The following is a 57,671-nucleotide window of genomic DNA, read 5'->3' as shown; positions in this document are numbered from 1 at the left end:
TCAGCATTCAAAGAGCCAAATAAATTGAAATAAGGGGTAGAACCTGCCGTATAAACTGTATAACCACTCTCATTGATAAAGATATCCGATGCGGATGCACATTCACGAAGATACTTTTCCCAATCATTCAAACCATGATACTTTCGAAATGTACCTTCAAACAAACAAATTCTGGATTTTAAAGCCAAAGCAGTCCAACGAGTCACCCGGTATACATCTTTTTGTTTTCTCAAATTATCAATCGCGAAATCAATGTCCTCCAATACTTTCCCCATTACAAACTCACGAGAATCTCTAGGTTTACTCAAAGCTTCCGTATCAGCACTTCCAATCACATAATCATACCATGGCACATCTCCAAAACGCCTCACCTTTACAAAATAAAAATAAGCTCTAAAAAAACGTGCCAAACCTTCATAATGATTCCGTACTTCCTCATTCTGGCAACGATAAATGTTCTCCAGGCAGAAATTAATATCACGAAGGGCTCCCCAACCCCAACCATCGAAATTAGAATCTGTTTCAGGTATAGTGCGTTGCCCGCTAATCGCTTTTTCCAAGATAGGCTGAATAATTACATCACCGTAATCTTTAAACACTCCTGTACCCGAAATACAAGCGACATAGAAATTGTTTGAATACAATTCTAACTCGTTTTCTGTTGTAAAGAATGTTTCCGGTGTAATTTTATCTTCCGGAAATTTATCCAAAATACTTTCACAAGAAATCATTGCCATCAGAGGCAAGAGCATCCATATTTTATATTTTATACTACTCATATTATCCTAGTTTTTATTTTCCATTAAAAAGTCACATCAATTCCAAATGAATAGGTCTTACTCATTGGATAAGAAGTCACGTTCGTATGACCACTTTTCCAGCTCGTAGAAGCCCCAGCATGTTCCGGATCAATATAATTACTATGTAAAGGGCTGAATGTAAAAAGATTCTCTCCACTAAAATAAACCCTGACACGTTCCATATGCAAAGCCTTTAGCCAAGTACGTGGCAAAGAGTAACCGACTGTTACATTTTTAAGACGGCAATAAGCCACATTTTGCAAATAGCGAGTATTAGGTTTAGACAACTCACGTGGATTAACATCCAATGCCACATAGCCTCTCGGACGTGGGAAATAAGCATCCGGATTATCTTCTGACCAAACATCTGTCAAGAAATCCTTCGGAATAAAAGTACAATAAGGACGGGCATAGGGACCCCAGAACAGACTAGTTTCACCATTGGGATACCAATGTTGGCGACCGACGCCTTGCAACAAAGCAGAAAAATCAATTCCATTCCAATCTGCAGCTAATCTGACAGAATATGTATATCTTGGTAAAGAATTTCCAATCACTTTCTGATCCTTCACATCGTTTGCCGATAAAGTAGGAGAAATAATATTATCGCCATCCAAGTCCACATATTTCACATCCCCCGCATGGAGACCTTGAGATTTTACAGAAATATTCAATATATTATTTACGTAACTCTGATTTACCGGATAGTTTTCAGCTTCTTCATCAGTTTTGAAGAGACCATCAACAACATATCCCCAAATCTCTCCCAGTTGTTGTCCTTCATATGGAGTGCCCAATGTTTTGTTATCATTGTTATACTTTGTCACTTTAGTCGTATTATCAGCCAAGCCTAGTACGACAGAATAATGGAACGCTTTTCCCTTTAGATTAAAAGAATCATTCCAACTAATCGATGCTTCCCAACCTTTCGTACGTAAGTTAGCAGCATTTGTTTTTGGAGAAGAAGCACCATATACATTCGGAAGATCCTTGGAAGCCATCAACATATCTTTCGTATCACGTACATATATATCAGCCGTCATATTCAAACGATTATTCAATAGTCCGAGATCCAAACCGATATTTTTTGTAACAACCGTTTCCCAAGTGAAATCAGAAGCATTCGGAGCAGAGATACTAGCACCTGACGCTTTATTTTTATCACCAAAAGCATAAGAAATTGTACCACCAGAAGATATAGTCTGCAAATAGTCATAATATCCGACTTGTTGGTTTCCTAATGCTCCCAAAGAAAAGCGTAATTTCAAATTACTAATTTGTTTACGTAATGGTGCAAAGAACTTTTCTTCATTAATTCTCCACCCGGCAGAAACTGAAGGAAAAAAGCCATAGCGATGTCCCCGGGCAAACCGTGAACTACCATCATAGCGTCCGCTAAATTCAAATAAATATCTATTTTTATAGTCATAATTCAAACGATAAAAAAGACCGAAAAGAGCATATCTATTTTTACCACCCGCAATACTCATTTCATCACCATTAGCTAAATTAAAATCAGTTAAATCTTCGGACAATAAATCATTACGTTGTATTTTGATGTCTTTAAAAAATTTAGTTTCATAATTGACACCGGCAGTTGCACTTACATGGTGCACATCGGCAAATGTATTTGTATAATTTCCATAAATATTGTATGAATGAAACCAATCATGATTAGAACGTTCATAAAGAGTATTAAGGCCATAACCATCTGTTTTCCAAAGAACTTCTCCGGGTACACGTGAATATGGATAATTAGCACTACGATTCATTGCCGTATATTCATGTTGAGCAAACGAATAATTAGCCGTCACCGTTACATTCTTAACAGGTGTCATTACCGCCTCAAAGGTGGTATTAAAAAAGTAATTAGTATCCTCATTCTTGTGTTTACCGTATTCAAGAATTGCACTAAGATCATTAGCAGGGCGATATCCTCCTGTAATAACTGTTGCATTCCCCATATATGTACCATCCGGATTGATTGGAACAATAGAAGCTAAGGCATGCTTACTTATCGCATCAAAAAGATTGTTAATAGCACCTGGCCCCGGAAATGGATAAGAATCCTTTTTGTATGACGTATTATTACTTATCTTCAACCATGGAGCAATCTCAATACTTACCTTGGAACGGAAATTGTATTTAGTGAAACTATCCATATTTTTCCGAATAACTCCTTTCTGATCATAATAAGCACCGGAAAGGAAATAGTGCACTTTCTTATTGCCACCACTGACACTAATATTGTGTTCCCATGTAGGACGAGACTCATCCATGAAGTAGTTATACCAATCAAAGTTACCATAATATTTATATTCACCATCTTTGATAACCACCCACGGTCGTTCCGGATTTTCCGTTTTATCATTACGCCGGATCCACATTTCATAATAATCTTCATCATTATAATTCGTATAGTTAGAACCTTGATAGGTAGAATAAAACATATCATTGATAGCCGCCGAATAATAACCGCGAGTCTCAAAATCTCTGGAAACTGTAGGTGAGCCAAAGCTATAACGTCCGTTATAAGAAACACGTGTTTTATCATCATTACCAGATTTTGTTGTAACCAAAATTACTCCATAAGCTGCACGAGCCCCATATACAGCAGCAGAAGAAGCATCTTTCAATACACTAATAGACTCCACATCATTGGGATTCACTGCATCGATAGTACCTTCTACACCATCAACTAATATCAAAGGCGTGGCACTACTACTGATAGAATTGATACCACGAATATTTATGCTACCACCCTGTCCCGGACGACCGTTAGAAACAGTAACATTCATATTAGGAACAGCTCCTTGAAGTAGTTTAGACAAATTATCGGCCGAACGTCCGATTACTTGTTTATCGTCAACCACAGCAACAGCACCCGTCAAATTGATTTTTTTCTGTGTACCATATCCCACAACAACTACTTCTTCCAAAACCTTGGTATCCTCTTCCAATGTAATAATCAAAGTTTTACCATCCTCAACTTTTACCTGTTGGTCTTTATAACCAATATATGAGATATTCAACACATTAAGCTTTCCTTCTTCTCCGTTTAAAGAAAAATTTCCGTTTACATCACTCACCGTTCCTCTATTGCTTCCTTTCAGAGCAATTGTAACACCAATCAACGGTTCACCGTTCGTATCAACGACCTTACCTGTAATCTTCTTCAAATTTCCATCAGGCGCAAATCTTTTACTAGACAAAATTATGCTTTTATCAAGCACTGAATAAACAACGTCACTTCCCTTAAAAACCTCATCTAGAATTTTAAAAATATTCTGTTTATTGACATTAATAGAGACACGTTTATGTACATTAACCTGCTGACTGTTAAAGAAGAATACAAAGTCAGTCCGCGATTCTATTATTTTCAAGACGGTTTCAATCGTTTGATTATTGACTTTCAAGTCAAGGATCGCATTTTGCGCATAAGTATTTGTCGCACGAATGCATCCTATCGAAACACATAGCATAATAATTAATAATCTCATAGGCAATGGAATTCCTTTTAAAGTTGCTTTCAGTAGCCTTTTAATCCCAAGAATTTGGATACTACAATGTTTTTGCATAAATTTGTTGTGATTTAAATTAAAAATAAAGTTAACTACACTTGTCGGCAAACAAGTAAGGCTAAATGATTTTTTATATGGGAAGAATAGTGCTATATTTTTCCCATATTTTTTGTTTAAGGAGGGAGTGTTTTCATAGTTCTTTTTTGTTTAATAAATTTCTATTATTGTTTTCTCTTTCACAACACCGTTGTCCAATGCCGATTCAAGATATCTGTATCTCACCCCTGAAGCTATTTTGAAGTGTTCCAAGATCTTATCCAGACGTTGATTAATAAAAGTACCTGTAAAGCAATATTTCTTTAATAATGGATTAACAATACGGAACTCTACGTCAAAACGCTTGCTCAAAGTTCTTAAAGCATCTTCAAGAGGAGTATCTCGATAAATGATCCTTCCACTTTTCCAAGCAATATCAGATTCAACAAAAGTAGTTGTACACAAAAGTTTCTCATCCAATAAATTATAAATCACCTTCTGTCCGGGTTGCATACTATAAGTAACCTCCCTGCCTTTCTGCTGACAATGGAATTTTACTCTACCTGTCACCAAAGTAGCAGCTACAAACTTATCATCCGGATAAGCATCCACGTTAAATTCAGTACCTAAAACCTCTAATTCAATCCCCTTTCCTACATCGACTAAGAATTTCCGTCCATTATCCTTTTGTACTGAAAAATAAGCTTCTCCGAGCAATTCAACCTTTCGATATTCTCCTTCAAAAGACACTGGATATTTTAGATAAGAAGCAGAATTCAGCCATACCCAAGTACCATCCGGTAACTCCACTTTTGTCATCATCCCCGGATTAGACCGAATTTCGACATAACGATCATAATTTTTATCTTGATTAAATACAAAATAGAAGAAAGATAAGAATAAAGGAATAAATAACACAGCTGCTGCTCTTATCCCCCATTCCCACCAGTTTATTTTCTTCCTTTTTGACAATCTCTTATCCAGCTTCACCAATGCCTGTTTAGGATCTATCTGCTTCACGGTATCTATTATATCTGTTACGTGGTGTATGTAACAAATCTGTTTAGCTATTTTTCTGTTCTCTTCAGAGAGGGAAATCCAATTTTCTACCTCTTCTTTTTCTTTCTCTCCTAGTGTACCGGAAAAATAAAGGAGTAAAAGAGCCTCATCTATATTTTCATGTAATTCCATCATCTTTTATGTTCATTTTATTAAGAAGACGGAATACTTCAATTAGCCCCTAAACAAAAATGCAACTTTTTTAATTAAAAGCTGCATTTTTATTTTAAGACTCAAAAACGAATCGGCTATCCTTAGAGAAAATAAGGGAATATGATTGTAATCAACGGTAAATAGTCTTTTAGTTCTACACGTAAAAGTCTCAATGCTTGCTGGATACGATACTCCACTAATTTTATGGAAACGTTTAATTCTTTCGCAATCTCTTTATATGTTTTATCTTGATAACGGCTCATCTCAAAAGTTATACGATAGGAGTCCGGCAATCGCATCACGGCCTTTTCTATTTTCGCCATCAATTCCTCCACTACATAAAAATCAGGATCTTCAAAACTTGTCTGCATTTCTTTAGCAAACATATGCTCATAACAACGTCTTTTTGTCTGATTCTTACTTATTAAATCCAAGCATCTGTTTCTGACCGCCATAAACAAATAACTTCGCAAAGAAGTTTCTATGATCTGGAATTCTCTGTTTTCCCATAGCCATGTCATGATATCCAAAACAACTTCTTCAGCATCTTCTATAGGAATATAGTACTTCCCGAAGGCACATAGTATGGAATAATACTTCAAAAATAAAGTATCAAAAGCCTTTCTATCTCCTTTTCTAAAAAGAGAATAAAGCTCAATATCTTCATCTATCATACGATTTGTCTCCTTATTCACTTTACAAATTTATATATTTAAAAATCCCTAAACAAACAATTGCATCTTTTTTAATAGACAATAAAAAAAGTCAGCACAAAATGAAGCAATAAAGAAACAACTTTGTTACATATACCCACATATATCCTGATTATATCACTATCCCTTTCTAAAGTATTTTCACTTTTATGCAAAAAAACTTTGGTTTTATGCATCTTTTCTCCAAAATAATGCATACTTTTGCGCCATTCTTAGAATAATTATACAATGAAGAAGAAAGCAAATCGGTTAGACGCCATCAAAATGATTATCTCAAGCAAGGAGGTCGGTTCGCAGGAAGAACTGCTGCAAGAGCTGAACCGCGAAGGCTTCGAACTGACACAGGCCACCCTTTCCCGCGACTTGAAACAATTGAAAGTAGCCAAGGCTGCCAGTATGAATGGAAAGTACGTATATGTACTGCCGAACAACATTATGTATAAACGTTCTACCGACCAGAGTGCCGGTGAAATGTTACGCAACAACGGATTTATCTCTTTGCAGTTTTCCGGTAACATCGCCGTTATCCGCACCCGTCCCGGTTATGCCAGCAGCATGGCTTATGACATCGACAACAATGAATTCAGTGAAATTCTGGGAACCATTGCCGGTGACGATACGATCATGTTGGTGTTGCGTGAAGGAGTTGCAACCAGTAAAATACGTCAGCTTTTGTCACTCATCATTCCCAATATCGAATAATTATACCTATTATTATATAATAAAGAAATGGACACTCAACAAATAGATGTTATGGTAGCCGACGCCTCACATGAGGTTTACGTTGACACTATTTTGGAAACTATCAGAAATGCTGCCGCCGTACGAGGAACAGGAATTGCGGAACGCACACACGAATACGTAGCGACAAAGATGAAAGAAGGTAAGGCGATTATTGCTCTTTGTGGTGACACTTTCGCCGGATTCACCTATATAGAATCATGGGGAAACAAACAATACGTGGCTACTTCCGGTCTGATCGTTCATCCCGATTTCCGTGGATTAGGACTGGCCAAACGTATCAAACAAGCTTCTTTCCAACTGGCACGTCTCCGATGGCCGAAAGCTAAAATATTCAGTCTGACCTCTGGTGCAGCCGTCATGAAGATGAATACCGAACTGGGTTATGTGCCTGTCACCTTCAACGAACTGACAGACGACGAAGCTTTCTGGAAAGGATGCGAAGGATGTATCAACCATGATATCCTGGTAGCGAAAAACCGCAAGTTCTGCATCTGTACAGCCATGCTATACGATCCGACAGAGCCGCGGAACATCAAAAAAGAACAAGAAAGAAATAACATTTAAAAGATACAGCACTATGGAAGAAAAGAAGAAAAAAGTAGTGGTGGCATTCAGCGGCGGACTGGACACATCGTTCACCGTCATGTACCTCGCCAAAGAAAAAGGTTACGAAGTATATGCAGCTTGTGCCAATACGGGTGGTTTCAGTGAAGAACAACTGAAAACAAACGAAGAAAATGCTTATAAACTGGGAGCTACGAAATATGTAACAATAGACGTTACCCAGGAATACTACGAAAAGAGCCTGAAATACATGGTTTTCGGAAATGTGCTGCGTAATGGTACTTATCCTATTTCGGTTAGTTCCGAACGTATTTTCCAGGCATTGGCTATCGCACGCTATGCTAACGAAATTGGTGCAGACGCCATTGCACATGGTTCTACCGGCGCAGGTAACGACCAGATTCGTTTCGATATGACTTTCCTCGTACTGGCTCCCAATGTGGAAATCATCACATTAACCCGTGATATGGCATTGAGCCGTCAGGAAGAAATCGACTATCTGAACAAGCATGGTTTCAGTGCAGACTTCACCAAACTGAAATACTCTTATAACGTAGGCTTATGGGGTACTTCTATCTGTGGTGGCGAAATCCTCGACTCCGCGCAAGGACTCCCGGAAACAGCTTACCTCAAGCACGTTGAAAAAGAAGGTAGCGAACAGCTCCGCCTGACTTTCGAAAAAGGGGAACTGAAAGCTGTCAACGACGAGAAGTTTGACGACCCGATCAAAGCCATCCAGAAAGTGGAAGAGATTGGCGCAGCATACGGTATCGGCCGTGATATGCACGTAGGCGATACAATTATCGGTATCAAAGGCCGTGTAGGATTCGAAGCAGCCGCCCCGATGTTGATTATCGGCGCTCACCGTTTCCTTGAGAAATATACATTAAGCAAATGGCAACAATATTGGAAGGATCAAGTAGCTAACTGGTACGGTATGTTCCTCCACGAAAGTCAATACCTGGAGCCGGTGATGCGTGACATCGAAGCCATGTTGCAGGAAAGCCAGCGCAACGTAAACGGTACAGCTATCCTCGAGCTTCGCCCTCTTTCCTTCTCTACCGTAGGTGTAGAATCGGAAGATGATCTGGTGAAGACTAAATTCGGAGAATACGGTGAAATGCAGAAAGGCTGGACAGCCGAAGACGCAAAAGGCTTTATCAAAGTGACTTCTACTCCGCTACGTGTTTACTATAATAACCACAAAGACGAAGAGATATGATTAAAGCAGGAATCATTGGTGGCGCAGGATATACTGCAGGCGAGTTAATCCGTCTGCTGCTCAACCATCCGGAAACTGAAATCGTATTTATCAACAGCAGCAGTAATGCCGGAAACAGAATTACCGACGTTCACGAAGGCCTGTATGGCGAAACGGATTTAACGTTCACCGACCAGTTACCTCTGGACGAAATCGACGTTCTTTTCTTCTGTACCGCCCACGGAGATACAAAGAAATTCATGGAAAGTCACAACATACCGGAAAACCTGAAGATTATCGACCTCTCCATGGACTACCGTATCAAAAGTGACGACCACGACTTTATCTACGGTCTGCCGGAACTGAACCGTCGTGCCACTTGTACGGCGAAGCACGTAGCCAACCCCGGCTGTTTTGCAACCTGCATCCAGCTTGGTTTGCTTCCGCTTGCCAAGAATCTGATGCTGACTGATGATGTAATGGTAAATGCTATTACAGGAAGTACGGGAGCCGGGGTGAAACCGGGTGCTACCAGTCATTTCAGTTGGAGAAACAACAATATGAGTGTGTACAAAGCATTCGACCACCAACACGTTCCGGAAATCAAGCAATCGCTGAAACAGTTGCAAAACAGCTTCGATTCGGACATCGACTTTATTCCGTACCGTGGAGATTTCGCTCGTGGTATCTTCGCGACGCTGGTAGTCAAGACCAAAGTAGCGCTGGAAGAAATCGTTCGTATGTATGAGGAATATTATGCAAAAGACTCCTTTGTACACATCGTAGACAAGAATATTGACTTGAAACAAGTCGTTAATACTAATAAGTGCCTGATACATCTGGAAAAACATGGTGATAAGCTATTGATTATCTCTTGTATCGACAATTTGCTGAAAGGCGCCAGTGGACAAGCCGTTCATAATATGAACCTGATGTTCAATCTGGAAGAAACCGTAGGACTACGTTTGAAGCCTTCAGCTTTTTAAAAACAGAAGAATTATGAATTTATTCGACGTATATCCTTTATACAATATCAACATTGTCAAAGGTGATGGCTGTAAAGTATGGGATAAAAACGGAACGGAATATCTGGACCTCTACGGAGGCCATGCCGTTATCTCCATCGGACATGCACATCCCCACTATGTAGCGATGATCAGTAATCAGGTGGCTAAACTTGGTTTCTACTCAAACTCCGTTATCAATAAGCTCCAACAAGAGGTAGCCGAACGACTAGGAAAGATTTCCGGTTACGAAGACTACAGCCTGTTTCTGATTAACAGTGGTGCCGAAGCAAACGAGAATGCTCTGAAACTTGCTTCTTTCCACAACGGACGTACTAAGATTGTATCTTTCAATAAAGCATTCCACGGACGGACGTCTCTTGCAGTAGAAGCGACTCACAATCCTTCTATTATCGCTCCTATCAACAATAACGGTCATGTCACCTATCTCCCACTCAACGATGTGGAAGCGATGAAACAGGAATTGTCTAAAGGAGACACATGCGCTGTTATCATTGAAGGAATACAAGGTGTAGGCGGTATCAAGATACCAACCACCGAATTTATGCAGGAACTCCGCAAAGCTTGCAGCGAAACAGGAACGATCCTGATTCTCGATGAAATTCAGAGCGGATACGGGCGTAGCGGTAAATTCTTCGCTCATCAATATAATGACATTAAGCCGGATATCATCACTGTAGCCAAAGGAATCGGTAACGGCTTTCCAATGGCAGGTGTCTTAATCAGCCCGATGTTTAAACCGGTATATGGCCAGTTGGGAACTACTTTTGGAGGAAATCACCTGGCATGTTCGGCAGCTCTCGCTGTGATGGATGTCATTGAACAGGAAAATCTGGTAGAAAATGCTAAGGCAGTAGGTGATTACTTACTGGAAGAGCTGAAAAAATTCCCGCAAATCAAAGAAGTGCGCGGACGCGGACTAATGATCGGCCTCGAATTTGAAGAACCGATCAAGGAACTACGCAGCCGTCTCATCTATGACGAGCATGTATTTACCGGAGCAAGCGGCACGAATGTACTTCGCCTGTTACCTCCTCTCTGTCTCAGCATGGAGGAAGCGAAAGAGTTCCTCGCCCGGTTCAAAAAAGTACTCTAACCGCTCATTTGATTAATAAACAGCCAACGATAAAAGCAGCCTTTATTAGAAATTTATTTCTTATTCTGGCTGCTTTTTGTTTTTTCGTAATTAACTGTTACCTTTGTCTGTAACAACTCATTAAAAACAAGCGTATATGAAAATAGCCATTATCGGTGCAGGAAACATGGGCGGTTCAATAGCCCGTGGCCTGGCAAAAGGAAGTCTGATAGACGATTCGGATATCATTGTATCCAATCCCAGTGCCGGAAAACTAGAGAAACTGAAAAAAGAATTTCCGGGTATCTCCACCACCAACAATAATCTGGAAGCAGCCACAGGAGCAGACATTGTCATCCTTGCCGTCAAACCGTGGTTTATGGAATCGGTGATGCGCGAGTTGAAATTAAAAAGCAAACAGATACTCATCTCCGTAGCTGCCGGCATCAGTTTTGAAGAACTGGCTCATTATGTCGTAGCACCGGAAATGCCCATGTTCCGTCTGATTCCGAACACCGCTATCAGCGAACTGGAAAGCATGACGCTTGTTGCCGCGCGCAACACGAATGATGAACAAGACAACTTCATCCTCCGGTTATTTAGCGAGATGGGAACAGTGATGCTTATCCCCGAAGATAAAATAGCGGCAGCCACCGCATTGGCATCCTGCGGTATCGCTTACGTACTGAAATACATTCAGGCAGCCATGCAAGCCGGAATCGAAATGGGACTCCGCCCTAAAGATGCCATGCAGATGATAGCCCAATCCTTAAAAGGAGCGGCCGCACTGATTCAGAACAACGACACCCACCCCAGCGTAGAAATCGACAAAGTAACCACTCCGGGCGGAATCACCATCAAGGGTATCAATGAATTAGAACACAACGGCTTCACCTCTGCTATTATCAAAGCCATGAAAGCTTCCAAATAACACCATAGAATTATTAATCATAAAATACTAACCATTTGTATGAATGAACAAATTAAACAGATAGCAGAACGCCTCCGCGGATTACGTGATGTATTGGAACTGACCGCAGAGGATATCGCCCGCGATAGTGACATTTCTGCTGAAGAATACCGGCTTGCGGAAACAGGAGATTACGACATCTCTGTCAGCATGTTACAAAAAATAGCCCGTACGTATAATGTAGCCCTCGACGCTCTGATGTTTGGCGAAGAACCTAAAATGAGCAGCTACTTTGTGACTCGTGCCGGCAAAGGTATCAGCATTGAACGTACCAAAGCTTATAAATACCAGTCACTGGCTTCAGGATTCATGAACCGTACCGCCGATCCGTTCATCGTTACCGTTGAACCGAAAGCAATCGACGAGCCGATCCATTATAACAAACATAATGGACAGGAATTCAACCTTGTCATCGAAGGACGTATGCTTATCAACATCGAAGGCAAAGAAATCATCCTCAATCAAGGAGACAGTATTTATTTTAACTCTAAACTTCCACATGGCATGAAAGCGCTCGATGGCAAAACGGTACGTTTTCTGGCAGTAATTATGTAACAACATCATGGTAGAAAGATTTTTATCACAGACCTCTTTCAGCTCACAAGAGGACTTCAACAAGAATTTGAAAATAAACGTCCCGGAGAACTTCAACTTCGGTTATGACGTAGTAGATGCCTGGGCAGCCGAACAACCTGACAAGAACGCTTTACTTTGGACAAATGACAAAGGCGAAAGTCGCCAATTCTCATTTGCCGACATGAAACGATCTACGGACATGACCGCTTCTTACTTCCAGAGCCTGGGTATCGGCCGTGGCGACATGGTGATGCTGATTCTGAAACGCCGTTATGAGTTCTGGTATAGCACCATCGCTCTTCACAAACTAGGAGCAACTGTCATTCCGGCTACTCACTTGCTGACCAAGAAGGATATTATCTATCGCTGCAATGCTGCCGACATCAAAATGATCGTAGCTGCCGGCGAAGGAATCATCCTGCAACATATCAAAGAGGCTCTTCCCGAATGTCCCACGGTTGAAAAGTTAGTCAGTGTCGGTCCGGAAATCCCGGAAGGCTTCGAAGATTTCCATCAGGGTATCGAAAATGCTGCTCCGTTTGTACGTCCGCGCCATGCGAATACTAATGATGACATCTCTCTGATGTATTTTACTTCCGGCACTACCGGCGAACCTAAGATGGTGGCACATGACTTTACTTATCCGTTAGGTCATATCGTTACCGGTAGTTTTTGGCACAACTTGGATGAAAATAGCCTTCACCTCACCATTGCCGATACCGGCTGGGGAAAAGCAGTATGGGGAAAACTCTACGGACAGTGGATTGCCGGAGCCAATATCTTCGTCTACGACCACGAGAAGTTTACCCCGGCAGCTATTCTGGAAAAAATCCAGGAATATCATGTCACCTCTCTCTGTGCACCTCCTACCATCTTCCGGTTCTTGATTCACGAAGACCTGACAAAGTACGACTTGTCTTCACTTAAATATTGCACCATTGCCGGAGAGGCATTGAACCCTGCCGTATTTGAAACTTTCAAGAAGCTGACGGGTATCAAACTGATGGAAGGTTTCGGACAAACAGAAACAACCCTCACCATCGCCACCATGCCTTGGATGGAACCGAAACCGGGAAGCATGGGGCTGCCGAATCCTCAATATGATGTAGACTTGATCAACCATGAAGGTCGCTCTGTTGAAGCGGGTGAACAAGGACAAATTGTAATCCGCACCAGCAAAGGTAAACCTCTCGGACTTTTCAAAGAATACTACCGGGATGCGGAACGTACTCATGAAGCTTGGCACGATGGTATTTATTACACCGGCGATGTTGCCTGGAAAGATGAAGACGGATACCTGTGGTTTGTCGGTCGTGCAGACGACGTTATCAAGAGTTCCGGTTACCGCATCGGCCCATTCGAAGTGGAAAGTGCGTTGATGACTCATCCGGCTGTTGTGGAATGTGCCATTACCGGAGTACCCGACGAGATTCGCGGTCAGGTAGTAAAAGCTACGATTGTTCTATCCAAAGACTATAAAGCACGTGCCGGAGAAGAACTGATTAAGGAATTGCAGAACCACGTGAAGAAAGTGACTGCTCCTTATAAATATCCGCGTGTGATCGAGTTTGTAGAAGAGCTTCCTAAGACAATCAGCGGTAAGATCCGCCGGGTGGAGATTCGCGAAAACGATAAGAAGTAAATTATAAACAACTCTAATCAATAGAAGAACGATATTACAGATGATGTAATATCGTTCTTCTCATATCTACCCAACAATAAAATTCAACAGAAATAATATGATAGTTCCTGTTTATTTAAAACTCTCTTTTTTCCAATAATTATGTCCTTCAATAATATGACTGTTATTAGCTTTATAAAAATCCTTCACAGGAGTCATCTGAAAACAATTATTAATAATAGCATTATCGACATCTTCAAAAGTAACAATCGGTTGTTGGTTTACAGGATACTTCGATCTAACATTATTCAGAACAATCTGCTTACACTTACTGAATTGCCACGGTGAACCAGTCTGCGAAGAGAAATCCACATTATCAAAACGAATATCCTCAGCAATATCAACTATAAATCCAACCTCTGCCTTCATATTAATATTTGAAAAGGACAAACCTTGTACAGGCATTTCTTCAATCCCTTTAATATAACCAATTTGCTTGATATCAGAACCTGTGATATTACTCAAATGAATGTTCCGGAAAACAGGAGTCCGTTCACTGACAGGTTCCACTTTTGATTCTTTATCATAGAACAAATCAAAGATGAAGGCATTCCGCTGAATATTCTTCATGACGATATTATCTACCCGAAGCTCTTCAACAACTCCTCCTCTCCCACGAGAAGATTTCAAGCGAATACCGGAATCCGTACCATCGAAAACACAATTAGAAATTGTCACTCTCCTTACACCGCCTGACATTTCACTACCAATAACTACCCCTCCATGACCGGAAAGCATAACACAATTAGTTATCGTTATATTTTCACATGCCTTTCCATATTTCCGTCCATCAGCATCACGCCCCGATTTAATTGTAATACAATCATCCCCCACACTAATAAAACAATCAGAAATACGCACATTCCGGCAAGAAGAAGGGTTTATTCCATCCGTATTGGGACCTTTTGGGTCTTTTGAAGGGTTATATATCGTCACTCCATGCACTGTTACATTATCACAAAAAGCCGGATTTATGGTCCAAAAAGGAGAATTGACAATTTTCACATTCTCTATCAACACATTGTTACATTCATAAAACTGAATAAAAGGAGGCCGAAACATACGACGCTCTAAAGAAGGTTTATAATAATCCGAAATTTCCAGATCTTCATTAGCCTCTTCCCACATTCGTTGTAGTTTATTCAAAGCAGGCAATTTTCCTCCGTTCTTTTTAATCAGCTCCCGTGTTTCTTTCTCCCAGCTCCACCATTTGAATCCATTACCGTTCAACGTTCCACGCCCGGTTATAGTCAAATTCTCCGCATCATGCGCATAAATCAGGGGAGACAAAGTATTCATCACTGTACCTTCCCAACGAATCTTCACAAAAGGAAGATAATCTTCAAAACGATCTGAAAAACGAAGAACAGCTCCGGACTCCACATACAAAGTTATATTACTTTTCATGTGGATAGTGGCTGTCAAATAAACACCTGCCGGGAAATAAATAGTTCCTCCACCTTCAGAAGATGCTTTTTCAATCGTTTGGTTTATTAACTCCGTACAAGATTCAATACCTCGGGGATCAGCTCCAAGCTCCTTCATATTAAAGGTACGAGACCATGCGGTTACGGCTATAACAAGTCCCACTACACAAATAAATAGACGTTTCATTTATAGTTTTCATTTAAAATTTTACCAGTTCTAATTGTCAAAACAAAAGTACGAGGTATCTTCTCTCCTTATAGGGTAATAATTGTGCTTGATAGAGGATAGACAGGTGGATTAAATATGCAAAAGCGTGCATTTTATGTTCAATCACGGTTTTATATTTCCTTTTTAATCCAGTTTTATCTATTTTTGCTCTACACATAATTTATAATATCATGAAGACACTCTATGTTTTCCTTTTATGCTTATACACCAGTCTGACTGTAGCAGCTCAACCTCTTTGCCAGATTAAACACTTCTCTGTCAATAGTGGCCTTTCGCAAGGAGTAGTAGTGAATATAATGCAAGACAAAAAAGGATTTCTTTGGTTCGCCACCTGGAATGGACTGAACAAATTCGACGGATACACATTTAAAAATTACAAAGCATTTCCGGGAGACGGCTGTACTTTAACGACTAACCGTTTCTCTTATATTACAGAAAGCAAAGACGGAGATATATGGTGCAAATCTTATGATAACCGTGCATATCTATTTGATATTCAGACAGAGAAGTTTATTGACATACTCCTTCCTATTGAATCATCCCTGCAACAGACCAACACAGTCAGCAATATCTATACCTTAAATAAAGGGATTACATGGATCACCTGCGAACAAGGTTATGCTTTCAGAATCAATGAGCAAACCTGCAAAGAAGGAAAAGATATCATTTTATACAGCAGTTTCAACCAAAATTTAAAAGGAAACAAGATATTCGACATTTACGAAGATTCCGACGGGGACGAATGGATCATGACAGATAAGGGAGTAACCATCATCGGGAAAAAACGAATCAACAGCGATTATCCGTTCAAAATGGTCAAAGAATATAATAAGAGAATATATCTTATCTCAACTTCCGGAAAAATCGCAATATATGATCCCAAGAACGGAAATATAAAATTCCAGGAGTTACCATGTCCTGTCACAGATATCTATTCCATATCTTCCATTTCCCCTTCTAATGACAAGATCGGCTTAGGAACTGACAACGGATTTATAACATACGATACAGAAAAGAAAAAATTCCAACATTTTAATATACAAACAGCCACCCAGCCATCCAATGAAGCTCATTTCTTTTATCAGGACAAAACCGGAGAAGTCTGGATCTTTGCCAATACCTCCGGTGTGATAAAGCTAAATCTGAAAACAGGAGATAAGCAGCACTTCACAGCTCCTATACAAAACCTAATCCAATATGAACGCGACAACCGGTACATGATCTTTGAAGACCATGAAGGCACACTATGGATGAGTCCTCAAAAAGGGCATTTGTGCTATTATGACCGCGACAGTAATCAACTGAAACTATACTTTGCAGATGAAAATAATCCCGCTTCCCTATTTGCCCCCTCTATTCGCTATTATTATACCGACCGGCAACAGAATGTATGGATTACCAATGACCGGGGCGTAGACAAAATATCTTTCTATCCCAATAAATACAGAATACGTCCCATAGACAATGGATTGGAAATACGTGCTTTTCTTGCCGACAAACAGAAACGTCTCTGGGTTGCTTCCAAAAAGGGAAACGTCAGAATTTACCGTCCGGATGGGACATTAGAAGGCTACCTTTCTCCACAGGGCATAATCACCCCTCAAGAGGTTACTTTCGGAAAAAGTGTGTACTGTTTTATGGAAGATAAACAAGGAAATATATGGATGGGAACCAAAAAAGACGGCCTCATCCTTCTAAAGAAGAAAAATGAGCACTCCTATCTTTTACAACAATTCGTCCATCAGCCACAAGATACATACAGTTTAAGCAACAATAGTGTCTATAGTATTATTCAGGATAGTCATGACAATATATGGATCGCATGTTATGGAGGTGGCCTCAACCTATTATCACACGCACCTGATGGTTCTACCAACTTTATCCATAGCGGCAACCGGCTGAAAAACTATCCTGTTTCTACTTCACTCAAAATAAGACATATCGCAGAAGCCCCCAACGGAGTGTTATTGATTGGCACAACCAATGGTTTACTTACATTCTCCAATAAGTTCGATCAGCCTGAAGAAATTAAGTTCTATCACAGCAACCGTATCCCTAATGTAGATTCCAGCCTTAGCAGTAATGATGTCATGCAGATATTTACTGACAGTCGAAAAAACACTTATGTAATAACATTCACCGGAGGAATCAGCCAGGTTATCTCTAAAAATCTGCTCACGGAAGATATACAATTCAAAAGTTATACAATCAAAGACGGATTAGCTTCCGATTTGGTACTTTCAATGCTCGAAGATACTCAAAAACAATTATGGGTAATCTCCGAAAACTCCATATCCAAATTCAATCCACAACAAGGAACATTTGAGAATTATGGAAGTAATTACTTTCAGAGAGAACTGAATCTCACTGAAGCAGTTCCCACACTAACCAGTCAAAAGAAAATCGTTCTCGGAACCAATCAAGGGATACTTGAAATCAACACAGAACAAATGAAAAAAAGTTCTTATGTACCTCCTATTGTATTTACCGGACTCAAAATACAAGGAAGTCAACTTCATGTAGCGCTTGATGACATAAAAGAACTGGAACTAAATCCTTCGGAACGTAATGTCACCTTTCAATTTGCAGCCATTGATTATGTAAATCCCGATGCCATCGAATACGCCTATCGCCTGCAAGGCCTGGAAGAAGAATGGAACGAAGCCGGTAATAACCGCTCTGCAACATACATAAATTTACCTGCCGGAGAATATCAACTGCAAATCCGTTCCAGCAATAGCGACGGAGTATGGACCGATAATATACGCACTCTCCCCATTCATGTTTTACCCACTTTTTGGGAAACATACTGGGCATGGTTATTCTATATTGTCATGTTCGTTTTATTCACCACTATCATTGTATACATCCTGTTCTATATCTACCGTTTGCGGCATCAGGTTGATCTGGAACAACATTTATCCAATATCAAACTGCGTTTCTTCACTGATATTTCACATGAATTACGCACTCCTTTAACTTTAATATCCAGCCCTGTATCAGAAATTCTAGCGCATGAAGCAATCTCTCCGACAGTTCGGGAACATCTAAATTTGGTACATAAAAACACAGAACGTATGCTTCGTCTGGTTAATCAACTACTGGATTTCCGCAAAATCCAAAATAAGAAGATGAAAGTGTTGGTAGAAAAGACAGAACTCGTTTCCCAATTACAGAAGATAATGGAAAGCTTCCACCTTATAGCAAAAGAAAAGAGAATTGATTTCCAACTTCAAACTAATACAGACAAAATATACGCATGGGTAGACCGTGACAAATTTGAAAAGATATTCTTCAATCTACTTTCAAATGCCTTCAAATATACACCGAACGGGAAGAAAGTAACGGTAAATATGATAACAGGTTCGGAGCAAGTCACCATCTCCGTATCTGATGAAGGCATTGGCATTGCTCCCGAAAAGCAACAATCCCTATTTTATCGATTTGAAACACTGGCACAATACAATATCCTGCAGCCCTCATCCGGCATTGGGCTTTCACTAGTACGCGAATTAATAGAATTACATCACGGAAATATCCAAGTGAAAAGCGAGCCGGGAAGTGGAAGTGAATTCATTGTCACACTTCCTAAGGAAGAAAAAGCATTTGCAGACGATCAACAAACCGAATTTATTTTATCCGACAGTGACAATAATTCACCGACGATACAAGCTACTGAAGAAGATTCGGATAGTACATCCTTCAAGGCAGCATACGCAGAGAATGAAAATAAAACCGACGCAGAGGATGAAAAAACTTCCATTCTTATTGTCGAAGACAACAATGAATTACGTCATTTCCTATGGAATATCCTGTCAGAGACTTACACTGTTCTCGAAGCAACAAATGGAAAAGAAGGATTAAAATATGCACAGCAGTACATTCCGGATCTGATAATCAGTGATGTTATGATGCCGGTCATGGATGGATTAGACATGGTGAAAGCAATCAAAGCCGATCATGACACCTGCCATATTCCTATTATATTACTATCAGCAAAATCTTCTTTAGATGATCGGATAGCAGGACTGGAACAAGGTATCGATGACTACATTACCAAACCATTCAGCTCTACATACTTAAAAACCAGAATCTTGTCGCTGCTCCGTCAGCGTAAACAGCTACAAGATCTATATTTATCGAAACTGTCAGAGCATACTCAAGAAGAGGATCATATAAATGGGTGGGAGCCTTCACAACCTCAAGTGACTCCATACGATGAACAATTCATGCAACAAGTAATGGCGTTTATGGAGGAACAAATGGATAATACAGATATCACCATCGACGACTTCGCCAACAAACTAATGTTAAGCCGTACGGTATTCTACCGAAAATTAAAATCCATTGTTGGGCTGACTCCGGTAGATTTCGTATGTGAAATGCGCATCAAACGAGCCGCCCAGCTAATTGAAAAAAGTGAATACAGTTTCTCCCAAATTGCTTATATGACCGGTTTCAATGACCCGAAGTACTTTAGCAGGCGCTTCAAAAAAATCATGGGAGTCACTCCTACAGAATATAAAGAAAGAAAGGGAGATGCCTCATAAGCACCTCCCCTTTCCTTACCAGTTTTCTATATTCAATTACAATACACCTTTTTTACCTTGCGTTCCATATTGATTCACGGCAGATACCTTCAAAGCATAATTCACTTCCGACACCGGAAAAGAGGTATCAGTAGTCGTCCCGAGAATCTGTTCTCCATCATATACAATATATCCGATCGCATTCTTCACAGGATTCCATTTAAGAGTGCCTTGCTGATAAACCAGACTGCGCGGACTTCCTAATTTCTCCATCATAATACGCGGATTCCAGCCATCATTACCCGGAATCATATTTTCGTACGTATATTTGTCCGCCTCCTCTTTCGTTATAGTTGCCTGACAGGTACCCGATACTTCCTTACCGGTTTGGCGGTCTTTATATTGATATTCCGTTTTGCGTTTACTTAAATCCAACACATTACCCTGTGCATCACGACTATTGTATTCGGCAAAAATTCCGGGAACCGTTCCCATATTCGTCCATCCTTCATCAGCGACAGGGATAAGCATGATGGTATTGATATACACCGTCTTCGAATTATTATGCCATGGACGCCCCAACTTCAAACGTCCGTCAGCCGCTTCACTGTTTCCATCTATAGTGCAATTACGAAAAGCATAACCATATTTAGCATCTTTATGGGAAGGAGCCACTATTACTGCTCCACTCCGTACATTATAAAGCGTACAGTTTTCCAGCAACACATCACCACCACCATAAAAATAGTCTACCGCGCCTTCTATCCAGCAATCTTTCACATAGTGCCGACTGACATCATTATTGGCAGTCATCCAAGTATCTTGAAAAGAACGGAACTTACAATTATAAAAGGAAGCACAATCTGCCTGACTATTCATAGCCAAAGCCTGCGGACCATTATCTGATAAAACTCCCCAGTCATTCACATACGAAATGTTTTCCGTATAAAAGTGGTCTCCTTTTACCACCACTACCGATCCCTCGTATTTATAAACTGGAGAGGAAGGATTATGAACCGAGTGTTCCCAATAAGCTGTTTTTCCACCTATTTCTTTACCGGTCAGTTTACTACCAACATTCAAGTTTAAATGAATAATGGTCTTATCCTTATCCTGGCCTATTAAATGTACGTATGGCTTATTCTTAGGGATAATCACCTGCTCATTATACAAGCCATTCTTTATCAGAATCAACCAAGGTTTCGTCTGTCCGTCAGGTACAGCATTGATTGCTTCCTGAACCGTTTTATAATCTCCACTACCATCAACAGCTACAATAGCCTGATAAGGCGATGAGTCCGCCTGTGCATAAATCATTGCACAGGCACTCATCAATAAAATTGATAATACAATATTCTTCATGATATTCTTTATACCTAACAAGTATAGGATCAATTAATACCAACGTGGATCACCAGCATTACCCGTTCCGGCGAACCCGGCTCCCGGTTTAATATGGAAATCACCGTTCAATGGATCAACGAACAAGTCATCCGAGCTTTGTTTTATTCTCGTTATTTCTTCAAACCTGTTATTGCCTTCCTGCAGGTCGGAGGTGATATAACAATTATCAGAGAAGTTCAAAATGTCATAAGCACCATTTCCACTATTCATTTTCTTTCCTTTGTTCGGACCGGAGAAAATCAAATTCCGCATTGTCGCAGATTTCGGAGAAGGCGGAGTACTTGCCGCATTATCGAAACGGAAAACTTTAGGCAATTCCTTCTTAGCATCCATAGAATTATAGAAAGTACAATTTTCCAATATCACATCACCGATTCCCCCTTTCACGTCCATCAACTGGTCACCAATATTAATCAATGTACTATTCGTTATAGAAACCTTTTCCAACTGATCGATATTTTTTCCGAAATTAATCATTCCATATCCGTCCGTACCAACTTCGGATATGACACAGTTATCAATCGTAATATCCGTCATGAACACACCACTTCCATCGCTAATACGTACAAGCGTACGTTTTATGTTCTGTATAGCACATCCTGTAAATGAAATAGACTGGGCATAAGAACTATTTTTCCAATCCGTCATATAACTGGCCTCGCCATTTCCATTCAGGCAAACAAACTCGAATGACAGAGACTGTATCGGAGAAGCCAATGATATTTTATTAGTCACAATAAGCTGTGGACGATTATTTTCATTAGCTTCCGTACTGGTAAACAAAATATTATCCAATCCCGGAATCTTTAGTTCACTTACCTTATACACCGCCCCCGGAGTAAGTTGGACAGTTACATTGCTACATTCTTTCTCTTTCACAAAATTAGATAACAATGTACTTAAATCAATGACTCCGGTTTCCGTAGCCTCCACAAAAAGGATTTCGCTACCACCCAATCCCAGTGTCTTGAATACATACGAACCACGTAATGCATCATTATTATAAATCCGAACACGATAGGTCGCTCCATTCTCCAATTCGGAGAGTGTTTTTGAACAAGCCGCTATATCTTCCGAAGTCAAATCAATCTGTTTTTCCTCACCATATTTCGTATCCACCATTTGAGCCAACGTCAGATGAGTTACCCTGTTCGTTTCTTCCCATGTCAAGGTTGCGGAATTAGCTGTAACTTCCACTCCGGTAAATAATTGCTCATCCGGAGTTTTAAATGCTACACTGACATAAGTGCTTGCCTTTCCCTGCGCATCTTCTCCTTTCATACGAACAGAATATTGCGTAGAACCGTTGAACTCCTGAAACAAAGTACGATATTCCACCCTCATAGGCGTATTACTCTCTGAAAATACAGTCAATGTATCTTTCAGAATCGTATCTGTCCTTACATAATTTTCCGCATTAAACTCCAAGCTGTCCGTATAAAACTCAAAAATATAGACTTTTGCATTCACAATCTGCGAATATCTTAATGTAACCGAAGTCGCATCGGTAGCCGACTTATCGAACGTCAACGGACGGAACAAAGCATCATAGTTCTTATTAACTGTCCAGTCATTGGCATCGTCCTCACAGGAAGACATACCCACTATCAAAGCCAATAGTACATACAGGCATGCTCCGGATAATCTATTAACTAGTCTTTTCATCTTTTCCTACCATTAATTATTTATAACCATACGAATTAGAAACATACCCTTGCGTCTTATTGACATCCTCATAATAAATAGCGAATACATGGCGATAATTACACACTCCATTACCAACAGAATATTTACGGAACTCCGCTTCGGCTTCACCGCCCCAGTTCAGCCTGCCAAACAAATTCGAATAGTCGTAAGACGCATTCAGCCCTGTACCGCAAACCAATATTCTAGCCATTGTTTTCACATAATTAGTATTCAGGGTTGCATTTATATCACCATCCTTATTCAATGTCACCTGCATACTGATCCAGTTGCACTCATACTGTCCTTTTGATGCAGAAGCAGTACCGGTTCCCATATCCTCATTGAAGTTAACAGACGACATATCAATGTATTCCGGATTATCAGAGTCTTCATATTTATAATAGATTTTTCTCGGTATTTCATCCACTTGATAAGTCTTCCCGAAAATAGTCACCGGCTTGTAGTCATACAACATACAAAGACCTATTTTCATCTCTTCTATTTTCTCCGCCAACAATCCCCAACGTGTCAAATCCTGACGACGAATAGATTCACATCCAAACTCCCATGCCCGTTCATTGACAATAGCCGTGAAGAAATCCGCGTCATACTGCGTGATTTCGGGAGCACCAGTACCAAATGCTCTTTCACGAACCTTTTCCAAAGCCTGTCGGGGAGACATACCGGCAATCGGACTAACTGCATCCGGTCCTGTCAATACATTTTGAGCCTCCGCAAACATCAGGTAAATATCTGAATACCGCATCAAAATCCAGTTGATACCAGTAGCAATACGTGAATTAGCTTTCGGGAAACGGACTTTCATATAATTATCAGTCATCCAATACCAACGCCATTTACCACAAGCCACTCCTAATGGATTACAGCGAATAACTTCCTTATTTTTTCCATTCTCATTGATATATTCCTGGAAAACACAAGTAACATCCCGACGGGTGTCTGCCGGATCAAATGAATAAAAATAGTAAGCAGTAGTAGCCGCATATCCTGCCCCTCCCATACCTTGGGTGGTATTAAAAACCCCTCTGTTCAGGTTGTATCCCATCGTGGCCCCCACATCTCCATTCTGTCCTTCACCAAAAGCAACTTCAAACAGGTTTTCATTATACTTGTTGTATTCCAGATGATTGACAGTAGACCAAATATTCTCATAACTGGGATCAAGCTCATGAGGATTATCAGTCGCTCCCAAAATCTCCGCACACTGTTTGGCAGCCAGTTCATAATAATCTTTCCAATTCTTAGGGCGACCGACGAAATATCCGTTCATTTCCGGAATGGTCGGATGATGTTCCACATCCAAGTCCGGAAACTGATTTCCATCCCGTACAGACCATCCTCCAGCAAATAGCGCTACCTTTGCCAGCAGTCCTTTGGCAAAACCTTTATTCATGCGTTCTACCGTATATGATTCTTCTCCCATCCAAGGCAGATATTCAATTGCCTCTTTCAAATCCTCTATGATATAATTATAAACAATATCACGATCCACTTTTCCTATATAGACATTTCCCAATCCGCTTTCAGACGCATGCTCTTTATATGGCACATCTCCCCAATAACGGATCAATTCAAAATAGCCTAACGCTTTTAGTGCTAATGCCTCTCCTAAATATCTACGCATGGCAGCCTTGTCCGAAGTAGATTGCATCAACGGTGACCGACGTATACCATCTACGATAGTAGTGGCGGATTCTGCCAGATAATAAAGTTTGTCCCATCTGGTATTCCGGTTATAATTATCGTCATAAAAATTGCCAGCACCTTCATCACGAAGTGTCGAATTATAGTTTTCCGTAGAAAACGCACCCGAGCCAACCTCCACGTCAGAAGCTCCCTGCCAGTTGACACACAGTTTCTGACCATATATATAGGTGTCCGTCATTGTCGCATATACACCCATCAGGGCTGCTTCCGTCAGAGCTGTCGATTTAAACAGATTCTCATCACTTGGAATAGAAGGACTTTCGGTATCCAAAAAATTATCCATACACGAAGTGCATAACACAGAGGAGGATAAAACCGCTAAAAATAGTTTCTGTATTTTCATTTTTCAAGTATTAAAAAGTAACATTAAGACCGAATACATAAGAATGTGCTTTCGGATATGCAGAATAATCCACACCCGGAGTCAAAGGGGTAGAACGTTGTGTGCTCACTTCAGGATCCTGTCCGGAATAAGCTGTCCAGCAAAACAGGTTATTGGCCGTAGCATACACGCGCAGGTTCTTGACTCCTAGCTTACGAGTCACAGTAACCGGAAGCGTATACCCTAACGTCAGGTTACTACAACGCAAAAAAGAGCCGTCTTCAATCGCCCAGTCCGTCACAAGCGTACGTCCCATCATAGGCATCCAGATAGAGGCTTTGGAATTGATTTCAACAAAGCGTTCCGGATTGGCGTCATTACCATACATTACATTGGCACCCGTTTCCGGATCAATAATCGACCAACGGTTTTCCAAACTCATAAAATCTCTGATATTATTATATTTACGATTCGTATGAGTGGATGCCATAATCTTATTGGCATTATATACTTTATTGCCATATGACCAGTTGAACATTGCCGCAAAGTCAAACCCTCTCCATGCAGCATTCAGCCCGAATCCGCCAATATGCTTTGGCTGTACACTACCGATCACTTTACGGTCATTATCCGCATCGATCACACCGTCATTATTCTGATCCTTCAGTTTGATAAAGCCAGGACCAAAGTTAGGCAGGTCATTAGAGAACAAAGCCCTGTCGTCTACTACCCCTTCATTCAGTATCCATTTTTTCGTATTCTCATCAAACGTAAAGTCGTCTACAGAATAAAAGCCCTCTACTTCGAAACCATAAATCTGTCCTACCGCCTGACCTACAATAGCACGAAAATCATCAGAGCCGATATCCGGTCGCCAGTTGGATTGCGCACTCAATACGGTTGCCGTTCCATCCAGTTTATTCACTATATTTTTATTGAATGATATATTGAAGTTAGCGCCCAGATAGAAATCTTTACTATTGATAATCGTTCCGCTAAGCGTAAGTTCAACTCCCCTGTTCGTACTGCGGCCTACATTCTGATACTGATATTCATATCCCGAATTTGAAGGAAGATCCATGCGTAAGATTAAATCTTTCGTTATATCATTATAGAAGTCAACCGTCACATTCAAACGGCTATTAAAGAGGCTGGCATCTATTCCCACATTAGAGGATAACTTCGTCTCCCAAGTCAGATTCTCGTTCCGCAAGGTGTTCTGCAATTTCAGGGCACTCTGTACTGTTTCATTCAGATAATATTGCCTATTGGCAGAAGATTCCATTTTATAATCCTGTCTCCAGTATGAATTGACACGCGCATTACCAACTGACCCGTAACTCACACGAAGTTTCAGATTATCCAGCCAGTCTTCCGTCTGCTTCATAAATTTTTCCTGGGAAATGCGCCATGCCAATGCCATACCCGGGAAAAATCCCCAACGGTTTTCAGGAGCGAACACATTCGTTCCGTCGGCACGGGCTGTAAAAGTGAACATGTACCGGTCTTTGAAAGCATAGTTTAAACGACCGAAGTAAGATGCCGTACGGGAAGGTTCACCAAGAGTGGTATACGTTGGTTGGGATTCTCCATAGTTCCACATAGCCAACACTTCGCTCGCCGTAAAATCCATAGGATAATATTTGGATGAGGCAATCATCTGATTTCTGTAATTACTCACCATTTCATGTCCGGCCATCAGATCAAGGCGGTGATTCTTTTTCAGAGAGAACCGGTAACTCAATATGTTCTGCAAGTTCCATCGTGCACCTTTCTCATCCGTACGTTTGGCTACGGGCTGACCAGCGTTGGAACTCGACTCTCCGGTTTTCTTTAGCCAGACATTATCGGTATAATTATAAGTATATGCGTAACTACCTTTCAGCTGATAAGTCAATCCTTTAACAATTTCCCAGTTAAAGCCGGCATTATAAGTCATAGAAAACTGGTTTTGCTTCTTATACTCATTCACCGTATTATATACAGGATCATTCAATGATGATAACAATGCATCATCCGAGTAATCAATTTCACCCCCCAAAGCATCTCCCGCATCTATACTTGCAAGGCTGTTGATTGGCGAGAAAAGAACGGCATCTCTCAATTTACCTCCATTGGTACCCGCACCGTCAATCACCATTCTAGTCAAACGGCTGGAAAACTCAAACTTCAATTTGTTACTCAACTTTTTATCCATCTTCACACTCAAGTTATCCCTCACATAATTGGAGTTGAGCATAATGTACTTCTCATCATCCCGCGTATAACTCAAATTATAACGCAATGTAGCATCCGTTCCTCCTGTTATACCAACGTTATAGCTTTGTTTGAATCCGGTGTTTCCATATACTTTATCCTGCCAGTTCGTGCCTTCTACCGAACGATAAATATTGCGGTCGTCCCAACGTCCATACATCGAATTAATGCTACTGGTCAGAGAGGTGCCCGGATCAAGCTCTTTCTGAAAACAGTAGTATTCGTAAGGTGAAAGTACCCCCGTCAGATTATACACATTACTGACACCCCAGTGAGCATTGAATGAGACTTCTGTTTTTCCCGCCTTACCGCTTTTTGTAGTAACAAGAATAACGCCGTTCGCACCTTTAGCTCCATAAATGGCGGTAGAAGAAGCATCTTTCAAAACATCAATGCTCTGAATATCACCGGGAGGAATATCATTGATATTACTCACCTGAAAACCGTCAACAATATATAACGGTGAATTGTCCTGGGTAATAGAACCACCGCCACGCACTGTAATCTGGATTGTTGCATCGGGCGATCCATCAGTAGCCACTACATTCACACCTGCCAGTTTTCCTGTAATAGCCGCAGCCGCAGAAGTTATCGGAATATCCTTCAAAACCTTCTCACTCACTGAAGAAATCGCACCGGTCAAATCTCCGCGACGTGAGGTTCCGTATCCTACCACTACCACTTCGTCCAAAGTCTGATTGTCTTCTTCCAACACAACTTTCAGATGTTTGCCCGGTTTCACAGTCGCAACAACTGATTTCATTCCTACAAAACTAATTTCCAACTTTGTTGCATCTTCGGGAACAGACAAAGTGAAATTTCCATCCAAGTCGGTAATTGTACCGACGGAGGACTTTTTCAACACCTTCACACTAGCACCAATAATAGCATCGCCGTTGGTATCCACCACCGTTCCTTTCACAGATACCTTCTGTGCATATACTGTTGTCGCCGTTATAAAGCACAAGAGCAAGCAACATATATACGCAAAGCATCTTCTCAAAAATAAATGTCTTTGTACATCCATAGTATTATCTTGATTAATTTGTTTCATTTTTGATGTTACAAAAGTCACACTTTTACATCTGTTTTCCACTCATTATTTATGCAAAAGCGTGGACTTTTTATATAGAATGTCTTATTTTACTGTAACAATAATCACCTCTCCTTCGCGTGTATCCACATCATACAAATAAGTATCACGTAATGCCACTCCTTTTAAAGGCGCTTTTTCACTAATCATCGGGCGTGAGATTTGCTGTACTTTAAATAATGCGTTCGGATTCGCTTCCTCTTCCTTCTTCTGTTTCAACAATGCTCCTTCAGCAGCCAATTTCCAGTAAGAGCGCAGGCGCAGATTGCCTCCGGTTTCCGAACGTAACACAGCTTTTACCAGCTTACCGTCCTTCCAAGTCAATTCATCAATCAAAAAACCTCCCCGGGCACGCAACCCTTTCACTGTCCCGCTCTTCCATTCCGAAGGCAATGAAGGCAACAGATGAATCGCACCATCATGACTTTGCACCAGCATTTCGGCAATACCAGCCGTGCAACCGAAGTTACCATCTATTTGGAAAGGTGGATGCGCGTCGAATAAATTAGGATACGTTCCGCCTCCCTGTCCTTTTTGTATTTCAGGGCTGACATAAGTCAGCTGATTCTTTATCAACTGATAAGCATGATCCCCGTCAAGCATACGGGCCCAGAAACAAACTTTCCATCCCATTGACCAACCGGTAGAAGGATCTCCCCGTTGTATCAATGTGTTTTTTGCCGCTTCAAAGAGTACCGGAGAACGATAAGGAGAAATCTGATAACCGGGATATAGCCCCCAAAGATGAGAGATGTGCCGGTGACGATCATTAGGATGATCCCAGTCTTCAAACCATTCCTGCAATTGTCCGTACTGCCCTACCTGCATCGGAGGCAACTGCCGGCGCATATTCTTCAATGTATCACAAAAATCAGTATCTGCGTTCAGCACTTTGGCAGCTTCGCATGTATTTGAAAATAAATCAAAAACCAACTGATTATCCATCGTGATTCCTGCAAAAAGATTACTTTTCTTCTTTATCCAGCGCGGAGAATTCTCGGGTGAGTTGGAAGGAGTGACAACCAGATAACCCGTGTTCGGGTCGCGTACCAGAAAGTCGACAAAGAATTCCGAAGCACTTTTCATCATCGGATATACTTCCTCCAAATACTTCTTATCACCGGAAAACAAATAACGGTCCCATAAATGCTGGCAAAGCCATGCATTAGCCACAGGCCATGTCCCACAATAAGGACGGTCCACCGCACCCGTCATACGCCACAAATCCGTATTATGATGCAACACCCAGCCACGACAACCATACATTCGACTGGCAGCTTCACGCCCATTCTCGCTCAATTCACGTACCATCTGGATGAATGGTTTATGAAGTTCGGCCAAGTTGGTGATTTCCGCCGGCCAGTAATTCATTTCAGCATTAATATTCGTTGTATAATTGCAGCTCCAGGGAGGTCCCGGGTTATGATTCCATTTGCCCTGCAAGTTGGCGGGCTGGCATCCGGGCTGTGAAGATGAAATCAATAAGTAACGTCCATACTGGAAATACAATGCTATCAATGCCGGATCATAGGATGAAGAAAATTCCTTGATACGTACATCCATCGGCTTATTGGCTTGGGAAGTTTCACCCAAATCCAAAGTTACACGATTGAATTGTTTCTGATAAGCAGCAATATGAGCGGCTTTCGCTTTACTATAATCTTTCGCTGCATTTTTCAAATAAGCTTTATTCCGTTGATACGGATCGCCCGATATATCTTTATAGTTGACAAAGTTAGTCGCCATCGAGATATACAATGTAAGTTCACTGGCTCCTTGAACGCTAAGCAACGTGTCATTGGCAGTTATCACTTTCCCACCTTTATGTTTCACATCCAAATCGGCACAATAGTGCACTTTACCCGGAAAATAACGGCTGCCATGCGTAATACCTTCCAGCCGCAAACCTTTCTTTCCATAAATACTACGTTTCGGATCTCTCATCGGGGTATTAAAAAACAGTTCGCAATTGATTGTTCCCGGTTTGGATGCTTTGATATGCCTGATAACCAGTTGATCGGTAAATGATGCAAATGTTTCTTCGGTAAATTCCACTCCGTCTACTTCGTAGCGAGTCACAGCTACTGCATTGCTTATATCCAGATCACGATAGTAATTATTTACCTTTTTGTGATCTTGATAACGAATATTCAGACGACCCACTGTCTGGTAAGGCATTTCATTCCCCACTTGTGAAAGAATCTTCGTTGCCGCCATGTTCTGCGCTTCTTCGTACTTTCCTTCAAAAATCAACCGGCGCATTTCCGGCAAAGCCGTTTTTGCTTCTTCATTATAGTTCTGGTAAGGAGAGCCCGCCGACACTGTTTCTTCGTTCAACTGTATTTGTTCCAGTTGAGGGTCACCGAACACCATTGCTGCAATCCGTCCATTACCAACCGGGAGTGCTTCTTCCCAATAAGAAGCGGGTTTGTCATACCATATTCTATAGATGTTTTGTCCTTCCACATTCCCCAACAGAGAAGAAAAAGCCAACATACAACTGAATACTTTACTTATCATTTTCATATTTTAAAGTTTTAATTGTCATCACTCTTTTGAAGGTTCACTCAAAGACCCATACTCACTAACGGCCTTCACCTGATATGTCTTTCCTTCCTCAACATTACAAGACGTTTCCTTGGTTATTTGTACAGTTTCATCGTTCGCAATTACCAAATAACAAATTGCATATTTTGAAGCATCCCAACTTAATATTCCGTTTTCTCTTTTCAGATTTTCCGGTGCGGATATTTGTTCCATATATTTCTTCGGGTCCCAATTATCGCCCTCACGAACAACGTTTTCATACGTATACCGAGCTGCTTCACCTGCCGTAAGGACAGCCTGACAAATGCCTGTCACCGGATTCTCTTGTTCATCCTGATAGGTATATTGCGTTTTACGCTGACTTAAATCTACAGTATTCCCCTCCTTATCTTTACTGTTATATTCAGCAAACATTTGAGGAATAGCTCCCATATCCGTCCATCCTTCCGGAGCTATCTTTATATTAAAAATCGTATTGAGATATACAGCTATCGGAGAATTGTGCCAGGGACGCCCCAACTTGACACTTTCTGTATCAGCCAATTCATTTCCATCCACAATGCAATTATTCAACACATATCCCCAACGTGTTCCTACTTTATGAGAAGGAGCAACAATAATTGCGCCATCCCTCATATTATAAAAGGTGCAATGTTCGAGAAAGCAATTCCCGTTTCCATAGAAGTAATCAACGGCTCCTTCAATCCAGCAATTCTGTGCATACAGTCTGCCGTTATCCGATTTAGGCCCGGTCTGCCAGGTGTCTTGGTACGAGAGGAATTTGCAATTATTGAATGAGTTGCGGTCATTCTGGGTATACATTGCCAATGCCATAGGGCCTTTCTGTAATTCTTTGCCATATCCGTTTACAAAAGATATATTCTCTGCGTAAAAATCCGTAGCCTTCACTGATACCATAGCGGCTTCCGTTTTTCCTAAGTTCTTATAAGAGTACTTCCACACATCCGGATCAGTCGCACTGGCTTCGGTTGAGCTGTTAATTCGTAACTTGACAATTGTCTTATCCACATCCTGTCCGATGAGATGAATATACGGTTTGTCTTCAGGAATGATTATTTGTTCTTCATACGTTCCGTTCGCCACGAAAATAAGCCAAGGTTCTGTTCTTTTCGAGGGGACATTATCTATTGCTTTCTGTATACTGGTATAGTTTCCTTTTCCGTCAGGACTGACCACCGCATCAAATATGCGTGCTTCCGGTTGAGGACGTTCTCTGATTGTAAACTGAATACTAACACCTTCGAATACATTTCCCTGAAAGTCTATGACTGCACCTTTGGGGAGGCTGAACTGACAGGCCTGATTATAGTCCAAAGCAGTATAAGCGTAAGACGCTGTTTTACCTTTGAAAGTCAACTCCACTTCCTCGCCATTAAAATTCGCTTTCCCTTCTCCCGCTTTCACATACTCGTTAAAAGTAAGCAGAATCGTATTGTTTTCTTCGGCCGTTTCACCATTTGCAGGAGTTACAGACACCAAAGAAGGGGCTTCATGGTCGGGAACAAAAAAGTTATTGCTACTTTCCTTGCAACTTGTTGCCAGCAAAGCTGATAACAACAATAGTCCTTGGGACATCTTTGAAAATAAATGTGCTTTCATAAATTATTTGTTATATTCTTAATGATAGATTCTTATTCCATTATTATTTGGTCGTCCTGCCTTGAGCAGTTACTATTTCACGTTACAAAAGTATACGGAACAACATGAATACTTTCTCACTATTTGTTTGTTTGCGTGGACTTTTTTAATATCATTCAAAAGTTGCGGACTTTTTGTGCAATCTGGTGCACTATCTATGCAACCAGTTGTCTATCAAATTCTATCCACTTACATTTGTATCAGTATCACTATCATCACATTTTATAAAAAATCAGGTAAGATATGAAAAACAACAAGGTAAAATTCATTTTCGTGGCACTACTGTTTGCCACACAAGTAGAATCGTTCTCCTCCTGTTCCACATCTTCAGTCAATGAAGATAATAAAGAACAGGAGACTCCACCGGATTCTCCCTCCGTATCTCCACCAGTAGAAGAAACAGCATATGCCTTTCCCGGAGCTGAAGGAGGAGGAATGAACACTACAGGAGGAAGAGGTGGAAAGGTATATATTGTCAGATCCCTGGAAGACTCCAAAGCACCGGGTACCCTCCGGTATGCCATCGAACAAAAGGAGCCTCGTATAATTGTCTTCTGTATATCCGGCACCATTTATCTAAAATCGACACTGGACATTCGGAACGGTGATGTCACGATAGCCGGCCAGACAGCTCCCGGAGACGGTATCTGCCTGGCTCACTTTCCAGTAAATGTATCGGCCGATAATGTAATTCTACGATACCTGCGTTTCCGAATGGGAGATACGGATTTGCTGGGCTCTTCGGCTTCCGACGGTGCAGATGCTCTGGGAGGACGCCAGAAAAACAATATCATGATTGACCATTGTTCCATCAGTTGGAGCACTGACGAATGTGCTTCATTCTATGATAATACTAACTTTACTATGCAATGGTGTATTATTTCAGAAAGTCTCCGCTTATCGGGACATACCAAAGGCCCTCATGGATATGGCGGTATTTGGGGAGGAGTCAACGCTTCCTATCATCATAATCTGATGGCACACCATGACAGTCGCACACCACGTTTCGGTTCCGGAGTAAAATATCAAGGTCAGGAACGTACTGATATGCGTAATAATGTTATTTATAACTGGAGCGGTAACGGATGTTATGGCGGCGCAGCAATGGGTATTAACATTGTGGACAACTACTACAAACCCGGACCCGCTACGGATGCCAAAGTGGCCAACCGTGTGATGGCTATCGACATCAGCTCTTCTGATGGAGATTTTGCACCGATCAAAGGGGTATTGGGACAGTATCATATCAGCCGGAATCACTTCGAGGCAGGAAACCAACTGACAGAAGCATCCGCCGCAAAAGTGAACAAAGACAACTGGACTGGTATCCGTAACAACACCGGTCACTCTCTCGATGAACTGAAACGGGATACTCCGGTAGAAGTAGATGCGGTAACTACCCACACAGCACAAAAAGCTTACGAGCTGGTGTTGAAATATGCGGGTTGCAGTCTCAAACGAGATGATATAGATACTCGTATCGTTGAAGAGACACGCACAGGAACGGCACAATTCATCGGAAAGAACGAACACAACGGATTAGGAGATGCCCCCTGCCCGAACGGTCCTTGTGAACATTGCGACAAAGGTATCATCCATTGGAAAAGTCAGAATTATCCTAAGGGCGGACTTATCGATAGTCAGAAAGACCTAAAGCCTTCCGGAGCTGGTAGCGACTGGAGCGCATGGCCAACATTAAAATCATTGCCACAAATTACTGATTCTGACAATGACGGCATGCCTGACGAATGGGAAACCGCCAACGGATTGAACCCAAACAAATATGATGCAAACGGAAGAAATCTAAGTACTGCCTATGATAATATAGAGGTTTATATCAATAGCCTTGTAGAAACAATAACAAATACGCAAAATAAGAAATGAATGATGTGAGGGAAAACAACTCTTATTAACGCAAAAAACTGGTCAATTAATACAAATCCTGATTCAATGAATCATTTGTATACTATAGATGAAACAATATTGCACCTCTATGTTGCTTTTCTCTCTTATCTTTGTCGCAGTAAAAACAAAAACACACTATAAAGATCATGATTACAAGTAGAAAGATTTCTCAAGTCAAAGTTTTTGCTGGTAGTCCTTGGGAAGTAGCCAGCGTAAAGAGTTTGTTGAATGCAGCTTATATTCAAGTGTCAACGAAAGACAATGGTTTAAACAGTATTTTGATTTCTGTTCCTTGCGAATACTATACTGCGGCCATGCGTGTAATTAATAACAGAAAAGTTTCATAGGTTTTAGGTTTACATATAAATTGGAGGGTTCTTATTGTCAGCAGGAGTTTTGGCTGGATAATACGGTGACTAGCAACTCATTGCACCCTGACAATAGGCTATGACAATAGGCTGACAATAAAAAGATCGTACTTTTATTGTCAGCCTGTTATTTAATAGATAAATTCACAGCAGAATTATAGAATTCGTTTCAATCTCCTGCATATCTTTCTGATCCAGCAGTTGCTACAAATAGCGTTGTCCGACATAGAATTCTTCTCGAAGGATCGCAGTCTTTCGTATTGTTCCTCCACCATTTTCCATAAACCGTCCAGTCGCGAACTTTGTCCTCTAATTGCCATTAATTCCTGATCCCGCATATTCAAGAGTGAAGCATACAATCTGCTGGTTTTGTTTTTTTCCATGCAAAGTTGCTCTAACTCATCGATATATTCAGACGTAATTCCCAGCTTAGTCCGTTTTATGAATTGCTGGATACTATCATCATCTATGGAAACTGTATCGTTCTCATAAGACACTGTGATTTTTTTCATTTCCACCCAGAGCCAGATATACTCTTTTTCGAGTCGGTATTTCTCGGCTGCCGCTTCTATGCTAATCCATTGTGACATAGTGTTTGTTTTTAATTTGTTATACAACAAGGAATAAATAGTGCTCTGTTGATGTTGATTCAACAAACATTCGCGCTTTTTGTATTCCGGGCGGACAGGAGATTGGGGTTGGGGATTTTTAAGGGTTATGAAACCAACCGGATACAAAAAAAAGCGTGAATGCTGTTGAATCATTATCCGTATTTGAGGCCTAGCAAACCCGTCCGAAAGATAATGATAACAACAGACATCCACGCTAATTGTGTATATATAACACATCTTTCATCGATATGTTGACATACGGCCGTTCACGTGGAATATCTGTTGCCCCCCCTCTACGGACAGAAACTTGCTAGATTTCAAATACGAGGGATAATGCAATAATATTCCTATTTATAAATAAAAAACGCTTCTTACCTGTTTCATCACGCTGGTGAACAGAAAGCGTATGACAAAGATATGCTTTTTTTTCGAAACAAAGTGGAAATACGGAAATAAATACAGGAAGTTTTGTATTGAAAGAGAGGAAGTTCAATATTAGCAAAGAGCCTATAAGAAATATAAACTCGCTACGAAGCGAATGTCGCCCCGTTAAATGAGTACTGCACATCCGGTATCTTTCACTAAAGAAGCAGGTATTGTTCTGCTAAAGTAACAGTATTGTTCCGTTAAAGCAGCAGCATTGTTCGGCTAAAGCAGCAGTATTGTTCAGCTAAAGTACCGGTATCTTTACCTTCCCACGGCCGTGGTTACTTCTTTCCACAGCCGTGACGAATTCCTACCACGGCCGTGGGAAGATCTCGTCACGGCCGTGGCGAACTACCAATACCGGTAAGTTAACGTAAGAATAACGGTGTCTTTATGCAACAATACACAGTGGCGAGCATATCTTTACTTGCTTGTTAATGTTTCAAGTCCGCCTTCTTGAATAGAGTATAACAAGAAAGCACATTCTTTATCGCGATAAAGCGCAAATAGTTTGCTTTACAGATACCTTATCCGTACCTTTGAAACCAATAACAAACACTTACTCTCATTAAATATCAAGAGAAGAAAAATGAAGATTACACAAATCAGGGAAAACGGAGATACGGAGGCACTAAGCGTAACAGACATCGACCTGCTGATAGAAAAAATGAAAAAAGAAACCAAGCTCCGCCCGGTAACCGGATTACGTCAGGCCCTGCATTTTGTTCTACCCGATGAGCCTTGTTCCCTCGCCAGCAAACTACCACGAGTGATTCCCGCAGCAGCCTTCGGGCGAGTGAACGGAGTGAAGCGAATGAAAACCTACAATGGCATTGTAGAACTGACCATCGGTCCGCTAGCCGGAAAGACAGAAGTGGAAATCGTGAAGCAAAAGGCTGCCGAACTTCCCCAAACAATGCTGGCTTTTATGGGAGCAAGTGGTAAAAGCGTCAAGATATGGACTTGCTTCACCCGTCCGGACGGCACTTTACCGCAAACAACGGAAGAAGCCGAAGTGTTTCAGGCACATGCTTACCGGCTTGCCATTAAATGTTATCAGCCTCAACTTCCCTTCAACATTCTATTAAAAGAGCCGAAACTGGAACAATTCTCACGTCTTAGTTATGATCCGGACTTGATTTATCGTCCCGCTCCCGTACCTTTCTATCTTTCACAGCCCATCGGTATGCCCGGCGAGATGACTTATCATGAGAAATCGAGCACTGAAGCATCTCCGCTGAATCGAGCACTGCCGGGGTATGACACGGAAGATACGGTAGCATTGCTTTATGAAGCGGCATTGCGGAAAACATTCGAAGAAATGGAAACGGACTGGCATCGAAACGATCATGATTTGCAAACATTAGTAGTCCCGCTTGCCGAAAATTGTTACTACTCCGGCATCCCGGAAGAGGAGGTAACCCGACGAACCATCATGCGTTATTACAAAAGAAAAAATCCGATGCTGGTACGCGAAATGATAAGAAACGTATATAAGGAATGTAAGGGAGTGCCCAAAAGCAGCTGCCTGACTAAAGAACAACGTCTTAGCCTGCAAATGGATGAATTTATGAACCGTCGTTATGAGTTCCGTTATAATACGCAGATCGGGGAAGTGGAATATCGGGAGCGTTTCTCGTTTCAGTTTTACTTTCATCCCATTGACAAACGGGCACAAAACAGCATCATGCTCGACGCACAATCCGAAGGTATTGGCGTATGGGATAGGGATATAGACCGATACTTACATTCCAACCGTGTGCCGATCTACAATCCGTTGGAAGAGTTTCTGTTTCATCTGCCTCATTGGGACGGCAAAGACCGTATTCATGCTTTGGCAAACAGGGTTCCTTGCAAGAATCCGCATTGGGAATTGCTTTTCCACCGTTGGTTCCTGAATATGGTTTCACATTGGAGAGGGGTAGATAAAATGCATGCGAATAATACATCGCCCATATTAGTGGGGGCACAAGGAACTCATAAGTCAACTTTCTGCCGTGAAATGATTCCACCTGCACTTCGCGCTTACTATACAGACAGCATTGATTTCAGCCATAAACGGGATGCAGAACTGTATCTGAATCGGTTTGCGCTCATCAACATCGATGAGTTTGACCAGATAACTCTGCCACAACAGGGATTTCTGAAACATATTCTTCAAAAGCCTGTGGTCAATCTACGGAAACCGCACGGTCGCTCGGTACTTGAATTGCAGCGGTATGCTTCATTTATCGGTACAAGCAATCAGAAGGATTTGCTGACTGATCCTTCGGGAAGCCGCCGTGTCATTTGTATTGAAGTGACGGGAAACATCGACACTACACAGCCGATAGATTATGAACAGCTTTATGCACAAGCCATGCACGAGATTCATCATGGCGAACGCTACTGGTTTGACAGTGAGGATGAGCAGATTATGACGGAAAACAACCGTGAGTTTGAGCAGACACCGGCTATGCTGCAATTGTTTTATCAGTATTTTAAAGCTGCGCAAACGAAAGAGGAAGGAGAATTTCTTACTCCGGTCGAAATACTAAATTATCTGAAAAAGAAAAGCGGTATATCATTGTCTGATAACAAAGTATATCACTTCGGGAGATTGCTGCAAAAATGCGGTATTCCTTCGAAGCATACTTATAAAGGTACTGTTTATCAGGTTATAAAGGTATTATAAGAGATAAAAGTAAGGCTGACAATAAAAGTCGGGATATTTTATTGTCAGCCTATTATCAATGGTTATTGTCAGGTGACAGAGTGCTGATATTCATCTACTTGAATGTATCCCTGACAGTATGACAATAAAACAGGTACAAATCTAATATGAGTAGTAACATACGAATCATAAGAGCCCCTCTCACATTCCCTGTTTAGAATAAATCCATTGCAAAGCCTGTGACCAATGTTCCGGATAAGCATAGTGCTCGGCTTCCTCCATTATCACAATCTCTTTAGGGGAAGTAATTACGTTATATACAGAAAATGTGGAAGTAGGAGGACATACCATGTCGTTATATCCTAAATAGAAGAAGACCGGGACTTTCAGCTGCTTTGCGAAATTAGCCACATCATAATAAGAAGATACTTCCAATTTCTTCTTTCTGATTTCGACAGCATCGGTGGAGTCTCTGAATAAATGCGGCCATCCACCTGCCCGTCCTTTCTCATAGCCGCTCAAATCGCTAAGTGCCGGAAAGAAGCTAACGACTCCTGTCACACGCGGATTAAGAACCGCCGTGACGATGGCCAACGCACCTCCCTGACTACCTCCCTGCACCAAGAGGTTGCTGCCATCAAATTCTTTCATAGAACAAAGATAATCTACCGCACGTACACATCCCATATAGACGCGTTTATAATAAACTTCATCACGATTGTCCCAATTCTGATATTGATATCGATAAAGTCCTCCCTGGCTCAAACTAGCATAAACGGACGGTTCTAATGTTACCGGAATACCATGGATGCCAATCTCCAACGTAATCATACCTTTTTCCGCTTCTACAATCGCACCGGCATATCCCCGTACTCCCGCTCCCGGTACCCGCAATAAAGCAGGATACTTTCCGGGCTTTACCGGCACACAAAGAATACCATATACCCGGCTGTTCAAACGGTAGTTCTGTACATTCCATTCATAAACATTCACCTTCTCGGTACAACGTTCGGGCAGTAAACGCAATTTCACATTCATAGGAATTCGAACATTCTCCTGTTTGGCACTTTCCCAGAAAGTATTGAAATCGTTTGGCAAAACAGCTGTCGGTTTTATCTTCTCAGGTTCAAAGGCAGCCGTAGCCCGTCCTTCAACAGTTCTACCGTCATATTTTGTCCAGACACGACAACGCAAAAAGCCAGGAGTTTTCATGGTTCCGGCATCCAATGTCAGCACACCATTTTCCAAGACAATGGTATCTTTGAGTAATGGATGCATCATATCCTGAGCAACTTCATACCATACAGTCACATTTTCTTGAGGTACACGATTCTTTGTCACCACAACGTTGAATTTCACCTTCTCACCCAGTTCGTACTTCCAATCGACATGATCAGGTACAACATTCACTTTAACCATTCTTTCCTGCAATTGGGCGGACAGAGCCGCCGCCATGCAGAAAGAAATGAATATAAAAAACAGTCTTTTCATAAACTACTATTCAAAACCTTCGCTACAATACAGAAAAGTCCCATACCCCAAATGAGCAATATCAGTACCGGCGTTTTCAGGACGAACCTTTGTTTCTAAGACTTCTTTCACATAAGGCATTCCCAATCCTAAACGTGTCGCATAATGATTGTACACCCGCTCATAGACAGGAGCAAATTTACCACGTCTTGATTCAGGTCTCTGACCACTGGCTACCTCTTTCTTGTCTACTTCGTCTATTTCATACCAATTATACTTCCCGGTGAGTTCCGGCATATACTTGAATGGCACATCATACCCTAAATTATATTTAGCTGTATATTCATAGCCTTTCGGCAAGCGGTTGTCTAACACACCGTAGAGATCAGTACCTTGTTTCCAGGCCGTCTCACAAAGCATGGACATCATACCTAATCCCAACTGTGCATGTGTTTGGTCACGACCACTTTCCTGACATTGTCCAGTTTCTCCATCTATATAATAACGTATAGAACCATTTTCATATCCGTAAAGATAAATATCTATAGCTTTCTTATACATTTCCATATCATCCAATACAATCGCCATGGCCATGTAACAGTTAATGGCAGATACGCCAAAGTTACCGACTGCCTTATTCTTAGGCTCTGTGATAGAGAAGAAATCATCTAATACGGGAATAAAACACCGCTTAAACATATCACATGCTCCCTGAAAGTCCTCATTCGTCATCCCGGAACCATCAAGATATCGCATAAGCTCAACAGCATAAACTAGTTTTATGCATAAGTTACCCACCATCAATACATGATCCAAACCGGCTTGTCTCGCACTATAGACAGGCTTTTTAAGGCTGGCGGAATAGCCACGTATTATCTCCATTGACTTATCAGCATAGCCTTTTTGTTGTGTAGCAGCAAACATAATGGCATTCTGACAAGCTGCCGCAAAATCGTTTCCAAATTGATTCATGATGTTCGGATGAGAAGCATCTTCACCGGCATAAATTTCATCATAAGGACCATTCATTATATATGTACTTTGAGAGAGTTTATCCGCGCTCAATAATTCATAACCCGCATATTGTGGTTGTATCTGTTGGGTAGCAATCTTACGAAAACGCTCGATGTCTTCTACAGTAAAAACAACTCCCGGGTGTTCAAATTCCGTAGGGTAGGTCACTTCTATGCGAGGCAACGGCCAACTATCTATATCGGTCGTCCCATCTTCTATTTCACTGTTACACGAGCATAGTGAGGTGCAGGCAATCACCATGCCTGCTACCTTTATCTGATTCTTTATATAATCTATCTTCATAATCATTTAACTATAAGGTGAATATAAGTCCATATTATTTCCCAGCCTCAACCTCTGAAAACGTCATCATTTCTTCTACACTCTTAAATGTACGTATCCAGTCTGCCGAGAATGAAGGAATATCGACTTTTAATATCTTGAACATAAAGGCTCTAATCGGAACAACCCCTTCTGTATTGGTAAACTGTGCTAAGGAAGATGCGTCATAATAAACCAGTTGTGTACCATCTGACAATTTCTCAACTTTCATAGCCGGTGCGATATTTACGGTATTTCCCAAGTTAGCAAGATTAAGAGTATATTGTGCACCCGATGGTATATCTGTGCATTTCATGGCAATCACCGGATAATCTTTAAAATTCATATCCATCTGATTAGCTACCGTACTATAGACTCTTTGCATATACACGCGCTTATTATTATCAGCAGTCACGGTCATAACCAGTTTTCCGTCTTTACGCTCCATAGAGCCAATATTACTATTGATAGCCCATCCCTCAAAGTCTGTTGTGGCATCCCATACATAAAAACCTGAGGCTACAGTCAAGTCGATAGTCGATTTATTGCCAGTCTCTATACAAGTGGCAGTAACAGTGGCTGCTCCGAAGCCCATGGCTTTCACTTTTCCTCCTTCCACAGTCAATACCTTCTCATCGCTTGATGTCCATTCCACAGAACTTACAGTAGCTACTTCCGGTGTTAGTGTAAAGTCTAAATCAAGTTGCTGTTTCCAGTAGAGAACATCCGTATGAGGAACAATCTCAACATTCGTCGCAGGTTCATATTTCATCACTTTCAATGAATATTCTCCTCTTACATTACTGCCATCGTGCGTATATGCATAGATAGTCACATCTCCGGCTTTTATCCCCGTCACTACTCCATTCTTATCTACCGTCGCAATATTTTCATTGCTACTTGCCCAAGTCAAATAAGAATAAGTATGGTCAGCAGGCAATATATCATATTTCAACTGTAATTTATCAGTTTCGTAAACTCCTTCCTCAATGTTTGTAAACTGAATCCCGGTAGTCTTGATTACTTCCGGAATCACTGTTACCTCGATAGTCCGTACAGTGGATGCTGTTCCAAATCCTACCGATGGAGTTACGGTAATCATCGTTTTTCCCAACGATTTAGCAGAAATCGTTCCATCTTGTGATACTGTAGCTACCAATTCGTTAGTAGTCGTCCACTTCAACTCTGTATGATCCGCATTTTCGGGAGTAATATGATAGACAATAGTTGTATCTGTTCCCAACTGCACAGGCAGTTCACTACTCACTTCCAATGAAATAGCTGTAATCAACTTGTTCTCGGGCATGTCAGTAGTAAATTCCTTCTCTCCGCAGGAAGCTATTAACAGACATAAGCCAAGTAATACACCAGCCTCCCAATATCCTTTCTTAAACAATGAATATCTGTTTTTCATGTCACTTACAATTATTTGTTTTTATTATTATTCCCATCCGGGATTCTGTTGCAAATTAGGATTCAACTGCAACTGGTCACTCGGCAACGGGAACAGATAGTTCTTTTCTTCCCATTTACGCCCCTTTTCAATAATGATACAACCTTCAGCATTGGTCTCATAAGGACAATTCGCCCACACTTTTTCATACTCCGTACCTTTCCACTGAATTCCTACAATATCCATCGGCATTTCTGTTTCTGCTGTCTTCCAACGTTTCAGGTCATCTAAGCGGAAGCCTTCATTGAATAGTTCAATGGTACGCTCACGGCGGATTTCTGTCCGCATATCCATACCCGCATTTTGGGTAATCAGTTCATTAGTCAATGGAGTCATAGCCGGATTAACACGGAGACGCACCAAATTCAAGGAAATATTCAGGTCAGTATTCGAGATCTTGTCGTCCCGTTCATACACTGCCTCTGCATAATTCAACAAAACTTCAGCATAACGGATTATAGGAAAATCATAACCTTCTTTTTTATCTTCCACCTTACGCTCTGTTGCCCATTTCTGATTGTGATATCCGGTCCCCGTCTTCGGCACAAAATTAGATATATATGGGTTCTTATCCTTTCCATCCCAAGAAGTACGTGGTTTCTGATTGTTCCAAAAGTTATCGTGAGGACGCATCATTGTATAACGCATACGATTGTCACGATCCTGAAATTCATCATCTATTTTCATATACCCTTTGAATTGAGGGTTTGTTTTTCCTCCATAAGTGATGGGAAGTCCATTTTGACAAAGATACATATTGGCGAATTTACGACTAATCCATATTGCATTATATAATGAACTTTGTGTAATATTCCAGTTGATAGGTGCCAATATTTCATCAAAGCGCCGAGCAAATATATATTCTTTATTAGCACTTTTCTGTAATCCGGCAGGATTAGACTTCGCATCCTCCAAGATGAACATATATTTCTGTGCACTGTCACCCAATGCTTCCGGTTTGAACAAACTGAATGTTTTGCTATCGATCACGTCTTTGGCAGCTTTCGCCGCAATATCCAGCAGTTCTTTTCCACGTTCTACGTTACCACGACTTTTTTGCCAGGTACCTTCGTACAACGCCACTCGTGACAAGAATGCCTGACATCCTTCCCGACTTATGCGCCCATACTCTTGTATTTCGGAGAACTTCGGTAACAGAGGAACGGCTTCTTTCAAATCTTTAATGATGAAATCAGCCACTTCACTACGATCATTCTGCTTGACATACATTCGCGCATCAGTTACCTCCATAGGTTCCTTCACCAAAATAGCATTGCCATATAGTTGCAATAAATCGAAATAAGAATAAGCACGAAAGAATTTTGCTTCACCCACATACTGGGCTATGTCACTCGGAGTGGCATATGACTCTGCATTTTTCAATAACAGATTCGTACGGCGGATGTGCGAGTAATTGCTGGTATAGTTAGCATCCGCAGGCTGTACAGCATTGCTTCCATTGCTAAATAAATTACGTTCATCTTTATTGGTAAACAGATCTGAAGTATAATCAGAATGTACCGGTTTTGTCGACTTATATTCCATTGCTCCTGAAAAGTGACGTGTCCAGCCATAGAATTGATTGGCAAATAGCAGATAGTCATCCGGTGTGTTCCAGTAGTTCGTTTCCGCCAACTGTTCTTGCGGCTCGAGATCAAGGCAAGAGTGTGTGGACAGTCCCAAGGTTAAAACGACAAACAGATTTTTTATTTTATTTAATCTCATACTATTTAATATTTAAAAGGTCAAGTTTAATCCTACCGTCAGGTTTCTCGTAAAAGGATAGCGGCCAAATGTCTCTACTTTGCGCGACGCTTCCGGATCCCATCCATCCTTGATTTTACTATTCTCCCACAAATCAGCTCCCGATACATAAATACGGGCATAGCTTATGAATTTAGTCTTCGAAAGCACATTTGCCGGAAACGTGTAGCCTAACGTAACATTCTTCAGACGAAGATAAGCACCATCTTCCACTGACCAGGAAGAACAAATATAGTTATACAGATTGATCTGTGTCTGATGTGTGTAAGTGGGATAATGGGCGTTCGGCGTTTCTGCCGACCATACATTACCAACCGACTGATTCGTTGAATTATTATACCAAGACATCATCGGTATCCGCCAATTGTCATTCTTTCCCTTTTGATTATTTTCGCCACCACGCCATACTGTGCGTTTACCGGCTCCTTGGAAAATAACCGAGACATCGAAGCCTTTCCACGATAATCCGGCATTAAAAGAGAAAGACACCTTCGGATCGTCAGTTCCCAAATATACATAGTCAGCTTCTGTCAATTTACCATCTTTATTGACATCTTCATACATATTATCTCCCAAACGCAAGTTACCAGGCATAGCAATATTGTTATTGCCATTGGCATATTGATTAATATATTTATCCAACTGATCTTGCGTTTGTATCTTACCGCAATATTTCAAACCGAACACGGAATTCAACGGATAGCCTTCACGATTTGAAACTACACCGGATTTAATCACAGCGTCACCCCCATTATCTACCAATTTGTTAGTGGTATAGGTGAAAGTCCCCCCCAGATGATAGGAAATTTCTCCTATTTTATCCGACCAGTTAATCGTGCCTTCCCAACCGTTTGCCTTAAAACTACCTCTATTAGCGGTAGGAGCTTTATCCCCCAATGTTCCAGGATAGGTGACATCAATCAACATATTGTTACACTTCTTCCAAAAAAGTTCGGCAGTACCTGTCAGTCGATTATCCAGGAAACCGAAATCCAAACCGATATTGTAGTTCTTGATGACTTCCCATGTACGGTCTGTACTCAACAGCTTACCGTTTGTATCCACATAGGAAAGTAAACCACTCCCCACTAATGCACCTCCATTCTGTTTGAAATCGTATAGCTGCACACCATCGTATCGATCAATACCTCCCTGATTACCCACTGTACCATAAGAAAGACGTAGTTTCAAATCATCGAAAACACCCAGCCCTTTCACAAACTCTTCTTCACTGATACGCCATCCTCCGGATACACCTCCAAAGAAAGCCCAACGATTCTCCGGCTGAAATTTAGAAGAACCGTCATAACGGAAATTTCCTTCAAGCAAGTATTTGGATTTATAGTTATAGTTCAAACGTGCAAAATAAGAAAGCAATGCTTCCTGATATCTGGAAGGTCCTTCATTCTTTGTGTTGCGTAATGTTATCTCTCCTATTCCGTTGATAATATTCAGTGAAGGTAAAATATTCAAAGCCTTAGTTGCAGTATAATCATATTCTTTCATGCTATATTGCGTACCAAGCATCATTCCGAGGTTATGACTACCGAATGTCCGCTTCCAGTTCAAATAGAAATTTAACGTATACAGATTGGTTCGTGCAGTTGTTTTAATATAATAAGTATCCTCTTGCCTGGGTTCCACACGCGTTTCCCGTTTTGTACCAGTGTAGTCATAATAATCTACTGTTTGGTTTTTCACGTCCCGAATGGCAGTAGAGGTGTTATACCCCAAAGTGGCTACTGCATCAAAATGCTCGTCAAAACGATATTTAAATGTCTCACTGATATTGATACCGGAAGTGTTGAGTTTGTTGTCTCCTCCCAATTCACAACGCCAGTTGGGCGTAGCCCAGTTACCCCACGCATAAGGTTTCCCATCCATCGTGGAAGAAGGAAAACCCGGTTGTTGCGTTCCGGCTGTCAAAGCTTCTCCAATTTGCGTCGGTGACACTTGATCCTGACGATAATAGAAAATGATAGACTCAAGATCAAAGTTCTTTGTAAGATGGAATGTATTACTCAAACGAAAATTATAACGTTGATTCTTATTGTTACCCCATTTCAAATTACTATCATCATACATATATCGTCCGGAAAGACGGAAGACAGACCTTTCGTTACCACCCGATACGCTCAGTTCATGTGAAGTGGAAGCTGCTGTCCCCCACATGATATCTTGCCAATCGGTATCAAAAAAGACGAAGTCGTATAAACCTTGGAAAGAATCCGGGAAAGGATTACCCGACTGCTCCACATTAATATAATGTCCCTTATTCTGACGAGCCAAAGCTACGTATTGCAGCCATTGATCGTCTGCCAGCTTTTTGTTATCATTCAAACGAGCTTGTTCCATAGCATCACACCACTCATCCAATGTCATCAGTGTAGGCTGCAACCCTACGAATTTAGCAGTTACCGAACCACTATATTCCACCTTTACCTTACCTTCTTTGGCCTTTTTAGTCTGTACCAGAACAACACCTCCGGCAGCTTTACTACCATAGATAGCTGCAGAAGCGTCTTTAAGGAAATTGATGGACTCTATATCACCCGGATTTAATTGGGAAAAATCGTCAGACTCCACACCATCAATAATCACCAACGGAGCTGAATTATTCTTCGAGAATGAACCGCGTAATTTCATATTCCAGCTCTCATCTCCCGGAGCAGCCGAGTTACGGGTTATAATGACTCCCGGCACTTGTCCTTGCAAAGCCTGTGCAGGATTAGAGAGAGCTCCCTTATCCTTTAACATCTTGTCACTAACTACGGTCACCGCACCTGTTAGTGTTTCTTTCTTCTGTGCGCCATATCCTACAACTACCACTTCTTCGAGCACTTCAGTACTCTCCTTCATTGTCACATTTAGTACCGCTTTTACACCTGCATCAATTATTTGGTCTTCGTAACCGATATAACTAAATTTCAATTTAGCACCCGCAGGAACATCTAGCGAATAGTTACCATCAATGTCGGTAATCGTACCACCCGTTTGTCCGACTACACTCACATTGACGCCGATAAGCGGCTCACCTAACACGTCAATCACTTTTCCTTTAATTTTCTTCAGGGTTTGTGCTACCGACTGCTGTTCACCGACAGCCGCTTGTATCCCAGCAACGGGATACACCACACACACCAAACAAGCAAAGATTGTTATCTTCTTCACCTGCTTTACCATACATAGCATTTTCTTTCGGAGTTTCATGAAATTAAATCTGAGGTTTTTACATTATTATTTTTATTCTCAAGACTCGGCAAGATGTGCAGACATCCCGTCATTTTACTTTTTCTGCTTTTTTTCTTCATTGGCTTCACTTCTATTTATTGATTCAGTTCATATTAAATGCAATTCTTCATATATCGGCGCATGTCACGACGTCCTAAAAATAAATGATAATCTACCGTACGCTGACTAAGATTCAACATATTGGCTATCTCTTCCGTATCTTTTTCTTCATAACGGCTCAACGCATACACCGTACGCCGTTGTACAGGAAAGGCAGCAAGTATCCGTTGTTCTGTCTTACACAAGTCATCGGCAATAATCTTCTCTTCTGTTTCATTAGTAAAAGAAGGGATCATATCATAGATATAATTATTCACTTCTTGTTTTTTGTAGTATCTGCGTAAATAATCGGTTACGATGTTACGGGCAATGGTAAACAAGAAATACTTTACAGTATCCGGACGAAGCATTTGTTTATAATCCAATAAACGTACAAATACATCTTGAGCCAAATCTTCTGCCTCACAACGATGAGTGATGCGATAGGTTATGTAATTGAGAATTATCTGGTGATACTCTTTATAAGAGCAAGTTATGATATCATCAAAAGTATTAGCCATCATTGTTATTTTAAAGTTCTCTATAATATTGAATAAAGGCAGCAAGAGGAATTCCCATTGTCGGATAATTAGGATATGGATGGGGATTTCCGGTCTGTATTCCGTCACGATTCCGGTTGTACCCTTTTTCATTATCAATGGTAATGCCTATGTCAACGACATAGTATCCTTCACTTTCCCTACCATCAAATGTATCAATGATATTTTTTCGCAGTTGCCACATGGATGCATTCTGCCGTAACGTAAAATCTCCTCTGACATTGTTGAGCGAACCACAGGTTGTACACGGGATCAGAATTATAAATTTACCATCGGGCACAGCTTTGTAATATGACTCTTTCATCTCGGCAATCTTTTTATTCCATTCCCGATAATCGGCCGTCAAACTGTCGCGATAATCATTGAGCCCCAACATCTGTGCAAAGAACTTAGGTGCATCAAGATTCCACATATCCAGATATTTTCTATAATTGAAAGCCCATTTTCTCTCATCAACCTCAACATTCTTCCACTTCTTTCCTGTATAAACCATGTAGCTTCCACGTGCATTATCATACATTAAATCGTTTTTCTTCGGAGCTGCCAAATAACCTGTCTCCTTATCGAATTTAGTTATGCATTGATCGTATCTCCCACAGTTATAGACTATTTCAGTATCTGTCAGTTCACCATTAATCACCTTATAACAGTTTTTCCAAAACTCACAACTCCCCCAATATCTATATTCACCCACAGGTTGCATATATCCATGATATGATGTCATCTCTCCTTTAGGAATCTCGAAGTATTTCTTCACTGTCCATCCACCCCGCCCTTCATCATATTGTCCTTCTTCATTCTTTATATTCCTTAGTCCGACCAGTTTTATACCGGGAATATAATTCTTCGACAGCAACGCGTCCCTGAAAAAAGCTCCGTTGACAAAACTGTCCCCCAGTATCTGAACAGTAACTTCCTGAGTTCCTATTCCTTTTTTCCCTACGCATATAGAAATTGCTTTTTCTTTTATTATTTCAAACTCATCCGAATTGACCAATTCGATTTTCATATTCGATCCATCCACAGGAGTATCGACAGAAGCTACACGATTCAGTTTTCTCGAATAAACACAGTCACCCGAAAATCTCACAAAGTCATTGTAAGGTCTCCATCTTTTAATTAGTGCTTCGACAAAAACATCATTCCTTATATCCGAAAGCATATACAGTTTGCCCGGAATACAAATGTCATTTTTAAAGTTACTTTTCTGTCCCCAAAGCGGATGAAGTGAAAAAAGAAATAGTGGTAATACAATAAATGTTCTTTTAGATAGAATATTCTTCATGGTTCCATCATTTTGCAGTTCATAGTTATTTTTAATCACACTGCAAAAATAGACGAATCCAATCGACACCATTGAGATAATTTGTCCCGATTATTAGGTTAGTTTGTCTCATTATACCCTTTTTAGGGCATTTTCAGTATATAAATGGGAATGGAGAGACTTTTTATTTAGTCTCTCCACTACCATTCGAACGATATTGCGTCGGAGTGAATCCGAACTCTTCTTTAAAGTATTTATTGAAATATTTAATGGAATTGAATCCGACCCTGTCCGAAATCTCCGAAATATTATATGAACTGCCCCGAAGCAACTGGGCAGCTCGTTTCAATCGGACAGAACGAATAAAATCATTCGGTGTCAATCCTGTAATGGACTCAAATTTACGGTATAGCTGACTACGACTCATCCCCAAGTCATCACACAAGTTATTAACCGAGAACTCCGGATTTTCCATATTCTCTTCCACCAACCGTAAGGCTTTCTCCACAAATTCTTCATCTAAAGAAGTAATAGTGATATTCTGAGGAGAGATTTCTATTTCTTTATGAAATATTTCCTTACGCTTTTCCTGCTGTTCTAAAAGCATATTAATACGCGTCAGTAATATGTCATAATTGAAAGGTTTCGATATATAAGAATCAGCACCAGCTTTATAACTTTCTATCCGAGCTTCGTCTGAAATACGTGCCGTGAGCAAGATAATCGGGATATGTGAGGTCTGAATATTGTTTTTAATCCGGACACACATTTCCAGACCATCCACTTTCGGCATCATCATATCGGATATTATCAGGTCCGGCGACTTATGTATGGCAACTTCTTCGCCTTCGGCTCCGTCTCCAGCCTCCAGAATATTAAATTGACCTATCAATTGTTCCACCAAAAAACGACGGAATTCTACATTGTCTTCCACTATCAAAATAGTTTTCCTGTCCGAATATACCACCTTTTCTTCCACATCGGGAGACATAGCCGGAATTTTGGATTCACTGTCGTCTCCTTTCAAGTCGGATGGAATATATATCAAAAATGTTGTTCCTACTCCTATTTTGCTATGCACTTCTATCTTTCCGTTATGCAAAGAGACATATTCTTTGACCATATGCAAACCAATACCGGAACCTGTCACACCAGGAATTGGCTCCGACTGATAAAAGCGGTCAAATATCACATTCAAGTCTTTTTCACTGATTCCACATCCTGTATCGGATATTTCGATTCTTACGAATATCTTTTCATCTTTTTTCTCCGTCGCTACAATCGTTGAGATAAGCCCTCCATCAGGAGTGAATTTAAATGCATTGGAATAAATATTATTCAGAATCCGTTGCATTTTCGTATCATCAAACCAGATATTCATGCCAGGACATTCACTCTCTATCGAAAACTTTATAGATCGATTTGTCGCCAGTTCTTTAAACCCTGAACCAATGTACCGCACAAACTCTACGATGTCAGCCTGATGTAATTTCAGACTTTCACCTCCCATCTCCAGTTTCCGAAAATCAAGCAGTTGATTAATCAACTCCAACAAATTACCGGCATGGTTATAGATTGACTTCAATTTGTCCTTCATTGGATTCTCCGCTTGTTGAATAAGGATACCTAAAGGCGTCATTATCAAAGTAAGCGGAGTACGGAATTCGTGACTGATATTGGTGAAAAAGCGGAACTTCATCTGATTAAGCTCTTCTTTCTGCTGTTCACGTTTCAATGCCTCTTGTTCGAACTGCTTTTTAAGTTTTTTCTTCCTATAAGCTTTTAAAAACAAATAGATGACTCCACCTGCAATCAATATGTAAAATATGTAAGCAGGAACAGTTGCCCAAAAAGGCGGAGAAACGACAATAGTCATTTCTGCGGCCTGTTCTCCCCAACTTCTGTCATTATTGGCTGTGTATACCACTAATTTATATTTCCCCGGATGTAAACCGGTATAGGTAGCCACTCCCAGACCATTGGTCTTTATTTCATTCCAGTCCGGATCAAAATTCTCGAGTTTATACCTATAGTAGGTTTGCAAAGTATTCACATAGTTAAGCCCGGCAAATTCGAAAGTAACAAAGTTCTCATTATACTTCAAATGAATCTCACGAGTATTATTTATCGGATATTCAAGAATAACACGCCCTTTATATTCTGTGTGTTCCTTAACAGGAGAATTGAACAGACGGAATGCAGTGAATATAGGTTTATTGTGGACATGATTATAATAAATCTTTTGAGGTTGAAACGAATTAATGCCATGATGACCGCCAAAATACAGTTCTCCATCACGGGTTTTTAACGATGAATTCTCATAGAACTTTCCTCCCTGCAATCCGTCTTCTGAACTGAAGTTGACTATGAGAAAATCATATCCTTCAGAAGTCTCTTTTAATTCAATTCGTGAGATACCACTTACCGTTGATACCCAATAAATACCGCTATCATCCTCAATGATTGACGATATAGAATTGTTAGCCAATCCGGTCTCTGTAGTTATCGTATGAGCTTTCTTCTTTTGTTCGTCCCATACACGAATTCCAATATCCGTCCCAAACCATTCTAGCGAATGGCTATCTTTGTACACACAATTATAGCTTACCTGAGGCCCCATAAATTTAGGATTATCCGGATCGTCTATTTCAGGAACAAAGATTTTATCTTTATGAGTATCATAGTAGTAAATACCATTTTCCCCAAACACCGCAAAAGTAGAATTGCTGACAGGATAAAAACCATAATCGCGTTTATGAAAGCTAATCTTCGGATGTTTATCCCGCAACAATCGTATTTTTCCCGTTGAGGTGTCTAGCTCACCTACTCCTTCATTACTGACACTGACCCAGTAACGCCCATCCGGATCTTCATAAACTGCTCGGGAGATATTCTGCTCCGGGAATAACTCTGTATTAACTAATTGTTTATTGTAATATCTCACATTTTTTCCATCTATGCAGCAAAATCCATTCAAATACGTTCCAACCCACAATCTCTTTTTACTGTCTCTATAAAGAGTCAGACAAAGATCACCGGACAGAATATCTTTGAATGCCCTGCTGACTTCTCCCGTAGAAGGAGAGTAACGCATCAATCCGTATGCAGTAGTACCAATGAGTATCGTTCCGTCTTCGTCTTCCAACAAACAACGCACCGATTCGTTGGTAATCATTGTTTTATTCTGAACAGTCTGAATTAGCTTGAACTTATACATACTCGGATTATAGTAACAGATACCTTGCCACAAAGTGCCTACCCAAATTCCGCCATTATTATCGGCAAAGATGCACTGTATGTCATTACTTAACACACTGCCGTCACCTAATTTCAATCCGGGCATTGTTTCAATTCTATGTGTAGAGTTTTCAATTTTCCGCAATCCAGACCACGAAGAACCGACCCATGCGTTTCCTTGCTTGTCCAAATCCATACAGGTAAAGAAGTTGGACATACCTTTAATGGTGCTTATCTCTTGCCAACCTTTATCAGTTTTATCACGATAGCAAACAGCCTGATTATACATCAGCCATAGATTCCCATCGGAGGTAGATTGTATTTTTAACCGGTCTGTAGCTTCAGAGATACGTCCTACAAAAAAAGTATCCTGACCGGTGTAATCTCGCAAGGTTTTGGCCCAACGACGAATTAGCCCGCTCGAATATACGATATAATAAGTATTCTTATATTGAGCTAACTCGTACGGAATACCGTGCCGATATGTAAAGTCACTGTTCCCCTTTTCGATTATCTGTAATTCTCCTGCGGATATATCAAAAAAATAGAATGTATTATCTTCGGTAAGAAACCAATAGTTCTTGCTCTCATCAATAAACAAATTCTTCAATTTTCCACTTACTCCCATCCGGCGTAATTCGGAATCAATATCATAAATAAACTGATTGGTATTCAAATCGAATAATAACAAATATCCCGGAGATTTCATCCATATCCGTCCGTAAGCATCGTGATAATCTTTAAATATTTGATTCCGGTTGAAATCCCATTTATAGATTTTCCGCCTATCGTGATAAAAATGTTCGAATGTAGCACCATTGTAGATGTTTAAAATAGAAGCTGTTCGAATGACCATACGACCATCCGGTGCCATTGTAAAATATCGTATTTGATTATCCGACATCCCATCAACCACATCCCAATGCCGAAACATATATTGTGAGTATACCTTAAAAATGCTTAGCAGGAGAACGAGTGTGATAATGCTTGTACGCTTTGTATTTTTCATAAGCCAGCCTAATTTGCCAGACAAAAATAGAGATTAAACATCAATACAACAAGGGTATACATTATAATTTTCGAAAAAACACAAATGATTAAGCGAGATAGACGTTTCATTCGTATTTCATTTAAATAAGGAACCAATTTATGCAAAATGTAATATGAAACGAATTCTTTTATGTCTTTCAGCAGCTTTATATTTACTTTTTATCCATGCAGAAAAAATAAAGCATCCAGCCTTACTTTATACCCCTCAACGAATTGAGCAGGCAAAAATAAGTGTCAGACAGGATACACGAATGTCTGAAGCTTGGAATTCAATCAGGAAAACTGCCGATAACCTATTGCAGAAAACTCAATTGAATAAGATAGACTATTTAGCACTCTCATTTCTAATGACGGATGAAAAGAAGTATGCTGATAAAATAAAAGAGATTTTGCTGGATGTCACTGAGGACGAAACTTGGGGCAATCAAGAAATGATGGCTCGTACCCCAGCCTGGAACGCCGACCTTGAGATTGCACATAAAGCTTTTTATGCAGCAATAGCTTATGACGCCATCTATCAAGAACTTTCTCAATCTGAAAGAAGAAAAATAGCTCACGGATTAAAACGTCTGGCAATGGACCCGCTATTAGGTGACTGGATCTTGGAGCCAACACGTATTCATTCACTAAACTCAATGGGGCACAACTGGTGGACTTCTTGTACGTGTATGGGTGGTCTACTTGCACTAAGCTTACAGAATGAATTGGAAGAAGCAAGAGATGCTGTAAAGATTATCAACGAAGTCCTTCCCGAATGGTTTGAGTTTGCAGGAGATGTGCTTCATCAAAAGCCAAAGACCTTTGATGAGACCGGTGGAATGTATGAATGTCTGAACTATGCAAACTACGGGATTCAAGAGGCTTTATTATTCCGCTTAGCTTGGATGAATACTCACAAGGAAGATAAAGCAATAGAGATACCCCAACTGGAGAAGTTATCAGATTTTTTTGTACATATCTGTTATCCACGTACAGGTATGCTTTATAATATAAACTTCGGGGACAGTCATAAAAACACGGCTGCCGAAAGTAGTCTGATGTTATTATATGCAATGGGGATTCAAAATGATGATATGCTTTGGTATATGAATCAGATAGAGCAAGGGCAACACCGTGATGGATATTTTATCGACCGCCCGATAGGATTTCTCTATACTCCCGATTTGAGTAAAGCACCCAAGGTTCCTAAACTAAAGAAATCACAATTATTCAAAGACTTCGGTTGGGCAACCATGCGCAACTCTTGGGAGAAAGATGCCACAATGTTAGCCGTCAAGTCCGGATATACCTGGAATCATTCTCATGCCGATGCCAATTCATTCATAGTCTTTCATAAAGGAGAGGATATTATCAAAGATGGAGGACGATGTTGGTATGCGAATCCCGAATACCGCAACTACTTCTTTCAAAGCGAGGCACATAATGTCGTATTATTCAATGGCAAAGGGCAAAGACGAGAACAGCAATATTATGGTTCTACCTTAAGAGGATATCTGCATTATCTGTTGGATGCCGGAAATATAAAATATGTGTTGGCAAATGGTACAGGTCCTTATTCGGACCAGTTTAGCCGCAACTTCCGTCACTTTTTGTGGATAGACAACGTCATCTATATCATTGATGATTTAAAAACCTATGAAACCGGTCATTTTGAATGGTTGTGGCATCCGGGAGGAATAACTGAGAAAAAAGGGACAGATCTAAACATTACAAATGGAAATTCTTCAGTAATAGTCCGTCCATTATATCCTCGCACGTTGGCACGATCTAATTTTGTGCATGATTATCCGGACAATTTGTATTGGGAAGTAATAGAAGTACCGACTGAAGATTTGAAAAGTAAAGATAGTTATTATTCTTTTCACTTGCCTGACGAAGTCAATAGAGTGAAAGGTGTGACTGCTATTATTTTAAAAGAGACTCCCGATGAAAAAGAGCTTCCTGAGATTGAGAAACGTGAAGGTAAAAACTGGATTGGTTTACGCATCCGCAATAAGGGTAAGATTACAGATATTTATATTAATCAGTTAGCAGACGGACGATTAATGCATAGCAATTCATGGATTGAAGCCGATGGCTGGTCTACAGATGCTTATATGTTTATAGTTACATATCCGGAAAAGAGCGCTCCGGCAGATGCTAAAGAGTATTTTATTGGTTATGGCAGTTCATTAAAAAGAGGAACTACCTCTTATTTCTCCTCGCTGGCAAAACTATTTATTATTCAGAAAGAAGAAAATAGACGCATGCAGCTATGGATTGATGGCTCCACCAAAGTCAAAGCCTATATCAGAAGTTTACAATGCCCGGTATCTGTGTCTGTTAATGGGGAAAGTATTCCCATAGTCTATGATCATTCAAATCTAAAAATCGAATTATAAAGCGCGAACCAAGTGGAATGAAATGATAGCATCGAGACTATATTTCATTATCAGCCTATTATCAGAGGTTATTATCAAGAGAGCATTGATATTCATTTATTTGAATGTTATACTAACTGTTTGACAATAAAAATAGGTGCAAGCTACAAATACATTCAGTGTGTCGGAATTTCCGACACACTGAATGTATTTAGAAAACATATCAAACAGTCAAAGATGGCATCTCCTATTTTATAGCTACTTTCGTCTGTAATCTTATGTCATCGGAAGCAGCACCAATCATTATCTGAAAAGTTCCCGGCTCCACAATCCTCTTTAAATTCCGATCGACAAGCGAGAAATCCTCTTCGGACAAAATAAACTTCACTTCCCGTTCTTCACCACGCTTCAAAAACATTTAGATGGAAAAGATATAAACAGGATAAATAGTAACTTCTTCATAAAACAAACATAAATAAAAGAAACCTGCTTACCAAAAGAATATTATCTTTTCAGTAAGCAGGCTTTCACTCATATTCAAAAATGCAAAGAGCAAAAACTCTCACAAATTTGTGTGTTCCATTAATTGATAGCTATCGGAGCATCCAACGTCTTAATAGTAATTCCATTTGTAGTACCGTTTATACGCCCTGTGGCATCTTTGATAACTCCACCTTCCTGAGTCTCTGATCCGTCTAGTTTATAATAAAGTGCCAAGCCTTCTGAAGCAGGGTCAACACCCAGCATATTCTGCTTAAGTTGATTTTCCGTACGGGCTACACTCCAAACACGGACTTCACTCATTTTACCATGGAATGGACGTTCACCCCATTTAAAACCATAGATTCTACCAATATAAAAACCCATGTCCGAATTCGGATCAAAAC

General features: G+C 40.6%; 35 protein-coding genes (2 of these 35 only partly in view). 13 read left to right on the top strand and 22 right to left on the bottom strand.

The window, feature by feature from the left end; translation table 11 throughout:
• From Bovatus_RS18945 to Bovatus_RS18930, 4 genes are all read right to left on the bottom strand, one after another.
• Positions 1 to 779 carry the 5' portion of a RagB/SusD family nutrient uptake outer membrane protein gene (locus Bovatus_RS18945; RefSeq protein ID WP_004299862.1) on the bottom strand. 973 nt of this gene lie to the left of the window's left edge, so the window shows 779 of its 1,752 coding nt (coding positions 1-779); it begins with the start codon at positions 777 to 779; the stop codon falls past the left edge of the window.
• Between the two features lie 23 nt (positions 780 to 802).
• Positions 803 to 4,378: a TonB-dependent receptor gene (locus tag Bovatus_RS18940; protein WP_004299861.1), complete on the bottom strand. Its 3,576-nt coding sequence runs from the start codon at positions 4,376 to 4,378 to the stop codon at positions 803 to 805.
• A gap of 150 nt (positions 4,379 to 4,528) precedes the next feature.
• Positions 4,529 to 5,548 (bottom strand): FecR family protein, encoded by a 1,020-nt coding sequence (locus Bovatus_RS18935; protein WP_008776403.1) that lies wholly within the window; start codon positions 5,546 to 5,548, stop codon positions 4,529 to 4,531.
• A 122-nt stretch (positions 5,549 to 5,670) separates the two neighbouring features.
• Entirely contained in the window at positions 5,671 to 6,243 is a 573-nt protein-coding gene (locus Bovatus_RS18930) for an RNA polymerase sigma-70 factor (RefSeq protein WP_004299858.1), read from the bottom strand.
• A 267-nt stretch (positions 6,244 to 6,510) separates the two neighbouring features.
• On the opposite strand from Bovatus_RS18930, the gene Bovatus_RS18925 reads away from it, so the two are divergent.
• The 8 genes from Bovatus_RS18925 (at position 6,511) to Bovatus_RS18890 (ending at position 14,079) form a co-directional block, all read left to right on the top strand.
• Entirely contained in the window at positions 6,511 to 6,984 is a 474-nt protein-coding gene (locus Bovatus_RS18925) for an arginine repressor (protein ID WP_004299854.1), read from the top strand.
• A 27-nt stretch (positions 6,985 to 7,011) separates the two neighbouring features.
• Positions 7,012 to 7,590, top strand: a complete 579-nt coding sequence (locus Bovatus_RS18920) for a GNAT family N-acetyltransferase (RefSeq protein ID WP_004299851.1) — start codon at positions 7,012 to 7,014, stop codon at positions 7,588 to 7,590.
• A gap of 13 nt (positions 7,591 to 7,603) precedes the next feature.
• On the top strand, positions 7,604 to 8,812 hold the full coding sequence (locus Bovatus_RS18915; RefSeq protein WP_004299848.1) for an argininosuccinate synthase: 1,209 nt from the start codon (positions 7,604 to 7,606) through the stop codon (positions 8,810 to 8,812).
• The gene (gene argC, locus Bovatus_RS18910; protein ID WP_004299847.1) at positions 8,809 to 9,777 is read left to right on the top strand and encodes an N-acetyl-gamma-glutamyl-phosphate reductase; all 969 of its coding nucleotides are present in this window, start codon (positions 8,809 to 8,811) and stop codon (positions 9,775 to 9,777) included. The genes Bovatus_RS18915 and argC overlap by 4 nt, the downstream gene beginning before the upstream one ends.
• A 13-nt stretch (positions 9,778 to 9,790) precedes the next feature.
• A complete protein-coding gene (locus Bovatus_RS18905; RefSeq protein ID WP_004299845.1) occupies positions 9,791 to 10,912 on the top strand; it encodes an aspartate aminotransferase family protein in 1,122 nt (373 codons plus the stop codon).
• A gap of 136 nt (positions 10,913 to 11,048) precedes the next feature.
• Positions 11,049 to 11,822 carry a pyrroline-5-carboxylate reductase gene (gene proC, locus Bovatus_RS18900; protein ID WP_004299843.1) on the top strand — a complete coding sequence of 258 codons (774 nt, stop codon included), beginning with the start codon at positions 11,049 to 11,051 and terminating at the stop codon, positions 11,820 to 11,822.
• Positions 11,823 to 11,861: 39 nt separating this feature from the next.
• A complete protein-coding gene (locus tag Bovatus_RS18895) occupies positions 11,862 to 12,416 on the top strand; it encodes a helix-turn-helix domain-containing protein (protein ID WP_004299841.1) in 555 nt (184 codons plus the stop codon).
• Positions 12,417 to 12,423: 7 nt separating this feature from the next.
• Entirely contained in the window at positions 12,424 to 14,079 is a 1,656-nt protein-coding gene (locus Bovatus_RS18890) for an AMP-binding protein (protein WP_004299839.1), read from the top strand.
• A 111-nt stretch (positions 14,080 to 14,190) separates the two neighbouring features.
• Here Bovatus_RS18890 and Bovatus_RS18885 read toward each other — a convergent pair whose 3' ends face one another.
• Positions 14,191 to 15,732, bottom strand: a complete 1,542-nt coding sequence (locus Bovatus_RS18885; RefSeq protein ID WP_004299837.1) for a glycoside hydrolase family 28 protein — start codon at positions 15,730 to 15,732, stop codon at positions 14,191 to 14,193.
• Positions 15,733 to 15,944: 212 nt separating this feature from the next.
• Here Bovatus_RS18885 and Bovatus_RS18880 point away from each other — a divergent pair, with 212 nt between their 5' ends.
• A complete protein-coding gene (locus Bovatus_RS18880; protein WP_004299830.1) occupies positions 15,945 to 20,324 on the top strand; it encodes a hybrid sensor histidine kinase/response regulator transcription factor in 4,380 nt (1,459 codons plus the stop codon).
• A 36-nt stretch (positions 20,325 to 20,360) separates the two neighbouring features.
• Here Bovatus_RS18880 and Bovatus_RS18875 read toward each other — a convergent pair whose 3' ends face one another.
• The 6 genes from Bovatus_RS18875 to Bovatus_RS18850 form a co-directional block, all read right to left on the bottom strand.
• Entirely contained in the window at positions 20,361 to 21,665 is a 1,305-nt protein-coding gene (locus tag Bovatus_RS18875) for a pectinesterase family protein (protein WP_004299829.1), read from the bottom strand.
• 33 nt (positions 21,666 to 21,698) lie between these two features.
• Complete coding sequence (locus tag Bovatus_RS18870; protein ID WP_004299827.1) at positions 21,699 to 23,372, bottom strand: DUF5123 domain-containing protein; 1,674 nt, start codon at positions 23,370 to 23,372, stop codon at positions 21,699 to 21,701.
• Between the two features lie 16 nt (positions 23,373 to 23,388).
• Positions 23,389 to 25,464 carry a RagB/SusD family nutrient uptake outer membrane protein gene (locus Bovatus_RS18865; protein WP_004322178.1) on the bottom strand — a complete coding sequence of 692 codons (2,076 nt, stop codon included), beginning with the start codon at positions 25,462 to 25,464 and terminating at the stop codon, positions 23,389 to 23,391.
• Positions 25,465 to 25,474: 10 nt separating this feature from the next.
• Positions 25,475 to 28,726 (bottom strand): SusC/RagA family TonB-linked outer membrane protein, encoded by a 3,252-nt coding sequence (locus tag Bovatus_RS18860; RefSeq protein ID WP_004322181.1) that lies wholly within the window; start codon positions 28,724 to 28,726, stop codon positions 25,475 to 25,477.
• A gap of 111 nt (positions 28,727 to 28,837) precedes the next feature.
• Entirely contained in the window at positions 28,838 to 31,318 is a 2,481-nt protein-coding gene (locus Bovatus_RS18855; protein WP_004299817.1) for a glycoside hydrolase family 95 protein, read from the bottom strand.
• 21 nt (positions 31,319 to 31,339) lie between these two features.
• Positions 31,340 to 32,959 (bottom strand): pectinesterase family protein, encoded by a 1,620-nt coding sequence (locus tag Bovatus_RS18850; RefSeq protein WP_004299815.1) that lies wholly within the window; start codon positions 32,957 to 32,959, stop codon positions 31,340 to 31,342.
• Positions 32,960 to 33,241: 282 nt separating this feature from the next.
• Between Bovatus_RS18850 and Bovatus_RS18845 the strand changes: the two genes are divergently transcribed.
• Both Bovatus_RS18845 and Bovatus_RS18840 read left to right on the top strand, forming a co-directional pair.
• Entirely contained in the window at positions 33,242 to 34,882 is a 1,641-nt protein-coding gene (locus tag Bovatus_RS18845; protein WP_004299813.1) for a polysaccharide lyase domain-containing protein, read from the top strand.
• Between the two features lie 167 nt (positions 34,883 to 35,049).
• Complete coding sequence (locus Bovatus_RS18840) at positions 35,050 to 35,250, top strand: DUF2007-related protein (protein ID WP_004299812.1); 201 nt, start codon at positions 35,050 to 35,052, stop codon at positions 35,248 to 35,250.
• A gap of 176 nt (positions 35,251 to 35,426) precedes the next feature.
• Here the strand turns inward: Bovatus_RS18840 and Bovatus_RS18835 are convergent, their stop codons facing one another.
• Positions 35,427 to 35,861: a hypothetical protein gene (locus Bovatus_RS18835; protein ID WP_004305010.1), complete on the bottom strand. Its 435-nt coding sequence runs from the start codon at positions 35,859 to 35,861 to the stop codon at positions 35,427 to 35,429.
• Between the two features lie 1,036 nt (positions 35,862 to 36,897).
• Here Bovatus_RS18835 and Bovatus_RS18830 point away from each other — a divergent pair.
• A complete protein-coding gene (locus Bovatus_RS18830) occupies positions 36,898 to 38,982 on the top strand; it encodes a BT4734/BF3469 family protein (RefSeq protein WP_004299806.1) in 2,085 nt (694 codons plus the stop codon).
• Positions 38,983 to 39,162: 180 nt separating this feature from the next.
• Here Bovatus_RS18830 and Bovatus_RS18825 read toward each other — a convergent pair whose 3' ends face one another.
• The 8 genes from Bovatus_RS18825 to Bovatus_RS18790 form a co-directional block, all read right to left on the bottom strand.
• On the bottom strand, positions 39,163 to 40,416 hold the full coding sequence (locus Bovatus_RS18825; RefSeq protein ID WP_004299805.1) for an acetylxylan esterase: 1,254 nt from the start codon (positions 40,414 to 40,416) through the stop codon (positions 39,163 to 39,165).
• A 42-nt stretch (positions 40,417 to 40,458) separates the two neighbouring features.
• The gene (locus tag Bovatus_RS18820; RefSeq protein WP_004324610.1) at positions 40,459 to 41,748 is read right to left on the bottom strand and encodes an alginate lyase family protein; all 1,290 of its coding nucleotides are present in this window, start codon (positions 41,746 to 41,748) and stop codon (positions 40,459 to 40,461) included.
• 34 nt (positions 41,749 to 41,782) lie between these two features.
• Entirely contained in the window at positions 41,783 to 43,180 is a 1,398-nt protein-coding gene (locus tag Bovatus_RS18815; RefSeq protein ID WP_004299803.1) for an Ig-like domain-containing protein, read from the bottom strand.
• A gap of 27 nt (positions 43,181 to 43,207) precedes the next feature.
• Positions 43,208 to 44,944, bottom strand: coding sequence for a RagB/SusD family nutrient uptake outer membrane protein (locus Bovatus_RS18810; RefSeq protein WP_004299802.1), 1,737 nt, complete (start codon positions 44,942 to 44,944; stop codon positions 43,208 to 43,210).
• A gap of 12 nt (positions 44,945 to 44,956) precedes the next feature.
• Positions 44,957 to 48,193 carry a SusC/RagA family TonB-linked outer membrane protein gene (locus Bovatus_RS18805; RefSeq protein WP_004299801.1) on the bottom strand — a complete coding sequence of 1,079 codons (3,237 nt, stop codon included), beginning with the start codon at positions 48,191 to 48,193 and terminating at the stop codon, positions 44,957 to 44,959.
• A gap of 134 nt (positions 48,194 to 48,327) precedes the next feature.
• On the bottom strand, positions 48,328 to 48,843 hold the full coding sequence (locus Bovatus_RS18800) for a sigma-70 family RNA polymerase sigma factor (protein WP_369746308.1): 516 nt from the start codon (positions 48,841 to 48,843) through the stop codon (positions 48,328 to 48,330).
• A gap of 1 nt (position 48,844) precedes the next feature.
• Positions 48,845 to 50,158, bottom strand: a complete 1,314-nt coding sequence (locus Bovatus_RS18795; protein WP_224440825.1) for a hypothetical protein — start codon at positions 50,156 to 50,158, stop codon at positions 48,845 to 48,847.
• Between the two features lie 163 nt (positions 50,159 to 50,321).
• Positions 50,322 to 54,383 (bottom strand): hybrid sensor histidine kinase/response regulator transcription factor, encoded by a 4,062-nt coding sequence (locus Bovatus_RS18790; RefSeq protein WP_004299798.1) that lies wholly within the window; start codon positions 54,381 to 54,383, stop codon positions 50,322 to 50,324.
• Between the two features lie 154 nt (positions 54,384 to 54,537).
• Between Bovatus_RS18790 and Bovatus_RS18785 the strand changes: the two genes are divergently transcribed.
• Positions 54,538 to 56,805, top strand: coding sequence for a heparinase II/III domain-containing protein (locus Bovatus_RS18785; protein WP_004299797.1), 2,268 nt, complete (start codon positions 54,538 to 54,540; stop codon positions 56,803 to 56,805).
• 226 nt (positions 56,806 to 57,031) lie between these two features.
• Here the strand turns inward: Bovatus_RS18785 and Bovatus_RS24975 are convergent, their stop codons facing one another.
• Positions 57,032 to 57,202, bottom strand: coding sequence for a fibronectin type III-like domain-contianing protein (locus Bovatus_RS24975; protein ID WP_004299796.1), 171 nt, complete (start codon positions 57,200 to 57,202; stop codon positions 57,032 to 57,034).
• 164 nt (positions 57,203 to 57,366) lie between these two features.
• Positions 57,367 to 57,671, bottom strand: partial view of a DUF1735 and LamG domain-containing protein gene (locus Bovatus_RS18780; protein ID WP_004299795.1) — the 3' portion only. 838 nt of this gene lie beyond the right edge of the window; 305 of the gene's 1,143 nt are visible here — the last part of the coding sequence; the start codon falls outside the window, past its right edge; the stop codon is at positions 57,367 to 57,369.

The sequence above is a fragment of the Bacteroides ovatus genome (genome assembly GCF_001314995.1).
Lineage (GTDB): Bacteria > Bacteroidota > Bacteroidia > Bacteroidales > Bacteroidaceae > Bacteroides > Bacteroides ovatus.
The sequence above is the reverse complement of the archived record's forward strand: the minus strand, read 5'-3'. Positions and strand labels throughout refer to the sequence as shown.

Bases quoted from the DNA above. Each gene is read 5' to 3' on its own strand.
- Bovatus_RS18890 (WP_004299839.1), top strand. From the start codon at position 12,424: ATGGTAGAAAGATTTTTATCACAGACCTCTTTCAGCTCACAAGAGGAC.
- Bovatus_RS18930 (WP_004299858.1), bottom strand. From the start codon at position 6,243: ATGATAGATGAAGATATTGAGCTTTATTCTCTTTTTAGAAAAGGAGAT.
- Bovatus_RS18920 (WP_004299851.1), top strand. From the start codon at position 7,012: ATGGACACTCAACAAATAGATGTTATGGTAGCCGACGCCTCACATGAG.
- Bovatus_RS18835 (WP_004305010.1), bottom strand. From the start codon at position 35,861: ATGTCACAATGGATTAGCATAGAAGCGGCAGCCGAGAAATACCGACTC.
- Bovatus_RS18790 (WP_004299798.1), bottom strand. From the start codon at position 54,383: ATGAAAAATACAAAGCGTACAAGCATTATCACACTCGTTCTCCTGCTA.
- Bovatus_RS18825 (WP_004299805.1), bottom strand. From the start codon at position 40,416: ATGGCGGCGGCTCTGTCCGCCCAATTGCAGGAAAGAATGGTTAAAGTG.
- Bovatus_RS18915 (WP_004299848.1), top strand. From the start codon at position 7,604: ATGGAAGAAAAGAAGAAAAAAGTAGTGGTGGCATTCAGCGGCGGACTG.
- Bovatus_RS18855 (WP_004299817.1), bottom strand. From the start codon at position 31,318: ATGAAAATGATAAGTAAAGTATTCAGTTGTATGTTGGCTTTTTCTTCT.
- Bovatus_RS18925 (WP_004299854.1), top strand. From the start codon at position 6,511: ATGAAGAAGAAAGCAAATCGGTTAGACGCCATCAAAATGATTATCTCA.
- Bovatus_RS18830 (WP_004299806.1), top strand. From the start codon at position 36,898: ATGAAGATTACACAAATCAGGGAAAACGGAGATACGGAGGCACTAAGC.
- Bovatus_RS18905 (WP_004299845.1), top strand. From the start codon at position 9,791: ATGAATTTATTCGACGTATATCCTTTATACAATATCAACATTGTCAAA.
- Bovatus_RS18875 (WP_004299829.1), bottom strand. From the start codon at position 21,665: ATGAAGAATATTGTATTATCAATTTTATTGATGAGTGCCTGTGCAATG.
- Bovatus_RS18810 (WP_004299802.1), bottom strand. From the start codon at position 44,944: ATGAGATTAAATAAAATAAAAAATCTGTTTGTCGTTTTAACCTTGGGA.
- Bovatus_RS18845 (WP_004299813.1), top strand. From the start codon at position 33,242: ATGAAAAACAACAAGGTAAAATTCATTTTCGTGGCACTACTGTTTGCC.
- Bovatus_RS18935 (WP_008776403.1), bottom strand. From the start codon at position 5,548: ATGGAATTACATGAAAATATAGATGAGGCTCTTTTACTCCTTTATTTT.
- Bovatus_RS18860 (WP_004322181.1), bottom strand. From the start codon at position 28,726: ATGGATGTACAAAGACATTTATTTTTGAGAAGATGCTTTGCGTATATA.
- Bovatus_RS18815 (WP_004299803.1), bottom strand. From the start codon at position 43,180: ATGAAAAACAGATATTCATTGTTTAAGAAAGGATATTGGGAGGCTGGT.
- Bovatus_RS18785 (WP_004299797.1), top strand. From the start codon at position 54,538: ATGAAACGAATTCTTTTATGTCTTTCAGCAGCTTTATATTTACTTTTT.
- proC (WP_004299843.1), top strand. From the start codon at position 11,049: ATGAAAATAGCCATTATCGGTGCAGGAAACATGGGCGGTTCAATAGCC.
- Bovatus_RS18895 (WP_004299841.1), top strand. From the start codon at position 11,862: ATGAATGAACAAATTAAACAGATAGCAGAACGCCTCCGCGGATTACGT.
- Bovatus_RS18865 (WP_004322178.1), bottom strand. From the start codon at position 25,464: ATGAAAATACAGAAACTATTTTTAGCGGTTTTATCCTCCTCTGTGTTA.
- Bovatus_RS18850 (WP_004299815.1), bottom strand. From the start codon at position 32,959: ATGAAAGCACATTTATTTTCAAAGATGTCCCAAGGACTATTGTTGTTA.
- Bovatus_RS18940 (WP_004299861.1), bottom strand. From the start codon at position 4,378: ATGCAAAAACATTGTAGTATCCAAATTCTTGGGATTAAAAGGCTACTG.
- Bovatus_RS18840 (WP_004299812.1), top strand. From the start codon at position 35,050: ATGATTACAAGTAGAAAGATTTCTCAAGTCAAAGTTTTTGCTGGTAGT.
- argC (WP_004299847.1), top strand. From the start codon at position 8,809: ATGATTAAAGCAGGAATCATTGGTGGCGCAGGATATACTGCAGGCGAG.
- Bovatus_RS18880 (WP_004299830.1), top strand. From the start codon at position 15,945: ATGAAGACACTCTATGTTTTCCTTTTATGCTTATACACCAGTCTGACT.
- Bovatus_RS18820 (WP_004324610.1), bottom strand. From the start codon at position 41,748: ATGAAGATAGATTATATAAAGAATCAGATAAAGGTAGCAGGCATGGTG.
- Bovatus_RS18885 (WP_004299837.1), bottom strand. From the start codon at position 15,732: ATGAAACGTCTATTTATTTGTGTAGTGGGACTTGTTATAGCCGTAACC.
- Bovatus_RS18805 (WP_004299801.1), bottom strand. From the start codon at position 48,193: ATGAAACTCCGAAAGAAAATGCTATGTATGGTAAAGCAGGTGAAGAAG.
- Bovatus_RS24975 (WP_004299796.1), bottom strand. From the start codon at position 57,202: ATGTTTTTGAAGCGTGGTGAAGAACGGGAAGTGAAGTTTATTTTGTCC.
- Bovatus_RS18870 (WP_004299827.1), bottom strand. From the start codon at position 23,372: ATGAAAAGACTAGTTAATAGATTATCCGGAGCATGCCTGTATGTACTA.
- Bovatus_RS18795 (WP_224440825.1), bottom strand. From the start codon at position 50,158: ATGAAGAATATTCTATCTAAAAGAACATTTATTGTATTACCACTATTT.